Source organism: Vermiculatibacterium agrestimuris (assembly GCF_943193085.1).
Classification (GTDB): domain Bacteria; phylum Bacillota; class Clostridia; order Oscillospirales; family Oscillospiraceae; genus Vermiculatibacterium; species Vermiculatibacterium agrestimuris.
Genome location: NZ_CALPCU010000005.1, coordinates 1 through 54,781, shown reverse-complemented (window position 1 = coordinate 54,781; position 54,781 = coordinate 1). Strand labels below are relative to the sequence as shown.

Sequence of the window (54,781 nt, the reverse complement as noted above, 5' to 3'; positions counted from 1 at the left end):
GGAGACCCTGCTGGTGCTGGACGCCACCACCGGCCAGAACGGCCTTATTCAGGCCAAGCAGTTTATGGAGTCCGCCGGCCTCACCGGAGTCATCCTGACAAAACTGGACGGTACCGCCAAGGGAGGTATCGTCGTTGCCATCGCCAGGCAGCTGGGGGTGCCGGTAAAGTTTGTGGGCGTGGGCGAAGGGGTAGACGATCTGACCCCCTTTGAGCCCGCCGCCTTTGTAGACGCACTGCTGTAAGGAGGAATTTGCCATGTCCCGGATCGACGGAAGAAAAAACGACCAACTGCGGCCTGTTGAGATCATCCCCCACTTCAACAAATTTGCCGAGGGCTCCTGCCTGATCAAGTGCGGCAACACCCAGGTGCTCTGCTGTGCCAGTGTGGAGGAGCGCACCCCGCCCCATGTCCCCGAGGGGGAGGGCTGGGTCACCGCGGAGTATTCCATGCTCCCCCGGGCCAACCGGGAGCGTTCGCGCCGGGACATCGCCAAGCTGAAGCTGTCTCCCCGCTCCGCGGAGATCCAGCGGCTGGTGGGCCGCTCCCTCCGGGCCTGTGTGGACATGGCCAAGCTGGGGGAGCGCACCATCACTGTGGACTGCGACGTGCTCCAGGGAGACGGAGGCACCCGCACCGCCAGCGTCACCGGGGGCTTCGTGGCCCTGTCCCTGGCCCTTCACAAATTGGTGGAGGAGGGGATGCTGGAAGAGATGCCGCTGGTGGACTGCGTTTCCGCCGTGTCGGCGGGCATCGTAAACGACGAGCTGCTGCTGGATCTGTGCTACGAGGAAGACTCCTCCGCCCAGGTGGATCTCAACTGTGTGATGACCGGCAGCGGAAAGCTGGTGGAGATCCAGGGCACCGGTGAGGGACGGGCCTTCACCCTGGAGGAGCAGCGCGCCCTGGTGGATCTCTGCGCCAAGGGTATCAAGGAGCTTCAAGGCATCCAGAAAAGCGTACTTGGGGGCTGAACACATGAAAATCGTACTGGCGAGCAAAAATAACCACAAACTGGCGGAGATGTCCGCCATCCTGTCCCAACTGGGGGTAGAGGTGGTACTGGAATCCGACGTGGGCGTGGATGTGGAAGTGGAGGAGACCGGTGAGACCTTTGAGGAAAACGCCGCGCTGAAGGCCCAGGCAGTGATGAAGGCCAGCGGCCTGCCCGCCATTGCCGACGACTCCGGGCTGTGCGTCACCGCTCTGGGCGGCGGGCCGGGAGTCTATTCCGCCCGCTATGGCGGCGAGGGCCTCACGGACAAAGACCGCTATGAGCTGGTGCTCAGCGGTCTTTCCGGTCAGATCGACCGCAGCGCCAAATTCGTCTCCTGCATCTGCTGCGCCTTTCCCAATGGGGATACCCTCACCGCCCGGGGGGAGTGCCCGGGACTTATCACATACGGCCCCAGGGGGGAGGACGGCTTCGGCTACGACCCGGTGTTCCTGGTGCCGGAGAAGCGGAAGACCTTCGCCCAGATGACCGGGGAGGAGAAAAACGCCATCTCCCACCGGGGCAGGGCGCTGGAGCAGTTCAAGACAGAGCTGGAAAAATACCTGTCGGAAAGCGCGCAATGACGCTTGGGAGGAGAAAATGGCTGATCTAACGAGCAAGCAGAGGGCCCAGCTGCGGGCCATGGCAAACCCCCTGGAGCCCATCGTCCACATCGGCAAGGGGAACATCGGCGGCGACCTGATCCGCCAGGCCGACGAGGCCCTGGAGGCCCGGGAGCTTATCAAGTGCCGGGTGCTGGAGACGGCGGAGCTCTCTCCCCGGCAGGCCGCTGACGAATTGAGCGGGGCCACCCGGTCGGAAGTGGTACAGGTGATCGGAACAAAATTCGTTTTATATCGTCAAAGCCATAAAAAGGATAAAAAGGATCGCATCGTCCTTGTGAAGTGAGGGGGGACTTGGCGTGAAGATCGGCATTTACGGCGGTACCTTTAATCCGCCTCACCGGGGACATCTGGTCGCAGCAAAGCTGGCGATGGAAAAGCTGGGACTGGATCATCTTATATTCATTCCGGTGGGAACACCGCCGCATAAACCTTTGCCGGAAAACACTCCAAGGGATGAGCAACGGCTGGACATGGTGATGATAGCGGTGGATACCATCGATCAATATGGCGCGATCTCTACGGACGCGGTGGAGCTGCGGCGCAGTGGGGAAAGCTATACAGTCGAGACCCTTGCGCTGCTCCGGGAAAAATACAGCCATGATGAGCTTTGGCTTTTAATGGGCTCGGATATGCTTTTGTCCTTTTCCGAGTGGAGGGAGCCGGAGAAAATATGTAAGCTGGCCAATCTGGCCGCCTTTGTCCGCAGTGAGACGGATGACCGTCAGGCCATGGCGGAGCAGGCGGGGCGGTTGGCACAGAATTATGGCGCAACGGTAAGGCTGCTGAACTTGGAGGAGATCGTGGATATTTCTTCCACCCGTCTTCGGGCCCTGCTGGAGAAGGGAGAGGGCAGCCAATACCTGTCCCCGGCAGTTTACGGTTATATCCTGCGCAATGGCCTTTACGGCACCCACGCCGATCTGACGCGGCTTACAGACGACCAGCTGCGTGCTTGCTCCCTCTCTATGGTATACGCCAAACGCCACCGGCACATCTTAGGAGTGGAGCAGGAGGCGGTGAAGCTGGCGGAGCACTGGGGCGCCGATCCGGAGCTGGCCCGCCGGGCGGGCATCCTCCACGACTGTACCAAGTACCTGCCACTGGAAGAGCACCTTGCCATCTGCGCAAACGCGGGCATAGAGCTGGACGAGCTGGAGCGCCAGAGTGAGAAGCTGCTCCACTCCAAGAGCGGGGCGGCCATTGCCAGGAGGATCTACGGCCAGCCGGAGGAGGTCTACTGGGCGATCTATTGGCACACCACCGGCCGGGCGGACATGACCCTTTTGGAAAAGATCATCTACTTGGCCGACTACATGGAGCCCAACCGCGACTTCCCCGGCGTGGAGGAGCTGCGGCGGCTGTGTTATACCGACCTGGACGCCGCGCTGGAGATGGGCCTCGCCATGAGCGTGGACGATTTGAAGGAACGGGGCGTACCCATCCACAAGAATACCCAAGGAGCTTTGGATTACATATTAGAGCGCCGGAAAGGATAAATACCGCCTATGAGCCAGGAAAAAGAAAAGAAAGACGGCGTGACCTCCGGGGCCGGAAAAGCCCAGGGCGGGGAAAAGAAACCCCAGCACAAACCCCAGGGGGAGGTCAAAAAGTCCCAGCAGAAGCCGGCCCAGCCGAAGAAGCCCGGCAGCAGACCCAAGCCCCGCTACACGGGCAAGGAACTGATCCTGCGCCGGGTCTATCTGGGCCTTACGATCCTGTCTGCCATTATCGTGGCCATCTACGTCTTTTGGAGCTTTTTTGCCGCGCCCCCTGATGTGGACAGGCCCGGCCACGGCTCCGAGGTGGTGACCCGTCCCCCCATTCAGACCAGCTATATCGACGAGGAGACCGGCGAGCTGGTGGAGGTGGAGATCCCCGGCCTGCCTGCTGACCGGAAGAAGGAGTTTTATACCTTCCTCCTGGTGGGACAGAGCCAGGACACCGGCGGAAAGCTCACCGACACCATGATGCTGGTGGCCTATGACGTGCCCAACCAGTCCCTGAGCGTCATGAGCCTTCCCCGGGACACCTATGTGCAGTACCGGGGCCTGCGCCTTCTCAACGCGGTCTATAACGCCGCGGGGGGCGACAAGGACGGCAAGGGGATCGAAGGTTTGAAAACGGCGGTGAAGGATCTCACCGGCATTTACCCGGACTACCACATCGTGGTGCAGTGGGAGGCGTTTGGAGAGCTGGTGGACGCCATCGGCGGGGTATACTTTGAGGTGCCCTTCGATATGTACTATAACGACCTCAGCCAGCACTTCAAGATCAATCTGAAGAAGGGGTATCAGCTGCTGGATGGAGAGGGGGCCATGGGGGTTGTCCGCTGGCGGCACAACAGTGACGACAGCGGCCATATCTCCAAAACCTATGGCTACGCCGAGGGAGACATCGGACGCATCAAGACCCAGCAGGCCTTCATGAAGGAGGTCATCAAAAAGTGCCTGGATCCCGGCGTGCTGCTGAAAAATCTGGGCAGCTATATCGATATCTTCCAGCGCAATGTGGAGACCAATCTGGAGGCGGGACACATCGCTTACTTCGTCCAGTCCGCCGTGGGGGGACTGGATATGGACGGGGTGACCTTCACCACCCTGCCCTGGGTCAGCGCGGGCAACGCCCACATCCTGCCGGCGGGCAGCCAGATCGTCAAGGCGGTGAACGACGGCTTCAATCCCTATGAGGAGGATATCCGCCTGGGCGAGCTGAAGCTGGCCTCCATGGATGACGTGCCTCGTGCCAGTGTGGAGCCCTCGGAGAGCCCGGATCCTGACGAGACGGAGGAGCCGGACGAGACCCCGGAGCCCGATGAAACCCCGGAGGGAGGCGGGGACGCCCCCCTGCTGCCGCCGGGAGTGACGGCCACACCCAGGCCCGGCTCCCGCCCCGCCGAGAGTGGACAGCCCTCCGCCAGCCCCCATCCCAGCGGGAGCGCCAACCCCGGGGAGAGCGGCACGCCCAGACCGAGCGGGACGCCGGCGCCGGCGGATACCCCCACACCGGAGGAGCCCTCGCCGCCGCCCGCCCCCACACCGGAACCGCCGCCGGAGGATGAGCCTCTGCTGCCCCCCGGCGTTTGACGAAAGGAGACCATGTTTATGACACCGAAGGAGACCGCCCTGCTGCTGGCCAAGGCATTGGACAGCAAGAAAGGGCTGGATATCAAGGTCTTGGAGACCGGAGAGCTGACCACTCTGGCGGACTACTTTGTCCTGTGCTCCGCCACCTCCAGCAGTCAGATCAAGGCGTTGGGCGACGCCTGTGAGAAGGCCATGAAGGAGCAGGCCGGAGAGGATCCCCACCATGTGGAGGGCCATCGGGGCGGCACCTGGGTGCTGCTGGACTTCTCCAGCGTGGTGGTGCACATCTTCAATGAGGAGGCCCGCCAGTTTTACGACCTGGAGCGGCTGTGGAGCGACGCGAAGAGCGTGGATATCCGCGATATTTTGATAGAGAACTGAAAAGAACAAGAAAAAAGAGCCGACCAGGAGGTCGGCTCTTTTTTGATTTAGTTGTCACACTCCGGGCAGAAGCCGTAGATGGGGGCGCGGTAATTCTCCCGGGCGGCCCACTGCCGCTCGCCGTAGGCGAAGTGCCACCACTCGCACTCGTAGTTCACCAGCCCCACCGAGGCCATCAGATGGTAGAGGATGCGGCGGTTATCCCGGGCCGCCTCCAAATGGGGCGGACAGTCCTGCTCCAGGGCGGCGGTGTAGGCCAGGGCGGTGAAGTCGTCGAAGCCGGTGCCCATGTCCACAGGGACGCCGTTTTTGCAAAGGGTCAGATCCACGGCCCCGCCGGTGGCGTGGGGGGAGGGGCGATCCAGCCGCTTTACGGGGACGGCCACAAACTGATCCAGATACTGCTCCAGCGCCTCCGGGGACAGGCCGGGGCGCTCTTTTTCCACCTCGGCCTTAAACCGGCTGTAGAGGGAGCGCTGGACGGAGAGGGGCCGCAGACCGTCGAAGATGAGAATGGAGTAGCCTGCGGGCAGCCCATCGGCCGCCTGGGCCAGCTTTTGCGCCACTGTCTGGCGCAGAAGGCACCGCTCCATGGCCCCGGGGTGGCCGTCCCGGAGGTAGACCGGGTCAAAGGCGATGCGCCCGGAAAGGCCGGTGGGGTCGACCAGAGGCTCCCCGCACTCCGCGGGGGCGGGGATGGCGTCCCAGTCAAACTGGGGCGGCGCCGGGATGGGAGCGAAAAATTCCTGGGGGAACAATTCAGACCACCTCGAACCAGCTGGATACCACTCCGGTCTGGGCAAAGCCCTCGGCCTGGAGAAGGGCGAGGGCGCCCTCCGCGGTGGAGGGGAGGGTGAGGGCGCAGGCGGGGGCCTTGTTCAAAGAGGCCAGGGCGGAGCGGAGCAGAGCCCGGCCCAATCCCTGCCGGCGCTCCTCCGGGACAATGGCCAGAGCGGTTAGCTCAGGGACGCGCTCGCTGAGATCCAAGTCGCAGCCGCCTATGGGTTCCTCGCCCCGCCAGGCCATGGCGCAGCGGTGGTTTTGCACCCGCAAGTCGCCGGGGCCCAGAAGACGCAGTCCGGGAACGCCGCCGCAGGCCCTGTTCATCAGCTCCAGATAGAGCTTTTCGTCAGCGGCCTTTTTTACGGGCCGGATGGTGAGGCCGCCCTCTGCCTTTACAGGCTCGGCCAGAGGCTTTTCCATGCGCAGCAGATCGTAGACATGGGTGAGCTGCCACACCCCCACGGGGCCGGGATGGAGGGGCTCTCCCTCAGGAAGGGAGGCGGCCCAGACCTGCCGGGCTCCGGCCTTTTTCAGCTTCTCCATGCCCTTGCCCAGGGCCTCCCCCAGGCGCTCCTCCGGGCAGTCCCGGAGAAGGATGTAGCCGATCCCACGGAGGGGGATCTCCCGCTGGATGATTTCGATAACCATAGTGAAGGTTCCTTTCTCTCTTACAGGATGATAAGCTCCTTGGGGGAGCGGGTGATGTCGGTACAGCCGCCCTCTTCCATGCGCACCACGTCCTCGATGCGCACGCCGAACTGGCCGGGGATATAGATGCCGGGCTCGGCGGAGACCATGGCGCCCACGGGCAGGGGCGCGGTCTCCCGGGCGTTGGCGTTGGGGGATTCGTGGATCTCCAGACCTAGGCTGTGGCCGTAGCCGTGGCCGAAGAAGCGGCCGTAGCCCGCCGCCTCGATGACCGCCCGGGCGGCGTCGTCGATGTCCTTGCCGGGCACCCCGGCCCGGGAGGCGGCAATGCCCGCCAACTGGGCCTGAAGGACGGTGTCATAGACCCGGCGCTTGTCCTCGTCTACCTCTCCCAGGGCCACGGTGCGGGTCATATCGGAGCAGTAGCCCTCATAGACGCAGCCGAAATCCATGGTAATGAACTCTCCCCGCTGCACCTGACGCGCGCCGGGGATGGCGTGGGGCCGGGAGCCGTTGGGGCCGGAGGCCACGATGGGGTCGAAGGACATCCGCTGTGCGCCCCGGCGAAGCATCTCGTAGGTGAGCTTGGCGGCGATCTCCGCCTCGGTCATGCCGGGGCGGATGAAGCCGCAGATCTCGGTGAAGGCGTCGTCGGTGATGCGCTGGGCCGCCAGCATCCGGGAGAGCTCCTCCTCGTCCTTGGCGGCGCGCAGGCCGGCGAGGAGCTTGCCGGCCGGGATGAGCCTGGCGTGGAGGGCCTTTTTCAGCCCTTCATATTGCGCCAGGGTCATGTAGCCCTCCTCCACACCCAGGGTCTTGATGCTGTGGGCGTCGGTGAACTCGTTGATAAGGTCGGCATAGCCGCGGCCCTTGCTGACCGTGAGCACCTCGGCCCCGGTGACGGCCTCTTCGGCGGCTTCCGTGTAGCGGGAGTCGGTGATATATCGGGCGGCGGCGGGGGCCACCAGAGCGTAGCCCTCTCCATTGATGCCTACGGCGTAGTATTCGCCGGGCTGGGAGGAGCAGAGCATGGCGTCCACGCCGTGATCCGGCAATCTGGCGGCGATCTGCTTGAGATGATCCATGACAGGACTTCCCTTCCGATCAGTTTACATCATTTAATAAGCGCAGGCGCGGCGGCTCATAGAGCTTCCATATATAGCCCCTTCATGGTCAGCGCGTCCCCGGCCTGGGTGCCCGCGCTCTCGCAGATAAAGGTAGGACTCCAGCCCCGGCGGGCCACCTCCGCCATAAGTGGGGCGGGGTCAGGGCCGAAACCGCCGTTGTCGTCGAAGGTGCGGTGGCATTTCTCGCCCCCCTTGGGGGTGAACTCGATCTGCGAGAAATGGCTGTGGAACCGGCTGGCCCGCTCCTCACCCAGAGCGGCGGCCATCTCGTCCAGCATGGCCCTGCAGGCGTCGGCTCCCGTCAGTTCTCCCAGGGTGCGGGCGTAGAGATGGCCAAAATCCACACAGGGGATGAGACGGTCATCAAGTTGACATAATTCTAAGACCTCGGTCAGGTCGCCCAGTTGATTGATCTTCCCCATGGTCTCGGGGCACAGGGCGATATGGCTGTAACCCTCGCCCTCCCAGGCCCTCAGCACCTCTTTCATAGAGGCCAGGGCGATATCCAAAGCCTCCCGGCGGGTGCGCTTCATCAGCGCCCCGGTGTGGACGACCACCCGGGCAGCGCCCATCCAGTCCGCCGCCTGGCAGGCGGCGAGGATGTACCCGGTGGTCTTGCGCAGGCTCTCTGGGTCGGGATTGGCCAGGTTGATAAAGTAGGGGGCGTGAAGGGAGAGGGAGATGCCCTGCTCCCGGGCGGCCTGGCCCAGTTTTCGGGCGGTGTCCTCCCTGATGTTGACCCCCTTGCCGCACTGATATTCGTAGCAGTCCAGCCCCAGTTCCCGGAGCCAGAGGGGGGCGTCCACAGAGGACTTATAGGGAAAGGCGTCGGCGTTGCCGGCGGGGCCAAATTTGGCGGCCATGGGCCTCACTTCCTTTTCAGAGGTTTTCTTCCGGAGGTGGGTTCCGGCTTGCCAGCCGGAAGGGGGTCTCCAGGGCGTACCGCACCCGGCGCAGGGGATTTTTTCCCCAGGCCATGGGCTTGACCAGAAGGGAACGGAGTCCCGCCCGGTTGGCCCCCCAGATGTCGGTAAAGATCTGATCCCCCACCATGACGGCCTCTTCCGGCGGGATCCCGGTTTGACGGAGGGCCTCCTGATAGCCCTTGACCCCCGGTTTTCCCGCGTGGCGGACGAAGGGGACGCCCAGGGCGGCGCAGAAGTCGGGACAGCGGCGGCTCTTCCGGGAGTTGGAGACCACAAAAAGCGTGATACCGCTCTGCTCCAGCTCCGCCTTCCAGGCCAAAAGCGCGGGGGAGGGGGCGGATTCCTCATAGGGGGCCAGGGTGTTGTCCAGATCGCAGAGCACCAGGCGCACGCCCATACGCCGCAAAATGTGGGGAGACAGGGCGTATATGCTCTCAAACACACGGTCGGGGATCAGGGGACACGCCATGGCTTCCGCCTCCCTTGCACGTCTTTTTTGCGCCCAGCGCACATATAAAAAGATTATAACACCGATGGGGCCGCTTGGACAAGGGGGAAATCAGATATGGAGCAAATGGAACGGCTGATATTGGCGGTGCCGCCGGGGCAGCTCACCGCTGCCGGGGGCTGGGGACTGCCCCTGGCCCACCTGGCCTACCGGGCGGGGAGCGGGCCCCATCTTTTCCGGGCCAACGCCCCGGTGGCGCCCCGCGGGGGGCTTATGGTCATCGACGACGCCCGGCTCACCGGGGGCGGGGAGGCGGAGGGCTTCTGCAACGAGGTGCTGCGGGAGTGTGCGGCCCGGCGGTTCACCGGAGTGGTGTGCCGCTTCCTTACCCGGCCCACCTCCCTTATGGAGGACATCACCGGGAAGCTGGGAGAGCTGTGCCGGGGGAGGGGGCTGGCCTGTTACGTATCCGAGCCTTACGGCATCAGCGCGCCCCAGGCCAAGGTCATCATCCCCACCGCCCTGTCCGGAGGTTCCCTTCGGGGACGGCTGGAGGAGGCGGCGAACCGCTTCGGAGCGGGGCGGCTGGCGGTGTGGGCAGACCGGGTGGCAGAGGATTTCCTGCTGCCCTCTCCCAATGGGGCGGGAGCGCCCCTGACGGCGGAGGAGCTGAAGAAACGCCGGGAGGCATGCGGCGCGAATGTGTTTTTCTCCGACGAGCTGTGCGCCCACTACTTCACTTACATGGCGGGGGAGAACGGTCATTTCGTCCTCTTTGACGACGCCGGAAGCATCCAAAAAAAGCTCCGGGTGGCCAAGTCCCTGGGCATTGAGACCGCCTTCCTTCCCTATGGAGAGCTCCACGACCTGCTGGAAGCGCTGGTGGGAAAGGGGAAGGCGGAATAAAAAAGCCCCGTGTCCATATGGACACGGGGCTTTTGTGTTCTCAATAGAACTTCTTGCGATTTTTCCGGGCGGCCTCGGACTTCTTGCGGCGCTTGACGCTGGGGCTCTCGTAGTGCTCGCGCTTACGCACCTCGGCCAGGACTCCGGACTTGGCGCAGCTGCGCTTAAAGCGCTTGAGCGCGTTCTCCAGGGACTCGCCCTCTTTCACATGGATCTCCGACATTGTCTTTCCCCTCCCTCCGAAGCGGCGGGATCTTGTCCACCGCGAAAGGGCCACATAGCTATGGCTTTAACAGTAGCATTATACGTGATTCCGCGGCCGTTGTCAAGAAAGATTTACGCCTGGGGCTTGACAATGAAATTCACCAGCTTGCCGGGGACGTGGATGACCTTGACGATCTCCATACCCGCCAGGAATTTCTGCACGTTGGGCACCTCTTTGGCGGCCTGTTCGATGGCGGCGTTGTCGCTGCCGGCGGGCACTTCCGCAGTGCCCCGGAGCTTGCCGGAGACCTGGACGGCGATGTTCGCCGTGGCGGCCGCAGTCTTGCTCTCGTCATAGGCGGGCCAGGACTGCTCGCAGGCCATTTTCCCCGTCTGGTCAGCAAAGCCCAGCTGCTCCCACAACTCCTCCGCCATGTGGGGGGCGAAGGGGGAGAGCATGACGAGCAGGGGGGCGTAGTCCCCCTTGGTGCAGCCGTTGGCATAGTAGTCGTTGACCAGGCTCATGAGGGTGGCGATGGCGGTGTTGAACTTCATGGCGTCGATGTCCTCGCTGACCTTCTTGATGGCCTTGTGGAGGGCGGCGGCGTTGGCGGAGGACTGGGGGCCCTCCTTCACCTGCTCGGCCAGATTCCACACCCGGTCAAGGAACCGCTTGCAGCCCTTGACGGCGTTGTCGCTCCAGGCGGCGGCCTTTTCAAAGTCGCCGATGAACATGATATACATACGCATGGTGTCGGCGCCGTACTGGGCGATGACGTCGTTGGGGTTGACCACGTTGCCCCGGGACTTGCTCATCTTCTCCCCGCCCTCGCCCAGGATCATGCCGTGGCTGGTGCGCTTGGCGTAGGGCTCCTTGGTGGGAACCACCCCGATGTCGTAGAGGAACTTGTGCCAGAACCGGGAGTAGAGAAGGTGGAGGGTGGTATGCTCCATGCCGCCGTTATACCAGTCCACGGGAGACCAGTACTTCAAAGCCTCGGGGGAGGCCAGGGCCTCGGTGTTGTGGGGATCCATATACCGCAGGAAATACCAGCTGGAGCCGGCCCACTGGGGCATGGTGTCAGTCTCCCGCCGAGCGGGAGCGCCGCAGTGGGGGCAGGTGGTGCTCACCCAGTCGGTCATCTTGGAGATGGGGGATTCCCCGTCGTCGGTGGGCTCGTAGTTTTCTACCTCGGGCAGGGTGAGGGGGAGCTGGTCCTCGGGGAGGGGCACCCAGCCGCATTTATCGCACCAGACCATGGGGATGGGCTCCCCCCAGTAGCGCTGGCGGGAGAAGACCCAGTCCCGGAGCTTGTAGTTGACCTGCTCGTGGCCGATGCCCTTGTCCTCCAGCCATTTGGTGATGGCGGGGATGGCCTCCTTTACGGTGAGGCCGTTGAGGAATTCGGAGTTGACCAAAATACCCGTGTCGTCCTTGGCGGTGAAAGCTTCCTTCTGCACATCCTCGCCGCCGGCGACCACCTCGATGATCTCGCAGCCGAATTTCTTGGCGAAGGCCCAGTCCCGGGTATCGTGGGCGGGGACGGCCATGATGGCGCCCGTACCGTAGGAGGCCAGGACGTAGTCGGAGATGAAGATGGGGATCTCACGGCCGTTTACCGGATTGACCGCCTTGACCCCCTGGAGCATGACCCCGGTCTTTTCCTTGTCGGCGGCCAGCTCGGTGCGCTCGAAGTCGGACTTCCGGGCGGCCTCGGCCACATAGGCGTTGACCTCGTCCAGATTGGTCAGCCGATCTGCCCACTCCTTGACGTACTTATGCTCGGGGGAGATGACCATATAGGTGGCCCCGAAGAGGGTGTCGGGCCGGGTGGTGAAGACCACGATATCGTCCCCGGTGGTGGCCTTAAAGGTGACCTCCGCGCCGGTAGAGCGGCCGATCCAGTTCTTCTGCTGGATCTTCACCCGCTCGATAAAATCCAGGCCGTCCAGATCGTCGATGAGCCGCTGGGCGTACTCGGTAATTTTGAGCATCCACTGGCTCTTCTCCTTGCGGATGACAGGGGAGCCGCAGCGCTCGCACACGCCTTCGACGACCTCCTCGTTGGCCAGCACGCACTTGCAGGAGGTGCACCAGTTTACGGGCATGGTGGTCTTGTAGGCCAGACCCTTTTTGAAGAGCTGGAGGAAGATCCACTGGGTCCACTTATAGTACTCCGGGTCGGTGGTGTTCACCTCCCGGTCGTAGTCGAAGGAGTAGCCCAGCATCTGGAGCTGCTTCCGGAAGTTCTGGATGTTATCGTGGGTCACCTTGGCGGGGTGGATATGGTTTTTGATGGCGTAGTTCTCGGTGGGCAGGCCGAAGGCGTCGTAGCCGATGGGGAAGAGGACGTTATAGCCGTCCATCCGCTTCTTCCGGGCCACCACGTCCATGGCGGTGTAGGGGCGGGCGTGGCCCACGTGGAGGCCCTGGCCGGAGGGGTAGGGGAACTCCACCAGCCCGTAGAACTTGGGCTTGTCAGAGTGATCGTGGGCGGCGAAGGTCTTTTCGTCGTGCCACTTTTTTTGCCATTTGGGTTCGATGGCGCCAAAATCGTATTTCATCGTATCACGCTTTCCTTCGTAATATGGAGAATGTGCCCAATATTATAAACGAAAACGGAGGGAATTGCAAGGGGGAAGGGCAGCTCCTCCGTGGCGGGGCGTGAGAGGGGAAATTTTGTAAAAAGACAGAGGAAATTCTTCAAATCTTAAAGAAATAGCAAGGCCGTCTTAGAAAAAGAGCTGTAGGATGAGGGGCGTGAGAGAGGGGTGTGAAAAATGAAAGAAAAAAGACTGGAACTCACCGGCTTCGGCCTGAAGCGCCTGGCGGTGGTGAGCATGGTCATCGACCACATCGGCTCCTTCCTTCTCCGGGCGATGATGATCCCCTACATGGTGGAAGGGACGCTTACGGTAAACAGGGAGTCTCCCACCGCCCTGTGGGAGCTTATGCAGGCCCGGGAGGTGTGCGATATTCTGGGGCGGATCGCCTTTCCCCTATTCTGCTTTTTGATGGTGGAGGGTTTTGTCCACACCCATGACCGGGTGAAATACGGTCTGCGGATGGCGGCGTTTGCCCTGCTCGCCGAGATCCCCTTCGATCTTGCCCACTACCATCGCGTCTTTGACCCCGGGCTGCAAAATGTGATGTTTACCCTCACGGTGTGCATCTTCACCCTGCTGCTCATCTCGAAAGCGGAGGAGCGGTACAGGGAAAGGCCGGGACTCAAATGGCTGTGGGTCGTCCTTTTGACCTTGGCTGGGGCCGGGACTGCCCTTTTCGTTCGGGGAGAGTACGTGTTCCTGGGGGTGTTCTCGGCGGTGGGGCTCTATCTGCTCCGGGACAGAGGAAGGCTCCGGGTGCTGGCATTGGCGCCCCTGCTGGTGGTCTCTCCCTGGACTTTGCTGGCCTGGCTGCCGGCCTTGTTCTATAACGGGGAGCGGGGCCGGGGTTCCCAGTGGTTCTTCTACATATTTTATCCCGCCCATTTCCTGGCCTTTGCCGCCCTGGCGGCCTGGCTGGGGCAGGTGGGCTGAGAGAGTTGGAAAAGGAGGATATGCTATGGAACATGTATTGACAGCCAGTGGCCTGACTAAGGACTACAGGGGATCCCGGGCCCTGGACGGGCTTTCTCTCCATGTGCCTAAGGGATCCATTTACGGCCTGGTGGGGAGAAACGGGGCGGGCAAGACCACCCTCATCCGCATCCTCTGCGGCCTGCAAAGCCACACGGCCGGGGAATACGCCATCTATGGCGTGGACAGTGGGGAAAAGGGCATTGCGGAAGCCCGCCGCAGGCTGGGCGCGATGATCGAGGGCCCCGCCGTCTACCAGGAGCTGACGGGGGCGGAAAATCTGGCGCTCCAATACCGGGTGCTGGGCCGCAGGGACTTTAACACCATCCCTGACCTTCTGAAGCTGGTGGGACTGGAGAACACGGGGAAAAAGAAGGTAAAGCACTTCTCGCTGGGGATGCGCCAGCGGCTGGGCATTGCCGTGGCGATGGCGGGGGAGCCGGAACTGCTGATCCTGGACGAGCCGGTGAACGGCCTGGATCCCCAGGGCATTATCGAGATGAGAAGACTGCTCCAGAGGCTGAACCGGGACAGAGGGGTCACGATCCTGATCTCCAGCCACATTCTGGACGAGCTTGCCCGCCTGGCCACCCACTACGGCTTCATCGACAGTGGCCGCATGGTGGAGGAGATCGCCGCAGCGGATATTCCGGAGAGCCTGGAGGAGCACTATATGAAGCTGATGGGAGGGGAGCAATGTGGGTGAGCTGACGAGATGCGGCCTGTTCCGGCTGAAAAAGGATAGGGTGTTTTGGGCCTGCTTTGGCGTGATGCTGTGCGCCGCTGTGGCCCAGCTGTCCATCGCGGCCCGGCAGTGCCGGATGATGGCGGCGGAAGGCTATATCGTGAATTTGGAGAGCTCCTTCTTCCGCCTGCTTCCGGCAATCGGGCTGTTCGTCGGGGTATTCACCGGACTCTACCTGGGTACCGACCACAGTGAGGGGGCGCTTCGGAACAGATTGATGGTGGGCCATAGCCGGGAGAAGGTCTACCTGGCGGAGTTGGGAACGGCTGTAACGGCGGCCCTGGCCATGACGGCGGCCTGGCTGATGGGCTGCGGGGCGGTGGCCCTGTTCTGCCGGGAGTACTGGCACATGGATCCGGGGCCGTTGGCGCTCTATATTCTGGCGGCCTGTGGCTCCGCTGTGGCCCTGGCCTCCCTTTTAACGACGGTGGGTATGCTCACCGAGAAAAAGTCCACCGCGGCGGTGGCAGCCATCCTGCTGGTGCTTGGGCTGCTGCTGTTGTCCACCTGGCTCTACTCCCGGCTCCTGGAGCCGGAGATGGAGAGCGGACTCATTATCACTACCGCCGGAATGGAGTGGGGGGATCCTACCCCCAACCCCCTATATGTGAGTGGGACACTCCGGCAGGTCTTTCAGCTGCTGCTGAACATACTGCCCACCGGCCAGGCAGTGCTGCTGTCTGAGCTGGCGGCGGCTCACCCTGTCTGGGATCTGGCCGCCTCGGCGGCGGTGACGGTCGTCTCTACCCTGGTGGGGATAGCCCTGTTCCGTAAAAAGGACTTGAAGTAAAAAATCAGAATATTGTCCCCTTTTGTTTTGAAATTCTTAATCTCCTCTTTAGGCGGAGATAAAGAGGGGCTGGTAGAATGGCCTTATTCATCAGAAGAGGAGGGCCCACTATGGATCAGCGCACCATTTACATTCTATTGACCCGGTCGGAGACCTGGTTTTCCCGTCTCATTCATCTGGCCACTGCCGATGATTTCACCCATGCCTCCATCGGCCTGGAGGGCCCCGCGGGGCCCTTCTACTCCTTCGCCCGGAAGAATCCCGCCACCGCCCTGCCCGCGGGCCTGGTGAAGGAGCGGGTGGGCCGGGGCTTTTTCCGCCGCCACCCGGGGATCCCCTGCGCCCTCTATGCCATGGAGGTCAGCGAGGAGACCTATACTGTCCTGGAGCGGAAGGTGAAGGGGATGTACGCGCGGCGGGAGGAGTACCATTACAACCTGCTGGGCGCCTTGAGCTGTTATTTCCATCTGCCCCTGGAACGGCGGCGGCACTATTTCTGTTCGGAGTTTGTGGCGGAAGTCCTCTGTGAGAGCGGTGCGACGCAGCTGAAGCGGTCGCCCGCCCTTACCCGGCCCATGGACTTCTCCCGGCTGGAGGCCCTGCGCCTGGTACTGCGGGACAGGGTGGGGGCCTTGGCGGGGGCGGCGTGAGCAGACGATAAAAAGGAGTGTGGAAGAGAGCTTCCACACTCCTTTTTTACTTATGTCCATATGTCAGTCGGCCCGGAACAGGAAGGTGACGATCTGGCCCCGGGAGCAGTACTTGTCGGGGCTGAAGCTGTTCTTTCCGGTACCGATGGTGATGCCCTGCTGCACCGCCCAACGTACCGCGTCGGCGTAGTAGGCGTTTCCGGCCACGTCGTCGAAGGAATTCTCTCCGGCGACGATGGGGGAGCCTGCTGCCCGCCAGAGGAAGGTCACCGTCTGATCCCGGCCCACAATGATGTCAGGGCCGAAGGTGGTGGAAGAGGTGCCGATGGTGATGCCCTGCTCCACCGCCCACAGTACGGCGTCGTAGTAGTAGGCTCCGGACCGGACGTCCGAGAAGGGATTGGTGGAACTCTTGGGCTTGGGGGAGCCGGCAGCGCGCCACAGGAAGGTGACGAGCTCACCCCGGGAACAGGAGGCGTCGGGGCTGAAGGTGGTGGTAGAGGTGCCCCGAGTGATGCCCTTGTCCACCGCCCAGCTCACCGCCTGCGTGTAGTACATCTCCGGCGGCACATCCAAAAAGCGCTGCTCCTCGCTCCACTGGGCGTAGATGACGGTATCCCTGTCAAAGACGGTGCCGGTGGAGACCTGACTGCCGCCAGAGGCGCTGGTGTACCAGCCTTCAAAGGTATACCCGTTCCGGGAGGGGGTGGGCAGGTCGGCGACCCGTCCATCGGCGCCGGTCTCTCTGGTGGTGGGGCTCACCGTGCCGCCGTTGGGATCCAGGGTAATGGTATAGGTGGGGTCGGAGCTGAAGAAGTCCACCTGGTAGGTAAGGGACATGTCCTCTCCGGAGCTGGAGCGAAGGCCGCCGATGGTGACGGTGTAGATCCCGTCATAGGCGTCGACGCCGTCGGGACGGAAGATGATGCAGTTGCTGATTCCGTAGCCGGCGGTGTCCACCGTGAAATACTTCCCGGAGGAGGCGGCGGTGTAGCTGCTGCCGGAAAAAGCCCAGGTCTTTTTGTCGCTTTCACGGCGCAGGGTGACGGAGACATTGGAGCGGCTGGGCGTCTCATAGAGGTCTGGATTCAGGGAGACGCTCCAGGCCGTATCAGCGTCAAAGAAGGCGGCGGGGAAGTTCCCGGAGGCGGGCCAGGCGATGAACTCATAGTCCACGCTGGAGCCGGAGGTGTCGAAGACCTTCTCACAGATATATCCGGCATTGCCCTTTTTGGCATAGCCGAAGCCCACCTTGCCCATCCTGGGGTTGAGCTGCCAGCGCCGGTGTCCCACCCGGCTGACGTTGGAGGAGTCGCTGTCATCCATAAAGCTGTCCACCGAGTAGGCCAGGGTGCCGTACATACCGCCGGAGCCGTAGTGGATGTTGCTGCTGCTGGTGGCGGACTTGGCCGTGGAATAAAAATTGTTTTCCATGTCGCCGGGCTTGGCGGGGGTGTGGGAAAATTCAGAGGCCGCCAGCAGCACCGCGCCGTACTGGGCGCTCTCATTCAAGGAGCTGTCCAGCTTCACGCTGGGCAGGCCGGCGATCCGCCGCAGGGCGTTGAGCCGAGCCAGAGCCGCATTCAAAGCGTCGCTTGTCACCTTGCCGGGGGCGTAGGGGGCGGTGACCGAGGGCTCCTGGGAGAAGACCGTCTCCGGCATGGTCAGGGGCGCGTCGTCCAGCAGGCTGGTGATCTCCTTCCGGCTGAGCTTGGAAAGGTCGCGGCTGCCGCTGTCCTTGTAGGTATCGCCGTCGCTCCAGTGAGCGTAGACGGTGGTGCTGGCGTCAAAGACGGTGCTGGTGGTGATCCGGGAACCGCGGTCGGCTTTGGTGTACCAGCCCTCAAAGGTATACCCGCTCCGGGTGGGAGTGGGCAGGGTAGTCAGCCTGCCGCTGGTGTTGGTGCTGGCACTCTTGGTGGAGACGCTGCCCCCGTTGGGGTTAAAGGTGACAGTATAGGCATTGGCCGTCCACTGGGCGTAGACGGTGGTATTGGAGGTAAAGGTATAGCTGGTGGTGATCCTGCTTCCGCCGGAGGTGCTGGTGTACCAGCCCTCGAAGCGGTACCCGGCCCGGGTGGGAGTGGGCAGGGTAGTCAGCCTGCCACTGGTGTTGGTGCTGGCACTCTTGGTGGAGACGCTGCCCCCGTTGGGGTTAAAGGTGACAGTATAGGCATTGGCCGTCCACTGGGCGTAGACGGTGGTGTTGGAGGTGAAGGTATAGCTGGTGGTGATCCTGCTTCCGCCGGAGGAACTGGTGTACCAGCCCTCGAAGCGGTACCCGGCCCGGGTAGGAGTGGGCAGGGAAGAGAGCCTGCCGTTTTTCGTGACGGCGCTCTGAACAGTGGTCGTGCCGCCGCGGGCGTCAAAGAGGATGGTGAACTCCGCAGGCCCGGGCGTCGGGGTCGGCGTGGGCGTGGGAGTAGGAGTAGGAGTAGGTGTAGGTGTGGGTGTAGGTGTGGGCGTGGGAGTAGGCGTAGCCCCCGGCGTATTCGTGGGTTCCGGAGTATCTGTGGGTGTGGGCGTCGGCGTGGGTGTGGGCTCCGCTGTGGGATCCGGCGAGGGATCCGGCTCCACCGTCGGGTCGGGGGTGGGTTCCGCCGTAGGGCTTTCCTCTGGGTCGGGCGTTTGCGTTTCCTCAGTGGAGGCGCTGGTAGAGGGACTTTCATCCTCCGCCATAACGCCGGTGGGCAGAAGGGCCAGGAGCATACACAGAGACAGGAGCAGAGCCAGGGAACGTTTTTTCATATCATACGCCTTCTTTTATAATGATAAAATGCCTATGAGATCATTTGCTCAGCTGTTCGATCCCTTTCGCTATGCGGCGCAGGGTCTCCTCCCGGCCCAGAATGTGGCACAGCTCCACCGCGCCGCCGGGGGTGACGGCCTTGCCGGACAGGGCGGTGCGCACCGGCCACATGATCCGGCCATTTTTCAGCTCCAGCTTTTCCGCCAGGCCCACCAGGGCGTCGTGGATGGCGTCGTAGCTCCATGCCTGGAGGGCCTCCAGTACCGGCAGGGTGGCCTTGAGAGCCTCCAGAGAGTTTTCCTCGTCGGTCTTCATTTTCTTGTGGCAGTATAGCTCGTTGGAATACTGGGGCAGCGCGTCGAAGAAGTCCACCTGGGGGGCAATGTCCAGCAGGGTGTCGCACCGTGGCTGCACCAGGGGAGCTACCAGCTTCAAATCCACCTGGGGGGCGTGGACGGCCTGCTGCAGGTAGGGCTGAGCCAGGGGATAGAACGCCTCAGGGGAGAGGGCGCGCAGGTAGTTGGCGTTGAAGTATTTCAGCTTCTCGATGTCGAAGATGGCGGGGGACTTGGAGATGCCGGAGAGCTCAAAAATGTCCGCCAGCTCGGGCAGGGTGAAAAACTCCCGCTCGGCATTCTCCCCTCTGGGGGCCCAGCCCAGCAGCGCCACATAGTTGAGGATGGCCGTTGTGAGATAGCCCTGGGCCTTCAGATCCTCATAGGAGGGATCGCCGTGGCGTTTGCTCATCTTGTTGTGGGCGTCCCGCATGACGGGGGAGCAGTGGATATAGGTGGGAACTTCCCAGCCAAAAGCCTCGTAGAGCAGGTTATACTTGGGGGCGGAGGAGAGGTATTCGCTGCCCCGTACCACATGGGTGATGCCCATGAGATGGTCGTCGATGACGTTGGCAAAATTGTAGGTGGGAAGGCCGTCCCGCTTCAGGAGCACCTGGTCATCCAACGTGTCATTGTCCACGGTGATGGCGCCGAAGACCGCGTCCTGGAAGGTGGTCTGGCCCGTCTGGGGGATCTTCTGGCGCACCACGTAGGGCTCGCCTGCCGCCACCCGGGCCTTGGCCTCGGCCAGAGGCAGATCGCGGCAGGGGTCGGCGGTCTTCTCAAAGTTGCCGGAGTCCTCGGCGGACTCCGCCTTCTCGCAGAAGCAGTAATAGGCGCCGCCCTTTTCCACCAAAAGATGGGCATACTTGCCGTAGAAGTCCCGCCGCTCGGTCTGGATATAGGGGCCCACCGGGCCGCCCACGTCGGGGCCCTCGTCCCAGGTGAGGCCGCACTCCCGGAGGGTCTTGTAGATCACGTCCACAGCGCCCTCCACCAGGCGGCCCTGGTCGGTGTCCTCAATGCGCAGCAGGAACTTGCCCCCCTGGTGCCGGGCAATGAGCCAGGTGTACAGGGCGGTGCGGAGGTTGCCCACGTGCATATACCCTGTGGGAGAAGGGGCAAACCGGGTGCGGACTTCCCCGTGGGGGATCCGCTTTTCCATCTCATCGAACCAGGACATGTCCATGATAAATTCCTCCAAATGTGACTGGGTTTGTCTTTATTTTATCGGCAGGGGAAGAACTTGTCAAGCGGGGAGAAATGTGATATAGTGATTTGGTATTACCAGGGCGGTCAGCCGTTCTGAGAAAAGGAGTGTTTCACATGATAAAAGGACGCAAGATCAGCTTCAGCGGTATCCAGCCCAGCGGCGATATCCACCTGGGCAACTATATGGGGGCACTCCGGCACTGGCCGACCTATCAGGATGAATATGACTGCGTCTACTGCGTGGTGGACGAGCACGCCATCACCCTGCGGCAGGATCCCGCCACCCTGCGCCGCCGCTCCACAGAGCTCTTTGCCCAGCTCATCGCCTGCGGCATCGACCCCAATAGGAGCATCCTCTTTGTCCAGTCCATGGTGCCCGCCCACGCGGAGCTGGCATGGATCCTCAACTGCTTTACCATGTTCGGCGAGCTTAGCCGTATGACCCAGTTCAAGGACAAGTCCGCCAAGCACGCCGACAACATCAACGCCGGCCTATTTACCTATCCCACCCTTATGGCCGCCGATATCCTCCTCTACCAGACGGACATCGTCCCGGTGGGGGAAGATCAGCGCCAGCATGTGGAGCTCACCCGGGACATCGCCCAGCGGTTCAACGGCGTGTATGGCGACGTGTTCACCATGCCCGAGGCGGTCATACCCAAGCAGGGGGCCCGGGTCATGGGCCTGAGCACCCCCGACAGCAAGATGAGCAAGTCCGTCTCCGAGGGCTGCGTCTTCGTGATGGATAAGCCCGAGGACATCATGCGCAAGTTCAAGCGGGCCATCACCGACTCCGATACGGAGGCCTGTGTGCGCTATGACCGGGAGGCAAAGCCCGGGGTGAGCAACCTGCTGGATATCTACTGTGCCGCCGCCGGAGAGAGCCTGGAGGCGGCCCAGAGCCGCTTCGCCGGCCAGGGCTACGGTACGTTTAAGCCCGCCGTGGGAGAGGCCGTTGTGGAATGCCTGCGCCCCGTGCGGGAGGAGACTGAGCGGCTTCTGAGCGACAAGGGGGAGCTGGAGCGGCTCATGCGCCAGGGGGCGGACAAGGCCGCCTGCGTGGCGGGCCGCACCCTGAGCAAGGTACAGAAAAAGGTGGGCTTCCTGCCCCGCTGACCCCTTTACGTATGAAACCCTCCGGCCCCGCCGGAGCAAGGAGAGATACGCCCATGCCTATTTCATTGGAACTCATCGGTCAGGTGGCCGCCGCCCTGGGTGTGGCCTTCCTGATCGCCCTCATCCTCACCCCCGTGGTGAAAACCCTGGCGGTGAAGATGGGCGCGGTGGACGATCCGAGCAAGGATAAAGACCCGGAGCGGCGGATGCACTCAGACCCCATCCCCCGGATGGGAGGGCTGGCCATCGTGCTGGGCTTCCTGCTCTCCACCCTTATCTTCGTGCCGCTGACGACCCAGCTTCAGGGCGCTTTGCTGGGGGCGGTGATGATCGTGGTGCTGGGCGTCTTTGACGATATCTATGACCTGCGGGCCAAGTTCAAGCTGGTGGTGCAGATCGTGGCCGCCCTCATCGCCGTCATGACGGGCAATGTGATCGAGGCTTTGTCCAACCCCAACATCTTCTCCTCCAACCCCTATTGGGAACTGGGGATCCTGGCCTATCCCATCACGCTGATCTGGATCGTGGCCATGACCAACGCCGTCAACCTCATTGACGGGCTGGACGGCTTGGCCTGCGGCGTTTCCTCCATCAGCTCTATGACCCTGCTGGTCATCGCCCTGCTGCTGGGGGAGCCTCAGGTGGCGCTTCTGGTGGCTGCCCTTGCGGGGGGCTGCCTGGGCTTTTTGCCCTACAATATGAATCCGGCCAAGATCTTCATGGGGGACACCGGCTCCACCTTCCTGGGCTACATCCTGGCGGTCATTTCTGTCCAGGGCCTCTTTAAGATGTACACCCTCATCTCCTTTGTGGTGCCCTTCCTGCTGTTTGGCCTGCCCATCTTTGACACCTGCTTCGCCTTTATCCGCCGCATCGCCCACGGCCAGAGCCCCATGCACGCCGACCGGAGCCATGTCCACCACCGTTTGATCGATATGGGCTTTTCCCAGAAGCAGGCGGTGGCAGTCCTGTACGTCATCACCGCCATTCTGGGCCTTTCCGCCGTGGTGCTCACCACCTCCGGGGCGGTGAAGGCCATGCTGCTGCTGTTCGCCTTCTGCGTGGCGGGAGCGGTGGCGCTGAGCGTATTCTATGGCGCCCACCGGCCCCGGCGGGATCGCAGGGAAGAGGAGGAGAAGTGATGAGCGTGCGTGTCATGTCCATCTTCGGCACCCGGCCCGAGGCCATCAAAATGGCCCCCCTGGTGCGGGAGCTCTCCCGCCGGGAGGGGATCGAGAGCCTCTGCTGTGTCACCGCCCAGCACCGGGAGATGCTGGACAGCGTACTGGACATCTTTCGGATCCGGCCCGACTTTGACCTGAATATCATGGAGCCGGGGCAGACCCTGTCCACCATCACCACCAAATGTCTGCTGGGCCTGGAGAAGGTCTTTGCCGAGGGAAAGCCCGACCTGGTGCTTGTCCACGGGGACACCTCCACCGCCTTTTCCGCCGCCCTGGCCGCCTTCTATGGCCAGATCAAGGTGGGCCATGTGGAGGCGGGCCTTCGCACCTACGACAAATACTCCCCCTTCCCCGAGGAGATGAACCGCACCCTGGTGGGCGACCTGGCCGATCTCCACTTCTGCCCCACCGCCGCCAACCGGGACAACCTGCGGCGGGAGGGGATCTCCGATGGGGTCTTCCTCACCGGCAACACAGTCATCGACGCCATGGCCACCACGGTGCGGCCGGATTTTCATTTCCCCACAGAGCTTTTGAACCATTTGGATTATGTAAACCGAACGGTGATCCTGGTCACCTGTCACCGCCGGGAGAATTACGGCGAGCCCATGAGGCACATCATGACCGCCCTGCGCCGTCTGGTGGAGGCATATCCCCAGGTGGAGCTGGTGTATCCGGTTCACCTGTCTCCCGTAGTTCGCCAGGCGGCGGGGGAGTACCTGGCCGGCCACGGCCGTATCCATCTGATCGACCCGGTGGATGTGGAGGAGATGCACAATCTCATGGCCCGGTGCTCCTTTGTGATGACCGACTCCGGCGGGCTTCAGGAGGAGGCCCCGGCTCTCGGAAAGCCCGTGCTGGTCATGCGCCGGGAGACCGAGCGGCCCGAGGCGGTCTCCGCGGGCACGGTGAAGCTGGCGGGCACTGAGGAGGAGAACATCTTCGCCCTGGGGGCCCAGCTTATTGCCGACCGGTCGGCCTATGACGCCATGGCCCATGCGGTCAATCCGTACGGGGACGGCCGGGCCTGCGCGCGCATCGGAGACGCCATCGAGTATCACTTCGGCCTGCGGGAGAGCGGCCCGGAGGAGTTCAAGGCATAAAAGAGTTCAAAAGCCTCCCCTTGGGGGGAGGCTTTTGAAAAGAAAGGGGGAATGGCCCATGGAACGGAAAAACCGGAATATTTTGGTGGCGCTCATTGCCGTGGTCATCATCGCCGCCGTCTTTTCCAGCTTCGGCCTTCCCCTCTTTGCAAATCCCACGGCCACTATCACCCTGCCCACCCCTGTCCCCACCGGGGTGGAGCAGCCGGGGGAGAGCGGTCAGAGCGGCGGCGTCCGGGTAGATGTGACTCCGGGCACTGTTCAGAGCGTCATCGCCGCTATGAGCCGGCTGGAGAGCTATTCCAGGGTGGTCACCACCACCCTGGAGGGGGTCACCTCCACCGCCCAGGTCTGGGTGGACGGCGGCTGGACGCGGGCCGACCTGGCCCTGCCCACGGGCCTGACCATCCACACCATTGTGGGAGACGGCACGGTCTGGCGCTGGAACAACAACGACCGCACCATCCTGACCTGGAGCGCCGGCGAGGACTCTGTGGACGTGGAGGGCCAGCGCATCCCCACCTACGAGGACGTGCTGGCCCTGGATCCGGCGAGCATCACCAATGCCGGGTATGAAAATAAAAACGGGATGGCCTGCGTCTATGTGGAGGTGGCCGTGCCCGAGCTTGACCAGGTGGAGCGGTACTGGGTGTCGGCGGACAGCGGGCTTCTCATGGCCGCGGAGACCGAGACCGGCGGAGCGGTGGTCTATTCCATGGCCGCCACTGCCGCGGAGATCCCCGCTCCCGCCTGGGCCTCCTTCGACCTGCCCGACGGCCAGGTGCTCCACGTGGTGGGCGAGGGCGGCGGAACTACAGAAGGAGCATCAGACCCAGCGTGATGAGCAGCTCCAGGTTGTCCTCCCTGTCGTCCAGGAAGAGAAAGAGGAGGATGAGCAGCAGCAATACATCCCCCGTGTCCAGCTCCTCCAATTTCAGACCGGCCAGAAGGGCGCTCAGACCCTTCTTTTCCCTTGGAGCGGCATCCGCCGTCGGCGGGGGCGGCCCCGCCTCCGGGAACTGGCGGGACTGGGGGAGATAGGGGTTATACATGGCCACCCTCCTCCTTCAAAAGGGCTACCGCGACACGAACCACGCGGGACAGGCGGGCGATCTTCTCCGCCTTCTCCAGCTTTTCCTGCCGTTCGGGGCGGAGAAAGGGTTTTAGGGAGGAGAGCAGGGCGGCTTTTTCGTCGTCCTGGGCGGAATACTCGCCATAGACCTTCAGCGCGATCTGAAGGAGCCTGGGATCAAGGTCACCCAGCCCCCCGCCCCCCAGCGCCCCCAGCAGGGCGGAGAGGTCGGGGCCGTCGGCATTGGCAGTATCAGCGCCGGTGGCGGGGGCGGCTGTCCCCTCCGGCAGGGCCGGGGCCTCTACAGGCACATAGTCCGCCTCCGCCGGAGGCTCCTGGGCGGGGCTGGGGTCGATTTTGGGGCTGCCGCCGGTGAGGGCTTGGGCGATGGCGGTGATCTGGCTCATGGCCTGGGGATCTCCCAGGATGGCCTGTAATTGTTCTTGAAGCTCCGCCATGGTCTCACCCCTTTTTGACGAAAGGATTCAGTTCCCGGTCTTCTTTTTCAGGCCCTCTACGGCCTGGGCCCCTTCGGGGCTACCCATGACTTGATTGAGAAGACCCATGAGGGCGTCGGGCTTTCCCTTGGCCGCGGCCTGTGCGGCGGCCTGGAGCCCATCCCCGGCGCTCTGATTGAGCAGGGTCATGAGCTTCTGGGTCTCCGGAGAGGAGAGGAGGGCTTGAAGGCCCTTGGGGTCTTTGAGGATCTGGGCGGCCTGGGGATCCTGCTTCAGGGCGTCCCAGGCGGGGTCGGGTCTGGTCATGACGGATCACTCCCTTAGGTATCATAGTTGGCTTCCCTCTATTATATGAGTGGGAAGGGAGAAGGTGACAGGATGAAATGGCTGGTTTTTTCTGATTCCCATGGAAATATCGACTATATGCGCAGGGCCATCGAGCTGGAAAAGCCCGACCGGGTGCTCCATCTGGGAGACGTGGCGCGGGACGGGGCCAGGCTCCTTGATGCCTGCCCCGGTCTGAAACTGGAGCAGGTGCGGGGAAACTGCGACCCCATGGACAGCCAGATCCCCGAGGAGCGGGAGCTTTTCTTCGACCTGCGCCGGGTGTGGATGCTCCACGGTCACACCTACTGGGTGAAGGCGGGGCTGGGGATGCTGACGGAGGAGGCCCGAACACGAGGGGTAGAGGCAGTCCTTTTTGGCCACACCCATCAGCCCCTCTGCACCCGGGAGGGCTCGCTGTGGATCATGAATCCCGGCACTGTCAGCGGCCGGCCCAGAGCCACTTACGGGGTCATGGAGGAACGGGACGGAGAACTCTACTGCCGCACGGCGGCGATGGAATAAAACAGGAAAAAGCCCGGCATCTGCAGATGCCGGGCTTTTTTTTGATATCGCTCAATAAGTGGGATCCAGAAGCGCGGCGTCCACCGTGATGTCCTCCCGGGGCACCTTGGCCCAGTCGAAGCGCTGGGCAAGGGCTTCGGCAGTGACGGGGCAGTCGCTGTCCTGCTGGCCGGCCATATGGGCCAGCAGGCCCAGAAGCTCCTGCGGCGTATACCGCCGCCGCAGGGCGCCCATGTCCAGGTCGGCGTCCCGCTTGGCCAGCCGCCGGCCGTCCGGAGCCAGCAGAAGGGGCACATGGATATATTCAGGCGCCTTGAGCCCCAAGACCTGAAAGAGCCATAGCTGTCTTGGGGTGGAGGAGAGGAGATCCCGCCCCCGCACCACCTGGGTGACCCCCATGTCGGCGTCGTCCACCACCACCGCCAGCTGATAGGCCCAGGCCCCGTCAGAGCGTTTGATGGGAAAGTCGCCGCACTGGGTGGCCAGATCCTGAGCGTAGGGGCCCTGGAGAGCGTCAGTGAAGGAGATGGTCTCGTGGGGCACCCGCACCCGGAAGCTGGGCTGGCGCTCCAGGGCCCGCTGGGCGGCCTCCTCCGCCGTCAGCGCCGCGCAGGGGCAGGAGGGGGAGACCTGGTGGAGGTGTGGGGCCTCGTTCAGCCGCTGGATGCGGGAACAGAAGCAGGGGTAGGTGAGGCCCTGAGCCGTCAGGGCCTCGAAGGCCGCGGCATAGAGATGTCCCCGGTTGGACTGCCAGGAGGCCGGGCTTTCGCCCCCCTCGTCCCAAGTGAGGCCCAACCACTCCAGATCCTCCATGAGCTGCCAGGCATGGGCGGGCTGGCAGCGCACCGGATCCAGATCCTCCACCCGGAGAACCAGGGAGCCGCCCTCGTGCCGGACGGAGAGCCAGGCCAGCAGGAAGGAGAACAGGTTCCCCAGGTGCATTCGCCCGCTGGGGGAGGGGGCAAAACGGCCTTTCACCGCCATGGGGGCACCTCCGATCGGATCCAAGCCTCGTGGAAAGCATGGAAAATTTGTGGGCGCCCGCGCTCAGGCGCCGATAAAGAAGAGGGTGTCCCCCTCCTGCTTGCAGACTGCCTCGGTCTCTTCATCCAGCGGCACCAGGGCCATGTTGCGGTAGAGCTGTCTGCCGGTGATCTGGAGGCAGGACATGGAATAGAGCAGATCCAAAAGCTCGCCCACCGGCTTTTGAGGGGCGAAGAAGCCCAGCTCGGGCAGGCCGAAGTCCTTGAGCCCGGTGGTCTGAATGGTGTCCTTTCCCTCCTGGGCCGTGCCGTAGATCCACACCCAAAGGGGCACGGGGAAAAACCCTTCGGTGTTGTCCCAGCCCTTGCCCTCCATCAGTTCCCGCTGCTGGAGGTAATGCCGTTTGCTCACCAGCAGGCCGCCCTGGTTGATGGGGTGGACGCCCACGGCGCCCTCCAGCCCCAGCAGGGCGGCACAGAGGAGGGAGAAGGCCCAGCAGGCCCGGCGTTTTTCCGCCAGGGTCTTGCCGGCTCCCTTTTGGGCCAGCATCCAGAAGGACTTGTTGCCGGCGAAGGCCGACTTCTCCTCGTCGGAGAGGAGAAAGCTGTATTTTGCCGCCGTGGCCACATCCAGCGTGTCGGCGGGCACAGGCATGGGCAGGTAGGAGACCCAGAACTCCAGGCCGTCCACGGTGGCGATGAAGGCGGGCACCCGGGGGTGGCTTTCGTCGATATCGCTGACGGCGCCGGGGCCGAAGGCGCCGCGGAGGGCCTCCACGGCGGGGGTGACGCCGGGCAGCAGCCGATCCATAAGCAGGAGGGCCATGGTGTCCTCCTGAGGCGGCTGGGGCCACTGGGGGAGACCGGCTTCCGGGGGCTTGGCCTCACTGTTTTGCGGGGCGGCGTTGGGGGCTTTTTTCTTGAAGCGGTCAAACAGGCCCATGGGTATGTACTCCTTTCCAACGTGAGGGGCAGTATGTAGGGGCGGATACGCTCCGCCCGGCTTGCTCACTCAAACAGCATGGTGGCGAAATAGTCCTCCGGGGTCTCGGCCCGGCGGATGAGCTTGACCGTGCCGTCCTCCTGCAGAAGGAGTTCGGCGGAGCGCAGCTTGCCGTTGTAGTTGTAGCCCATGGAGAAGCCGTGGGCTCCGGTGTCGTGGATGATGAGCAGGTCGCCCAGCGCCACCTCGGGCAGGGCGCGGTCAATGGCGAACTTATCGCTGTTTTCGCACAGGGAGCCCACCACGTCGTAGACATGGTCGCAGGGGGCGGCCTCCTTGCCGGCGACGGTGATGTGGTGGTAGGCGCCGTAAATGGCGGGGCGCATCAGGTTGGCGGCACAGGCGTCTACGCCCACATACTCCTTGTAAATGTGCTTGAAGTGGACGGCCTTGGTCACGAGACAACCGTTGGGGCCCAGCATATAGCGGCCCAGCTCGGTATAGATGGACACATCTCCCATGCCCGCGGGCACCAGGATCTTCTCGAACTGCTTGCGCACCCCTTCGCCGATGACCGCGATATCGTTCTCGCTCTGCTCAGGCCGGTAGGGGATCCCCACGCCGCCGGAGAGGTTGATGAAGCACACATCGCAGCCGGTCTCCTTCTCCAGGTCGGCGGCCAGCTGGAAGAGGATGCCCGCCAGGGCGGGATAATAGTCGTTGGAGATGGTGTTGGAGGCCAGGAAGGCGTGGATGCCGAACCGCTTGGCGCCCATGGACTTCAGCTTGCGGAAGCCCTCGAAGAGCTGCTCTCGGGTAAAGCCGTATTTACTGTCCCCCGGGGTATCCATGACCTGGAAGCCCTCCTTGCTCTCTCCCAGCTGGAACACGCCGCCGGGATTAAAGCGGCAGGAGATGGTCTCCGGGATATGTCCCAGGGTGTCCTTCAGAAAGTCGATGTGGGTGAAGTCGTCCAGATTGATGGTGGCCCCCAGCTTGGCGGCCAGGGCAAACTCCTCCGCCGGGGTCTCGTTGGAGGAGAACATGATCTCGCTGCCGGTAAAGCCGCACCTGTCCGCGAGCATCAGTTCAGTGAGGGAGGAACAGTCGGTGCCGCAGCCCTCCTCCTGCAAGACCTTGAGAATGGCGGGGGTGGGGGTGGCCTTTACGGCGAAATACTCCTTGAAGCCGGGGTTCCAGGCGAAGGCGGCCTTCAGCCGCCGGGCGGTCTGGCGGATGCCCGCCTCATCATAGAGGTGGAAGGGGGTGGGGTATTGGGCCGTGATGGCCTGGAGCTGGGGAAGGGTCACAAAGGGCTTTTTCATGGGGGAAGCCTCATTTCTCTGTGGTTTCTGGTGGAAATATGATAGCACTTGTCGGGGCCGGCTGTCAATGCCGCCTCCGGAAAAGAAAAAAGTCGAAGAGGGAAAAATTCCCTCTTGACAGCGGAGGGAAGCTTTGGTAGAATACTGCCCAATGAGAAAAGGGAGGGATCGGCGATGACCAAGTTGACGCGTGGACGTTTTCGCTTTGGACAGGGGCCTTTTCTTTCCTTTTTCAATGGGCAGTTTGTTGAGAGACAATCACTTTTGTGATTGTCTCTTTTTTTGCCCATTTCTATGTAAGGATCGGAAGAAAAGAAAGGAGAAATGAGAAGTATGGATCAAAATGCGATTCGCGACGCACGGGCACTGGGGGTACCCAAAATGCTTCTGCTGGGTCTCCAGCACATGTTCGCCATGTTTGGAGCCACCATTCTGGTGCCGATTATTGTCAGCAGCCAGTACGGCCTTCCCCTGAGCATCCAGACCACGCTGTTCTTTGCCGGAGTGGGCACCCTGTTTTTCCACCTCTGCTCCAAGCTGAAGGTACCCGCCTTCCTGGGCTCCTCCTTTGCCTTCCTGGGCGGCTTTGAGACCATCTCCAAGCTGCCCGCCTACGAGGGCCTGGCCGCCGCCGAAAAGCTCCAGTACGCCTGCGGCGGCATCGTCATCGCGGGACTTCTCTATCTGGTGCTGGCCCTTTTGGTGAAAGTGGTGGGCGTCCATAAGGTCATGCGCTATCTGCCCCCGGTGGTCACCGGGCCCATTATCGTCTGCATCGGCCTGAACCTGGCTCCCTCCGCCGTATCCAACGCCTCCACCAACTGGCTGCTTGCCCTCATCGCCCTGGGCGTCATCATTGTGTTCAACATCTGGGGCAAGGGGATGCTGAAGATCATCCCCATCCTGCTGGGCGTGATCATCTCCTACGCCGCCGCGCTCATTATGAACGCCATGGGCATGACCAACGTCGACGGCTCGGCCATCCTGAACACGGCCGCCATCGCCCAGGCGGGCTGGCTGGGCCTGCCCCCTTTCCAGCTGGCCAAGTTTGACCTGTCCGCCATTCTGGTCATGGCGCCTATCGCCATCGCCGCCATGATGGAACACATCGGCGACATGTCCGCCATCTCCGCCACGGTGGGGGAGAAGTTCATTGAGGATCCCGGCCTTCACCGCACCCTTGTGGGCGACGGCCTGGCCACGGCCCTGTCCGGACTGTTTGGCGGCCCGGCCAACACCACCTACGGCGAGAATACCGGCGTGCTGGTGCTCTCCCGGGTCTACGATCCCCGGGTCATCCGCCTGGCGGCCCTCTACGCGGTGGTGCTGGGCTTCATCCCCAAGATGGCGGAGGTCATCGGCACCATGCCCTCCGCTATCGTGGGCGGCGTCAGCTTCATGCTCTACGGTATGATCTCCGCCATCGGCGTGCGGAATATCGTGGAGAACAAGGTGGACTTCACCAACTCCAGGAACCTGATCATCGCCGCGGTGATCCTGGTGTGCGGCCTGGGCTTCTCCGGGGGACTGACCTTCCAGGTGGGCGGCGCCTCTCTGACCCTCACCGGCCTGGCCATTGCCGCCCTGGCCGGCATCCTCCTCAACGCCGTCCTGCCCGGCAACGACTATGAGTTCGGCAAGGACGACGGTCACAACTCCGGCAGCCTGGGGAAGTACTGAGAAGCGCGGAGCGTGACAAGACTATCTACATATATTAGTAGACGGATCCCGGGCCGCTCTGCGGCCCGGGATCCTCTTTTAAACGAAATTAGCACTTAAAGTCGTTGAGTGCTAACGTTTACAATTTAGACATAATTTGTGCTATATTTGTTCACAAGCATTGATTATACTTGGTTTCAGAAAACAGGAGCAGGCCGGGGAGGAAAAAAGACCTCCTGCCGCCGGAAAGGATGAGGCCCATGGAGCCCGAGAAAAGTTAGCAAAGAAAAGATTTGAGTGCTAAAATCAGACCGTACCATCACATAAAAAAGGAGTTTTTACTATGTTTGGAATGATCCCCTTTGACCGCAGCGACAACAATTTCTTCGACACCTTCGACAACTTCACCCGGGACTTCTTCCGCAAGAGCAATGCCGAGCTGCCCGCCTTCCGCACCGACATCCGGGACACTGGGGACAGCTACCTGCTGGAGGCCGAGCTGCCCGGCTTTAAGAAAGAGGACATCTCCCTGGATCTGAAGGACGGCATTCTCACCATCACCGCCGTCCACCAGGAAAGCGCCGAGAGCAAGGACGAGGGCGGCTATATCCGCCGGGAGCGCCGCCTGGGCTCCTTCCAGCGCAGCTTCGATGTGACGGGCATTGAGGAGGGCGCCATCACCGCCGCCTATGAAAACGGCGTGTTATGCCTGACCCTGCCCAAGGTGAAGCCCACCGAGCCGGAGACCAAGAAGATCTTCATTCAGTAAAACAGACCAAAAGGGGGGCCGGGCGGTCTTTTGACCGGCCGGCCCCCTTTGCTTTGAGAGGAAGTGGATCGGAATTATGAACGCGCAGAATTATACACAGAAGTCTCTGGAGGCCGTTCAGAGAGCCCAGGGGCTTGCCGCGCAGCTTGGAAGCCAGCAGATCGAGCAGTGTCACCTTCTCCTGGCCCTGCTGACGGCGGAGAATGGACTGGTGCCCCAGCTGCTGGGGAATATGGGCCTCACCGTGCCCTCCCTCACCGCCGCCGTGGAGGCCCAGGCGGAGCGCCTGCCCAAGGTCTCCGGCCCGGGGCGGGAGATGGGGAAGGTATACGTCTCTCCGGGGGTGGAGAGGACGCTCCAAAGCGCCGAGGAGACGGCGGGCCAGATGAAGGACGCCTATGTCTCGGTGGAGCATCTGCTCCTGGCTCTGGTGAAGACCGCCGAGCGGGCCCTGGCTGAGCTGTTCCAGACCTACCAGGTCACCCAGGAGGGCATCCTCCAGGCCCTGTCTGCCGTCCGGGGCAGCCAGCAGGTGACCTCCGACAACCCGGAGGAGACCTATGACGCCCTGAAGAAGTACGGCGCCGACCTGGTGGAGCGGGCCCGGCAGAACAAGCTGGATCCGGTGATCGGCCGGGACGAGGAGATCCGAAACGTCATCCGTATCCTCTCCCGGAAAAGTAAGAACAATCCCGTCCTTATCGGCGAGCCGGGGGTGGGCAAGACCGCCATCGCCGAGGGACTGGCCCAGCGCATCGTGAAGGGGGACGTGCCCGCCTCCCTGAAGGACAAGACCATCTTCAGTCTGGACATGGGCTCCCTTATCGCCGGAGCCAAGTACCGGGGGGAGTTCGAGGAGCGGCTGAAGGCCGTGCTGGGCGAGGTCAAAAAGTCCGAGGGCCGCATCCTCCTCTTCATCGACGAGCTCCACACCATCGTGGGGGCGGGGAAGACCGAGGGAAGCATGGACGCGGGCAATTTGCTCAAGCCCATGCTGGCCCGGGGAGAGCTCCACTGCATCGGCGCCACCACCCTCAATGAGTACCGCCAGTATATCGAGAAGGACGCCGCCCTGGAGCGGCGGTTCCAGCCGGTGCTGGTGAAGGAGCCCACCGTGGAGGACACGGTGGCCATCCTCCGGGGGCTGAAGGAGCGCTATCAGGTGTTCCACGGGGTGAAGATCACCGACCCGGCCATCATCGCCGCCGCCACCCTCTCTGACCGGTACATCACCGACCGGTTCCTCCCCGACAAGGCCATCGACCTCATCGACGAGGCCTGCGCCACGGTGCGCACCGAGATCGACTCCATGCCCACCGAGCTGGACGTGCTTCAGGGGAAGATGACCCAGCTGGAGATCGAGGAGCACGCCCTGAGCAAGGAGACCGACAAGCTCTCCCAGGAGCATCTCTCGGACATCAGCAGGGAGCTGTCCGACCTGCGGGAGGAGTTCAAGGCCAAGAAGGCCCGCTGGGAGAATGAGAAGAGCGCCATCGGCAAGGTGCGCGGACTGCGCCGGGAGCTGGAGGCGGCCAGCGCCCAGCTCCAGCAGGCCCAGCGGCAGTACGACCTGAACAAGGCCGCCGAGCTCCAATACGGCCGGATCCCGGAGCTGCGCAAACGGCTGGAGGCCGAGGAGGCCGCCGCCCAGCAGAGCGAGGAGCAGAGCCTTCTGCGGGACAAGGTCACCGAGGAAGAGGTGGCCAAGATCGTGGAGCGCTGGACGGGGATCCCTGTCGCCCGGCTTATGGAGGGGGAGCGGGAGAAGCTGCTCCACCTGGAGGACATCCTCCATGAGCGTGTGGTGGGCCAGGATGAGGCGGTGCGCCTGGTCAGCGAGGCCATCCTGAGAAGCCGGGCCGGCGTGGCCGACCCGGACAAGCCCATCGGCTCCTTCCTCTTCCTGGGCCCCACCGGCGTGGGTAAGACGGAGCTGGCCAAGACCCTGGCGGCGGCCCTCTTCGACAGCGAGAAGAACCTGGTGCGCATCGATATGAGCGAGTATATGGAAAAGTTCTCTGTCTCCCGGCTCATCGGCGCCCCGCCGGGCTATGTGGGCTATGAGGAGGGGGGACAGCTCACCGAGGCGGTGCGCCGCGCGCCCTACTCCGTGATCCTCTTTGACGAGGTGGAGAAGGCCCACCCGGACGTGTTCAATGTGCTGCTGCAGGTACTGGACGACGGGCGCATCACCGACGGCCAGGGGCGGACGGTGGACTTCAAGAACACAGTCATCATCCTCACCTCCAACCTGGGCTCCCAATATCTGCTGGATGGCATCGACGAAAACGGGGAGATCACCCCGGAGGCCCGGGCGCAGGTCAACGGCCTTTTGAAGCAGTCCTTCCGTCCGGAGTTCCTCAACCGGCTGGACGAGATCGTCTTCTACAAGCCCCTGACCCGGGAAAACGTGGGACACATTGTAGATTTGATGGTGGAGAGCCTCAACGCCCGCCTGGCCGCCAGACAGCTGCGCTGCCGGCTGACCCCGGCGGCCAGGGAGTTCGTGATCGCCAACGCCTACGATCCCCTCTATGGGGCCCGGCCCCTGCGGCGGTATCTCCAGCACACGGCGGAGACCCTCATCAGCCGGGCCGTCCTGTCCGGCACGGCGGCGCCGGGGGAGCTGCTTACAGTGGACGAGAAGGACGGCCAGCTGGTGGTGGAGAGCGGGGAAGTCCTTCAGGGCGAAGTGATAGAGTGAGAAGATAAAAAAAGGGACTGGCACCGTTTGGATGCCAGTCCCTCTTTTGTTTTACCTGTCAGCCGCCCATATAGGATAAGTGCATATAGTCGTGATAGCCGGTGGTGGGGTCGTCGTCCCAGGCCCAGGCGTCGCCGCCCCAAGACCAGCCGTGCTCGGCAAAAATGCGCACCACCGACCCGTCGGCGGGCATGGAATAGGGATCCTCGCCGGGCTTCCAATAGCTGCCCACCAGGGCTTTGCCGTCCCGCACCTGATAATTCTCAACGGCGTTGATGTCGATGGCGGTGCCGCAGTTGTGCTCGCCGGTGGCGCTGTCGCCCCGCCAGCTGTAGCCGCCGATATCGTGGATGGGGAACTGCTCGGGGTCGTTATAGATCTCGGTAAAGATGGCCACCACATCCTCGGCGATGGCGGCGTTGATGACCAGATCGGTGGTAGCGGGCACCTTGCTGCCGCTGCGATCCAGGTGCCAGACGGGGATGGTGACGGTGGTCTGGTGGGCGTAAGCCTCCGTCTGGTCGGCGTAGCGGCGCTTTTCTCCGTCGCCGAAGAGGAGGGTGCGCTTCTGCTCGTTCTCCCCCTGGAACCAGAGCCAGAAGGGTTGGTCGTAGTAATCGTCCCAGCTGGCCTCCCCCCGCTCCACCGCCTCCTCAAAGTCGGCCTGGGCGTTCTCCGCCTTGGTGTAGGGGCGGTAGACCAGGGTGTACTCGTCCTTGCGGCGGGTCACCTGCTCATAGTCGGAGAGGCACTGGAAGCGGGGCGGTATTTCATCATCGTCCACCAGGTACCAGACGGACTGGCCCACTGTGGCCTCCGCCGTCCGATCCTCGACCAGGGGGTTGCCCTGCTGATCGGTGATGTGGAGGGTCACCGTCTTTTCCTCGCCGTAGTAGGTCTGCTCTACTGCGTCCACCACCCGCATCAGAAGTACACTGCCGTCGGCGCGCTTGATGGTCTCTCCACCGCCGAAGGTGCCGTCGTCCCGGCCGTTGACGATGTAGGCGTCATAGAGCCGATCCAGAGCCTCCTGGTAGGGCCCGCCCAGGGCAGCGTAGTCGGAGAAGACATCCCCGGCGGTTGCAGGCTCTCCCCACCACCAGCCGCTCGTAGAGCGGCCCCGGACGTCCTCGGGCAGCATCCGATCCAGCAGCACGGCGGCGTCCGCCCGGAGGATGGGCTCCGAGAGGGTGAGAGGGGTCACAGGGAGAAAGTCTCCCTCCGTAAGGAGACCTTCGCCCAGCGCGGCCCAGTAGCCCGCCTGATCCCAGTTGGTGCCGGAGTCGGTGAGAGCGGAGTAGGTATCGGGATAGAAGGCCCGATCCAGCATCACCAGGTACTGGCCCCAGGTGAGGGTATCGTCAGGGTGGATGGAGCCGTCATCGTAGCCGTTGAGGATCCCCAGTCCCACGGCCTGGGACATATCGTCATAGGCCCAGTGGGAGGCGGGCAGGTCAGAGAACCGGGCGGCCATTGCTCCCTGGGGCAGAAGGAGAAGGGCGGCAAGGGCCAGAGCGGGCAGACGGAAGGGATGTTTCATAGATCGCCTCCAAAGATTCGGCATATTTCTGCATAAAAGTATAGCCTGCCTCAAAGGGCAAGTCAAGGCGTAAAGCATGAAAAAACCGCCCCTCCCGAAGGAGGGGCGGCAGCAATTTTTGGAGCAAAGGGCTCAGGCGTAGAAGGCATGGGCGCCAATGGTGGCCACATAGGGCCGGTTCCGGCTGGCCCAGCTGTTGGGAGAATACCGGGGGTTGATAAAGTAGAGGGCGTTGCCCGCGGTGTTGGCCCCGTCCAGACAGAGCTTGGCCGCCACCAGACACTCCTCAGTGGGCGTGGCATAGATGGTGCCGTTGGAGACGGGGGTGAACTGGCCCCGCTGGAAGATGACCTCGTAGACCGTGTTGGGGAACTTGGCGCTGTGGACGCGGTTGAGCACCACGTTACCCACGGCGATCTTTCCCTCCAGGGACTGGTTGCCGCTCTCGGCGTAAATGATGTGGCTGAGCCAGTAGAGCACATCCTCCTGGTAGGCCACGCCGCCGGAGGTGATGGGGCCCATGCCGGCGGTGAAGACTACGTCGCAGCCCACGGGATCCCAGGAGACGTTGGCCCCCAGAGCGGCGGCCAGCACCCGGCTGGGCACCTGGATGGTGTCGCCCAGGGTCTTGGTGCCCTGGGGCATATACAGGTAGCGGCCATTGGCCACCAGATAGGGCCTTCCGGGTTGGATGGTGAGAGTCAGGCCGGCGGCGGTGACCACCGCCTGGCCGTCCTGCCATACCGCTTGGGCGTCGGGGTAGAGAGCGCGAACCACGGGCCAATAGGACACAAAGGTAGTTTGCCCTTCGACCTGGACAGGGACGTCCAGGTCAATGACGGCGTTGTTGACGATGACGTCGATGCCGTCGCTCTCAACAGCGATCACATTGCCGCCCAGCCCAAAGGTCAGGCACAGACACATCGCCAGAGTGAGAAGACGTTTCAACATGAAATAATTCCTCCTGAAATGGTTACAATTTGGCAGAGGGAACTGCGCAAAAATTGTAACCGCATTGTAACCGCTTTGAAACCAAAAGTCAAGAAAAATTTTTTGAAACAGGTAATTTTACATGAAAATTGTCGATTTTGACGGCAAAAAATTATTGAAAAAAGTTACAAACGGAAACGGCCCTATCCCTTGGGGGACTAAGGATAGGGCGTGGGGAACGGACTGCGTGAAATAAAAAAGCCGCCCGTGAGGGCGGCTTTCGGTTTGGCGAATATTAAAGGTAGAACCAGTGGGCGCCGATGGTGGTGACATAGGGGCGGTTTTCCATTGTCCAGTGGTTGTCGGTCAACTCCGGGGCCAGGAAGTAGAGGCTGTCTCCCACCGTATTTTCTCCCGCCAGGCAGGCGATGGCGGCCTGGATGCTCTCTTGGGTGGGCGTGTCGTAGACGGTGCCGTTGCGCACCGGCTCAAACTGTCCGCCCCAGCGGTCATCAAAGATAACGCCGTAGATGGTGTTGGGGAAGTCGGGGCTCGCTACCCGGTTGAGTACCACGTTGCCCACGGCGATCTTGCCCTCCCAGCACTCGCCCTGGCTTTCGGCGGAGATGATGCGGGAGAGCCAGTAGACCTGGTCGTCGTAATCGTCGCGCTCCGCCTCCGCGCCGGTGGTGAGCTCCACCGTGCCCGTGGCGCCGTTCCAGGTCACCTCCATCCCCAAAAGGGAGGCGAGGGGCCGGATGGGAACTAAAGTGCGCCCGCTGTCCAGCAGGATGGGAGAGGAGAGGGGGAGGCTGTCGCCGTTGCAGATAAGAGCGGTCTGCCCCGGCTGGGCGGCGAGGGTGAGGGAGGGGGTATAGACGTTGGCCTGGCCCGCGCCCCAGAAGACGGAGGCGTCGGGACAGACGGCCTCCACCACCGCACGGAGGGAGACGTAGGTGGAGCCGCTGTAGACGGGGGCGTGGCCCACGTCCAGCGGCGCGCCGTCCAGGGTGAGGCTGGCGGCATGGGCGGAAGAAGTCAGGAGAAGCAGACTCAGAAGCAGAGCAGAGAGCTGGCGTTTCATGGGAGAACCTCCTTGAAAATGGTCAAAATGGTTTGTAACCAAATTGTAACTTATAGAAAACCCTGTTTCAAGGGACAATGTTTTCCATGGAAGGAAGTTCCACCTATGGGATCGCCGCCGCCGGGGCAAACTCTCTTCTGGGGGTGAAGGTATGGAGACCGGCGTGAGCGTAAAGAAAAAGAGGACAGCGCGACCTGCCGACAGTCTTCGTCTGGATCCGGAGAACCGGTTGTGTTCCCAATGGGACGCCACCAGCATCCGCAAGTTCCAGCTGGCAAGCTGGGAACGGATGGGTTTTCAAGTCCTGGACGACTTCTGTCAGGAGCATATCATGTGAGTGATATCCAGCGCCCCTGCCGCCCGCAATGGGCGGCTACGTACAAAAAAGCCGCTGTCATTGACAGCGGCTTTTTTTGCCATGTGGGCCGTCCCGGCCCACGGCCATATTCAAGTGTACTTTTTTACCGTGAAACGGTAAAAAAGCCGCTGTCAATGACAGCGGCTTTTTGTCTGTGAATGGGGGATTACACGGCGCGGGTGACCTTACCCGAACGGAGGCATCTGGTGCAGACGTACACATGCTTGGGAGTGCCGTCGACGATTGCCTTGACCCGCTTCACATTGGGCTTCCAGGGCCGGTTGGAGCGGCGGTGAGAGTGGGAGACCTGGTTGCCGAACACAACGCCCTTGTTGCAGAATTCACATTTGGCCATTCGCTTTTACCTCCTCGCTGGTCAGGATTCGCTTGAAAAGCATCGGCTTCTATATTAGCAGAATCAAGGAAAAAAAGCAAGGGTTTTTTTCGAAAAGTGGCTTAAAGTGTACCGGGAGCCTCCGTGGCCTCCTCCGGGGGGCTGACGGGCGGGCACAGGGCAGCCAGAGAAAAGGTGGGAAAGCCCTCCAGAGACGGGGCGATGGTCTCCTGGGGATAGAAGACCGTGGGGCCCTGCTCAGTCAGGTAGGCGCGCCGGGGAGAGAAGTGGGTGGACACCAGCCGGGGCCAGTCCTCGTAGTAGATGGATTCCCCCGCCTGTACCCGCTGTCCCACCTGGGCGCGGATGGCCTCCATCACCGGCCCCCGCCACCAGCGGCGGCGGGGGAGCAGCTCCCGCAGGGTCACGGGCACGCCGGCGGGGAGCGACCAGATGTCTCCCAGCCGTATCCGGCGGGGCCGTGAGGCTGTCTCCTCCACAACGTCGATGTATAGGCTGAAAAGCCCATCGGAGAAGTGGGTGACAGTGAAGTCCAGCTGTGCGGACCAGGGGGGCGACTCCGGCCCGGCGGCGGCTTTGGCCTGCTCCAGCAGGGGCCCCTCCCACCGGCGGCGCCAGCGGTCGAAGAGGGCGTCGTAGTAGCGGTTCACCCGGCGTATTCCGGGAGAGGTCTCCTCCAGCCGGGGCCAGCGGGCAGCCGCCGTCAGCAGAACGGCCTCACCCTGACGGAAGACCTGCCGGTATGTCCCGGCCTCGGCCAGGGCGGGCGGGGTGGTCGTTGTTTTCATCACAGCTCCCCCTTTCTCATTATTTCAGTCTATGCGGGAGAAAAATTTCCGTTCAAGACTTTACTTTCATGCTTCACTTTGATAAAATGGAGATGAAATACGAAAGAGGAGGCTGTCCAAATGATCAAAGGCGGGAAGCGGAGAGAGAGCGATATCTTATACGAGGCGATCCTCTCCCTGAAGGACATGGAGGAGTGCAAGAAATTCTTCCAGGATCTGTGCACCGTGTCGGAGCTGCGCTCTATGGAGCAGCGCTTTGAGGTGGCCATTCTTTTGAGCGAGGGCATGATCTACAACGATATTCTGGAGCGCACCGGGGCCTCCAGCGCCACCATCAGCCGGGTGAACCGCTCCCTCCACTATGGGGCGGACGGCTACCAGGAGGTGCTTCCCCGGATCAAGGAGAAGTATGGCAAGCTATGAGTTCCTGGCCGGAAGCTATGACGCGCTGACCACGGATGTGGATTACTCCCGCTGGGCGGATTACGCCCAGCGGCATTTTGGCCGCTTGGGCAGGGAAGTGCATACGGTGCTGGACTTGGCCTGCGGGACTGGAAGTCTGACTTGGGAGCTTGCCCGCCGGGGCTATGAGGTGGCAGGGGTGGATCTGTCCCCCGATATGCTGGCGGTGGCGGAGGAAAAATGCCGGGGCCTGGAACAGAGGCCCCGGTTCTTCTGCGAAGCCATGGAGGCCCTTCGCCTCCCCGGGCGGGTGGACGCCTGCGTCTGTTTTCTGGACAGCGTCAACTATGTCCTCCAGCCGGCCAAGCTCCGCCGGGCCTTTCGACGGGTATGGGAGCACTTGGAGCCCGGCGGAGTCTTTCTCTTCGACGCTGACACCCCGGAGAAGCTGGAGAGCATGGACGGACAGGTCTTTCTGGACGAGACGGAGGAGGAGTTCTGCGTCTGGCGGGGAGAGTACAGCCCCAAGCGGCGTATCTGTACCTTCTGGATGGATATTTTTCGCCGGGAGGGCGGAATGTGGCGGCGGGGCGAGGAGCTCCACCGGGAGTATGCCTATACCATGGACGAGCTGGAGCTCTGTCTGCGGCAGGCGGGCTTTGCCAGGATCAAACGGTATGGGGAGTTGCGCATGAGCGCGCCCAAGGAGGGGGAACAGCGGGTCTTTTTCTCCGCTGTCAAAGGAGAGTAATTATGGACGAGATCATTCGCGTCATTGCCAAAAACGCCCCGGCGAAGGCCATGGCCATCACTGGAAGGGCGCTCACCGAGCGGGCCCGGCAGATCCATAAGACCTTGCCCGTGGCCACCGCCGCCCTGGGCCGCTGTCTGATGGCCTGCTCTATGATGGGTGACCAGCTCAAGGGGGCTGGTTCCTCCGTGACTATGCGCTTCAAGGGGGATGGGCCCTTGGGAAGTCTTACCGCCGTCGCGGACGACGAGGGCAACGTCCGGGGCTATGTGCAGAACCCGGCGGTGCTTCTGCCGCTGAAGGAAAACGGGAAGCTGGATGTGGGCGGCGCGGTGGGCCGCGGCACCCTCACCGTGATCAAAGATCTGGACATGAAGGAGCCCTATGTGGGCATGGTGCCCCTGGTCTCCGGGGAGATCGCGGAGGACGTGACGGAATACTTTGCCGTCAGCGAGCAGATCCCCACCGCCTGCGCCCTGGGGGTGCTGGTGGACACCGACCAGTCGGTGCTCCGGGCGGGGGGCTACCTCATTCAGCTCCTCCCCGGGGCCGATGACGCCGTCATCGACCGGGTGGAGGCGGGGGTGCAGGCCCTGGGGCCGGTGACCGCTGCGCTGCTGGAGGAGGGCATGGACGCCGAGGGGCTTCTGCGCCGGGCACTGGCGGGGTTTGACCTGGAGATCCTGGAGCGCAGGCCGGTGGAGTACCGGTGCTATTGCAGCCGGGAGCGGGTGGCGCGGGCCCTCGTCAGCATGGGCCCCGGCGAGCTGAAGAGCCTCATCGAGGAGCAGGGCGGGGCGGAGCTGACGTGTCAGTTCTGCGATGCGGTGTACCAATTCAGCAGGGAGGAGCTGACGGCCCTGCTGGAGCGGGCCGGCCGCTGAGCGCCGGCAGGCGGGAAACGGCCCGTTGACTGGATATAAAAAAACAAAGAACCCCATTGGGGTTCTTTGTTTTTTTGGAGGCGACGCCCAGACTCGAACTGGGGGTGGAGATTTTGCAGACCTCTGCCTTACCACTTGGCTACGTCGCCGCGTCAGAAGAACTTTGCTCCATTTCGCTTCCACCTGCGGTGAAAGCTTCATATCCGCAACGTTCTTCTTCCTTCTCCCAAAAAGCAAAAATGCTTTTTGGGGGCCCTGGGATCTTTTGGAGCGGGCAACGAGGCTCGAACTCGCTACCTCCACCTTGGCAAGGTGGCGCTCTACCAGATGAGCTATGCCCGCACGTCGTCGAAATAAGCTTCATATTCCTCGCTTCCCCGCAAGCGGAAAAGCTCGCTCATTTCGCTATTTCTCCTCTCCCCACCAAATCGCTTTGCGATTTGCCGGGGCCCCCATTGGGGAATACTCCATACTATGCAATACCTTTGAAAAGGATTCTCCCGGAATGTCCCCATTCCGGGAGAATTTCTTTCTGGTGCCTCCGACCGGAATCGAACCAGTGACACGAGGATTTTCAGTCCTCTGCTCTACCAACTGAGCTACAGAGGCAAATGGCGACGCGGATGGGACTTGAACCCACGACCTCCGGCGTGACAGGCCGGCGTTCTAACCAACTGAACTACCACGCCATTTGGTGGGAACAACAGGGCTCGAACCTGTGACATCACGCGTGTAAGGCGTGCGCTCTACCAGCTGAGCTATGCTCCCCTGCTGTTTTTTAGTTTAAGCGGCGAGGATTATTATACTAAAACCGCAGCCCGCTGTCAAGGAAAAATTCAACATTTGGGAATTTTTCTTGTGCTGCGCGCGCCCGCTCTTGACAGGGAAGAGAGACTGCGCTATAATATCGATAGTCGATATCGAAGGTCGATAAAGGAGGGGGGCTATGGGAAACCGGATCTGGGGCGCGTTGACGGAGCCCATGTTCTATGTGCTCATGTCCTTTTTGAAGCGGGACATGTGCGGCATCGAGATCGCCCAGTTCGTAGAGCGGCGCACCGGGGGCAGGGTGAAGCTGGGCCCTGGGACGCTCTACACTCTGCTGGCCCGGTTTTTGGAGGAGGGGCTCATCGAGGAGACTCTGGTAGAGGGCCGCAGGCGCACCTATCATCTGACGGACAAGGGCCGCGCGGCCTATGGCGAGGAGCTCTCCCGCCTGCGCTGCTGTGTGGCCGACGGAGAGGAGGAAGCCCAATGAGTAAACTGTGCTGGCGTGTGACCCCGGTCAACGGCTATGACATCCCCGCCCTGGAGCGGTGGCTGGAGGAGATGGCGGGGGAGGGACTGATCTTTTTTATGACCACGGGGCCGCTTACCGCATTTCAAAGGGAGGCGCCGGCAAGCCTGCGGATCCATCTGGAGCCGGCCCGGGGCTCCGTGTCGGAGGAGCCGCCGGAGCTGGCCGACCTCTACGCCCAGGCGGGCTGGCGGTACCTGGGCCCCTTCCGGGGCAGCTACTTCGTCTACGCCACCGGTGACCGGGAGGCCCGGGCCTATACCGACCCGGAGAGCATGGACTGGGCCCTGGGCCGGTTTTTCCGGCAGAAGCTCCTGGGCGGCCTGGGGCTGCTGGCGGCCAATGCGCTGCTGCTTGCCCTCTATTACAATATGGTGGGCGTTGCCTTTACCTACCTGCACGACGGCTATCCGGTGACCGCCTTTGCCCACTATCCCCTGGCTGCCCTCCTGCTGACGGTGTTGGGCCTTGCCTTGGTGGACTTGTCCTGGTTCCTTGGCCTCGGGCGGCTGCGCCGCTTCCGCCGCTCCATCGCGGCGGGCCAGACCCCGGAGTTAGGCCGTCGGGGCGGCTGGCTGCTGGCGGCGGGGGTGGTGGTGCTCATCCCCGTGGTCATCAACACCTGCCAGCTCTTCCTGGGCATGGATTACCGGGCCTACCCCGCGTCGGAGGCCCAACTGCTGACCATTGAGGAGATCGAGGGGGACGGCCTCCGGGCCACCGGAGACCGGATGTACAACATGGACTATGTCTCCCACGGCGGGACTTTGCTGGAGATGGAATACTGGTACTGGCGGCAGTACAGCTCTTTCCCCCACTATGAGGTGGAGGGGAACTATTGGGATCAGGTGCCCGTGGTGCAGTACAGCATCCGCCGTTTCCCCCTGACCGCCCTGGCTCAAGCCTATTGGGAGGAGCAGGGCCGCATCGGCTGGTACGGCTACGATCCGGTGGAGGGTCTCGTCCCGGACGCCGCCTTCGACGCCGTCTCCGCGAAGCGGGGAGAGAACGGCCGGGGCGTGCCGCAGACCACTCTGGTACTGCGCCGGGGCAGAACAGTAATGCGGGTGGAGTACCGGGGAGAGAAGGACTTGCTGGAATTCCAGGAGGAGCTGGCCGCCATGATGGCGGCGCTGGAGTAGCGCGAAATCAGTCGAAAAAGGGAGAAAAGTCCGGCGGAAGGGATCCGCCGGGCTTTTTTTGTCAAAAAAATTTGCATTTTGCGCAAATTATGATATACTTTCCAAAAGCACTGAAACGTGAAAATTTTAACAAGGAAGGAGCAGAAAAAATGGGAAAGGAACCTGTGATGAAGATCGTTATGATCGAAGACGACCTTATGGAGGTACAGCGGTTCGCGGAGTACTTCGATACGGTGGAGGACATAGAGCTGGTGGCGGCCGAGGACGGAGCCGCGGCAGGTCTGGCGGCGGTGGAGGTCAACGCCCCGGACGCGGTCATCCTGGATCTGGAGCTGAAGGAGGGCAACGGCGTACAGCTGCTGCCCAAGCTCAAGGCCCTGCCCTTCAACCCCTATGTGCTGGTGACCACCTGGACGACCGAACCGGTCACCCTTCGGGGCGTGCGCGCCAACGGCAGCGGACACATCCAGTCCAAGAACATGGTCGGCTATGCGGAGCGGGGCCCGGAGATGGTGGCCGACTTTCTCCGGGAGATGCGGCCCTTCTTCCTCGGAACGCCGGTGGAGCAGAAGGCCGCCGCTGATACGATCCTCGCCCCGGAGGCGCGCAGGCGCAAGAAGGTGGTGGAGGCCATGGGCCGCATCGGCATCACCCCGGGGACGTTTTCCCACAACTATCTGGTGGACTCCATCCTCATAGCCGCCAAGACGGAGGGGTGCATCGTGGATCTGGACAACGTGATCTATCCGGCGCTGATGGAGCAGTATCACGTGACCAGGATCAGCCTGGAGAAGGCCATGCGCACCAGGATCGAGTCCGCCTGGCGGCACACGGATCTGGAGACCCTCCAGCGGGAATTTACCCAGTATGTGAACCCGGAAAAGGGCAAGCCGGAGCTGAAGGAGTTCATCGGCTACTACGCCAACAAATTTTCCGATTAAAAGGGCGGTTTTCGTAAGACAAAATCCGACAGTAGGGAACACAGCGGTTTCAACATCTTTGGCGTTTTCATACCAGCAGTCGGACGAAAAGCGACGAAAAGCGACCAAATACATCCCCTTTGATTCGACATAGGAAGACCCTCCTCTCATGGTACCGTTACGACAAACGGTACAGAGAGGAGGGTTTCTTCATGCGCAAGCAGGGCGATTGGCTGGATGACCTGATTGATTTTGTTAAGGATCATTTTTGATCCTAACAGGGATTAAGAAGGGAGCACCAAAATGGTGCTCCCATTCTTTTTATTTTGTTATTGAAGATAATGCGGTATTATATTTGCGCTTATCAAGCAAAAAAGTGTTGAAAGGAAGCGAAAAATGATGAAAACCGCATTTATTATTGAGGAAATTGTCTTTGCAATTACTTGGACACAACTGTATCGAAAGATTTTCCCTAAATCAAAAATGAGCAAGTGTTGGTTCAGAAGGCTTCACATGGTTTTGATTGCCCTAATTTCGACTGTTGTGGGAATCGTAACAGGAAAACAGTTTCTGCCGCTTCTAAATGTATGTGTAAGCGGATGCCTAAATGGAATAGCATATAGACACATAAGTAGTCAGAATGTGGTAGAGGCTATACTTACGTACCTAATAACGAAAATGCTGTGGGGGAGTTCTGTTATAGTAGGCTTTGCTCTTTTAGCATCGGTTGGAATGCAGGAGTATAAGCTTTTTTGCGGAATATCTGTTTGTGTAATCCATATTTTTCTATGCTTTATGGTTATGCATTACATGAATCTTACGTTTTGGAAAATAACTACAAGCAAATATTACAAATGGATTGTAACAGCTTTTGGGATATTGTTTGTTATATCATACAGTGTTCTTTCCAACAATGGAATTGAATCCCGAAAAGAATTTGATACGTACACACTAATAGTGATTACCTTATTTGGTGTGATATTGCTTATATGGGCCAAGGGCACCTCGGAACAGCAGAAAATTGAGGAGGAGCAATCCAAGCGTATTGATGAGCTGGTGCGCCATGCCCACAAATATAAATCGGTCATCCCCGCCGTGAAACGGGAGCTGCGGATGATGCAGAGAACCCTGCTGCGGGAGCACCGCTGGGAAACGGCGGCAGAAGTGGGCTGCGCCATTGACGAGGTCTCTGAGCTGGAACGGGAGGTATCCGCTGACAGCGCGCGGGAACTGCTGGAGGCGCCCAACTTTTCCTCCACCGGCCTGCTCTTTCTGGACGGCCAGCTGCAGAGGGCGCGGGAGGACGCGGCGGAGCAGGGCATCGTTCTGGACTGCGTGGTGACCGCGCCCGTCACCGCTCTGGTGCAGCAGGGCGTTCTGAGTCAATTCCAGCTCCAGCAGATGGTGGGCGATCTGGTGAGCAACGCCTTTCGGGCCGTGAGCCTGCAGGAGGGAGAGGACAAGCGCGTCCTCCTCATCCTGGGCGAGACCCAGGACGGCTATCAGATCAAGATCTGTGATACGGGCCTTCCCTTTCCCCCGGAGATCCTCCGGGAGTTTGGCAAGCGCGGCCTTACCACCGGCGGAACGGGCCACGGCCTGGCCGACCTGCGGGAGATCATGGCGGCGTGCGGCGGCAGTATCCGGGTGGAGGAATATGAAGAAGGGGCCTTTACCAAGGCGATCTCGCTGGTCATGGACGGCCGCGCCACACTCTGCGTCCACTCCGCCCCGACGGGGATCGACTATGAGCGGAGCCTTGCCCGAACACCGGCAGGGGAGGGAGTCTGACACGGGGCTTTTGGGACAAAGGGGGTCTTTTCCGGCCGGGGGGCGCATACCTCTTTGAAGAGGGGGGTGCGGTCATGCTGGAACGGGTGGCAGATGGGCTTTGGCAGCCCTGGCTGCTGGGGCTTTTTTTGTTGGTTGGCTTTTTCTGTACGCTGAAAAGCGGGTTTTTCCAGCTCTTTTCTCTGAAGACCTGGCTGAAGGGTTCCGTGTTCGAGCTGGTGTTTGGGGGAAGAAGGCGGGTGCGCCGGAGCGGGGAGAAAACGGGGGGCTTGACCCAGTTTCAAGCCCTGGCCACCGCTTTGGCCTCCACCATCGGCACCGGCTCCATCGCCGGGGTGGCCACCGCCATTTTTTTCGGCGGGCCGGGGGCGGTATTCTGGATGTGGGTATCCGCCCTGCTGGGACTTATGACCAGTTTTGTGGAGAAGACCCTGGCGGTAAAGTACCGCCGCAGAGTCAGGGGCGGCGGCTGGGAGGGCGGCCCCATGGAGTACATGGAACGGCGGCTGGGCTGGCGCGTGGGGGCCAGGTGGTTTTCCCTGTGGTGCGTGCTGGCCTCCCTCACCGGCGGCGCTCTGGTGCAGTCCAACTCCATCTCCGCCGCCCTCCACGCCGGCTTCGGCCTGCCCCGGCTGGGGGTGGGCCTTGTGGTGGCGGTATGCACCGGGGCGGTGATCTTGGGCGGCATCGGCCGGGTGGGAAAGGTCAGCGAGCGGCTGGTGCCCGCTATGGCTCTGCTTTTCCTGGTGACAGGCGTGGGGGTCATCGCCGCCCACCGGGATATGGTGCTGCCCGCCCTGGGGCAGATCGTGGGCTGTGCCCTTTCGCCCAGAGCGGCGGTGGGCGGCGGCGCGGGCTATACCGTCTCCGCCGCCCTGCGCTACGGAGTGGCCCGGGGGGTGTTCACCAACGAGGCGGGCGTAGGCTCCTCCGCCATGGCCCACGCAGCCGCCGACGCGGAAAGCCCCGCCCAGGAGGGCTATTGGGGGATGTTCGAGGTCTTTTTCGCCACCCTGGTGGTCTGCTCGGTCACCGCCCTGGCCATCCTCACCTCCGGGGTCTACGATCCGGCGGGGGCGCTGGCGGCCATAGAGGGAGGGAGCGTGACGGGGGACATGACCGGCGCGCCCCTGGCCGGGGCGGCCTTCGCCACTCTATTTGGCCGTTGGGGGAACATTATCGTGGCTGTCTGCCTGCTCCTGTTCGCATTCACATCCCTGCTGGGGTGGGATTACTACGGCGAGCGGGGCCTGGCCCACCTGACAGGAGAGGAGAGCCTGGGCCGGCCCTTCCGGCTGGTGTTCCTGGTGACAGTGGCCCTGGGGAGCGTGGGAGAGGTGGGGCAGGTGTGGGCTCTGAGCGACATCTGCAACGGACTGATGGCGCTGCCGAACCTGCTGGCTGTTTTGGCATTGGCCGGAGAGGCGCTGGAGGAGCTGAAATAGAACACTGCCCCGGCGAATGCTTCGCCGGGGCAGTATTTTTGGTTCAGGGGAACAGACTTCGGCGGGCAGCGTCAGCCCTCCACAATGTCTGCCAGCTCCATGGGAGCGTTGATCAGCGTCTGTGCTCCGTGGGCCAGGAGGAAGGCCCTGTCCCGGAAGCCCCAGGTCACCGAGACGCAGGAGATGCCGGCGTTGCGGGCGGTGTCGATATCAGTGTCCGCGTCCCCCACATAGACCGTTTGAGCGGGAAGGGCGCCCAGGGCCTCCATGATCCGGAGCACCATGGCGGGGTGAGGCTTTTTGGGGACGCCCGCCGCCTCGTTCTCTCCGGCGGCGGCGTCCAAGGCGCCGGGGAAGAAGTCCTGGGCCAGGCTCTTCACCGCCGCGTCGAACTTGTTGGAGCACACCGCCAGCTTGCAGCCCTTTTTCCGCAGGGCCTCCAGCATCTCCATCACGCCGGGGTAGGGGGCGGTGGCGTCCATTCTGTGGGCCTGGTAGCGGGCCTTGAACAGCTCCAGGCACTGCTGCAGCTCCTGCTGGGTGCTCTGCGTGGGTGCGGCCCGGCGGATGAGGAGCTGTGCGCCGTTGCCCACGAAGGCGCGCACCTCCTCGGTGGTGCGGGTGGGCCAGCCCATTTGCGCCAGGGCGTAGTTGGTGGCCGCCGCCAGATCGTCCAGCGTGTTCAAAAGGGTGCCGTCCAGATCGAAGATCACGGTATCATAGCGCATATGAAAGCCTCCTTTGGCAGAGATATTCTACCACAAAAGGAGACACTTGACGAGAAAAAAGGCCAAAAAACCACAGGCGGGAAAGGTGAGCAGCCAGGCAAGGCCCAGGGAGCCCGCCACCTTTCCGTCGGGAGCGGCCCCGGCGCCAAGGATGGCGGCGGTTTTTGCGTGGGTGGTGGATACCGGAAAACCCCAGAGGGTGCACAGAGCCAGGGCGGCGGCGCAGCCGGCCTCGGCGGCGAAGCCGGCGCGGGGGTCCAGGGTCACCAGCTTCCGGCCCACGGTGTCGATGATCCGCCGGCCGCCAATGAGAGTGCCCAGCGCCATAAGGAGGGCGCAGGCCCGGCTGGCCCAGTGGGGGAGGGAGTACCCCCCGCAGTCCAGGGCGAGGATGAGGGCCATGACCCCCAGGAATTTCTGACCGTCCTGAGCCCCGTGGAGGAAGGCGGTCAGGGCGGCGCCCAAGATCTGGCCCCGGCGGTAGAGCGCCTCCCGGCAGTGGGGGAGCCGGGCGCGGAACAGACGGCCCAGCAGGAAGCCGAGGGCCAGAGAGAGTATAAGGCCCAGCCCCACCCAGGCCAGGGGGGCCAGGTGGAGCCGCTCCGTCCCCAAGGCCAGGGCGGAGCCTGTGAGGCCGGCGACCAGGGCGTGGCTCTCGCTGGTGGGGACGCCGAACCGCCAGGCGAACACCGCCCAGAGAACGGTGGCGGAGAGGGCGGCGGACAGGGCGGTGAGGGCCTGGGGCCCGAAGTCGGCGATAGAATAGAGCGTGCGGGCCACGGCGTCGCTGACCCGGGCGGTGCAGACCACCCCCAGAAGGTTGCACACCGCCGCCAGGGCCGCCGCCAGGGGAAAGGGGAGCACCCCTGCCGCCACGGGGGCGGCGATGGCGTTGGGGGCGTCTGTCCAGCCGTTGACCAGGATGACGGCGGCAAGCAGGAAAAGGATCGGATATGCAGACATGGAAACACCCCCTGCCGCATTTTACGGCAGGGGGTGCCCGGATATGTGGGCTTAAATTTTTTCGATAGGAAAAAGAACACCGGTCTCCAGCTGCTCCGGAGGCGTGGTGTCCGGGTCGTTGAGGTAGCGGTCGATGACAGGGCCGCAGATGCGGTAGTTCGGATGGTCGGCCATCCAGGCCGCCAGGGCCTCGTAGGCGCCGGGGAGGCCCTCATAGGGGCCCCTGTGGGTGACGGCGGCGCAGGCGGCATAGGGGGGCTTCACCGTGGTGCCGGGGCCGGACTCCACCACCGCCTGCACCTCCACATCGGCCCCCTCGTAGTCGAACTCCTCGCTGTGGTAGAGCATTTGGACGGCGCCGGTCTGCTTGAGCCCCCGCGCCTTCAGCTCCTGACGAAGCTCCTGGAACAGGTCGTGGAACTGGCTGACCGGGGTAATGCGGCGGATACCGAAAACGGTCTGCGCCGGGTCGGGCATGACGATCACATGGTACTTTTCTTCTGGCATGGGTCTTCCCTCCATTCGGAGGATGTCTGCCTCCAGCTCCCGCAGCCGCTCCTGCATCAGGTGGATCTCGTAGTGGGCGTCCAGACGGCGGCGGTGGAGGCGGGGCAGGAGCTCCTCGTCGGGCAGGGACAGGAGCTGCCCCACCTCGGAGAGGCGAAAGCCGTATTTCTGGAGCCGCTGGATGTTCAAAAGCAGGGTCAACTGTTCCTGGCGGTAGTAGCGGTAGCCGTTCTCCCCCACCTGATCGGGGCAGAGGAGACCCAGGGCGTCATAGTGCCGGAGCATCCGGGTGGATACCCGGCCCAGCCGGGAAAATTCGCCGATGGTGAGCATGGCATACCTCCTTTGATGTTGTGGAGAACCGGTTCCTGGGGTATGGTACACCCTGACACAGTGGGAAGGTCAAGAGGAAAGTGAAAAAAGTGGACGGCGGAGGGAAAGGGAACGCCGCCTTGGCCATGGGGCCGAGACGGCGGCGTTATTTTCTGAGATCAGCTGAATAGGCCGATGCTCTCCAAAATCCGGTTGACCTCGTTGGCCCGTTCGCTCCAGGCGGCGGCTTTGCCGTACTCCCGGCGGCGGTCGCGAACCCAGGGGCCCCGCTCCTCCAGAGCCCGGGTGCACAGTGCGGCAAACTCGGCAGGGGAATGGGCCCCGTAGATCACATCGGGAAAGTGCTCCACCTGGTCGGGGCGGAGCATGGCCACGATGGGCTTGCCCGAGGAGAGGTATTCAAAGAGGCGGGAGTGGAGGATGTCGCTTTGCAGCTCGCTGCGGCGCAGAGGGTAGAGACAGACCTGGAAGGCGTTGAGATAGTCGGGCAGGTCGACGGGATCGGCGGGGCCCGGCAAATAGACGTTGGGGAAGGCCGCCAGATCGGGGAGGGCGGCACAGCCCAGGTCGGCCCCCACAAGTACGATGGAGCAGTCCGGCCGGGCCTGGGCCAGGCGGATAAGGGGGGCCAGATCCAGGTCGGGCCACAGGGTGCCCACAAAGCCCAGGATGGGGCCGCGAAGCCCCGCCAGAGCGGCGGGACGGGAGAGACTCTCCTTGGCGAACATGGGATAATTGCACCCGAAGGGGAGCAGCGCCACATTCAGGTTCCAAAGCATGAGCCGGCGCATCAGGTCGGGGGAGGCGGCGAAGACCACATCGGCGGCGGCGGTGAGGTCGCCCTCCCAGGGGTCGGGGCACTCCCGCCAGTCCCGGTAGCAGTCATAGACCAGGCCCCGGTAGGAGATGTCCTCCAGGAACTGGGCTCCGTAGGGGCTGGCGCACCAGAGCACCGGGTCGCGAAAATGGTGCTTTTCCAGAACGGACTGGAGAAACCGGGCGGCGCGGGCGCGGGAGTACCGGTAGAGGATGCTGTTGGAGGGCTCGTCGGTGAGGGCGGTGGGCAGGGAATAGACGATCAGATTGGGGCGCACCCGGCGGCCGGCGCGGACGTGGTGGGCGCCCTTGGACGCCGGAGGCTCAAAGTAGAGGATCTGGGCGTCCTTCATGCGGGTCATGAGCTGCTGGGTGCGGGTGGGGGAGCTCTGCCAGGTCTCCCCGGCAATACATACGATCTGCCTCATCTCTCGCCGCCCTCCTCCATGCCCAGGAGCTTGCCGGCGGCGGCCTGGTTGCGGCGCTCGATCTGCCGCAGGCGGTCTACGCCCTGGGAGAGGAAGGCCTCGTCCCCGATGCGGGCCACGGCGGCGTCGATGTGGGCCTTCAGACCCTCCGGGGTGATGACGTCCAGGTCGGTGTAGAGATCCTGGCCGATATAGCTGAGGAAGGAGCTGATCTTGGGGTCGTAGACCACGCCCACCAGGGGCACACCCTGCCCGGCGGCGAAGACCAGGGCGTGAAGACGCATGGACACCACCACCTGCATCCGGGCGAACAGGCCGATGGAGTGGGAGGAGGAGCCGGTGTCGGGGAGGAGGTAGTAGGGGGCCTTCATCCGCCGGGCCACCTGCTGGGCGGCGCTGACATCCAGCCGCCGCTCGATGGGCAGGAACAGGGGGGTGAGGCCGTAGGCCTCATAGGCGTAGTCGGCGCACTGGGCCAGGACGTCCAGCTTGGCCTCAAAGCCGGGCCAGGGCCGCAGGGTGAAGCCGATATAGCGGCCGTTGGGATCCAGACCCGCGCTTTCCAGAATGCCGTCCACCGTGGCGCTCTCGGCGGCGGGGAGGATGACGGTGGGATCGGCGGAGAGGATGACCTCCGGGGCGGTAATGCCCATGGCTTCCAATTCGGTTTTGGAGTGGGTGTCCCGAAGGGTGATGACGTCCACCCGGCGCTGCAGGACTTTGGAGCAGAGCCTCCGGTTGGAAGGATACTGGATGGGCCCGATGCCGCAGCCGTACATCATCACCTTGTTGCCCAGGATCTTGGCCGCGGAGATGGTGAAGAGATAGAACCACAGGCTCCGGCGGCTGGTGGCGTCCTGCATGAGGGAGCCGCCGCCGTTGATGTAGAGCCGGGTCTTGCCCATGCGGGAGAGGAAGCGGGGAATGTTGAAGGTATAGATGGAGTTGACCCGGTAGGCCTGCCGGGTATCCTTGGGCTTGCGGGAGAGCACCCACACGGGAAGGTCGGGATCCAGCTGGCGCAGCTCCCGGACGATGGCCTCCAAAATGGCGTCGTCCCCGGCGTTTCCCCGGCCATAGGCGCCGCAGACCAGGGCTCCGTCACGCTCTCCCGTCTTGCGCGCCTTCCGGCGCAGGATGGTGCGGTAGATCTCCAGCTGCCGCTCCAGGGTGCTCTCCAGGGAGAACTGGGTGCGGCCCTTCTCATAGAGCCGGTGGCCCATGTGCTCCCGCAGGGCCTTGTCCTGCGCCAGGGTCACCAGGTGCCTGGCCAGGGCGCCGGCGTCTCCGGCCTCAAAGAGAAAGCCGTTGACCCCGTGGTCAATGAGATAGGGGATGCCGCCCACCCGGCTGGCCACGATGGGCAGTGAGGCCCGGGCCCCCTCGGTGACGGAATAGGGAAAGGTCTCGCTGAGGGAGGTGAGGGTGTTGATGTCCAAGGCGTTATAGAAGCTGTCGGTGTCGCTGACCCATCCGGCGAAGCAGACCGCGCCGGCCACGCCCAGGTCGGCGGAGAGCTTTTTGAGCAGCTCCATCTGCTCGCCGTCGCCGGCGATGAGCAGCCGCAGCTGAGGACAGGTCTGGTGGGCGGCGGCAAAGCCCCGCACCAGGGTGGGGATGTCCTTCACCGGGTTGAGCCGGGCGGCAATACCCACGATGACGCTGTCCGCGGGCCAGTCCACTCCAAGGCTTTGGAGGTACTCCTCCCGGGACAGGGCGGGGCGGCGGGGGGTGTAGTCGATGCCGTTATAGATGGTGAAGAGCTTGTCCGGGTCGAAGCCCCGGGAGATGAGCAGGTCGGTCATGGCGTCGGAGACGCCGATGCGGTAGTCCAGCTGCCGCAGGGCCACAGTGTTTACCAAGCCGTAGGTGATCCGGGCCAGGGGACGGCCCAGGTAGTCCAGCCGGTAGTCGGAGTGGACGGTGGACACCACGGGAAGACCGGTGGAGCGGCGCAGGAGGGAGCCCATCAGGTTGCCCCTGGCGCCGTGGCAGTGGATAAGCTCGTAGCCGCCCTCCCGGATAAAGGTCTTGAGCTGGCGGTAGACCCTGAGGATGTTCCGGCCGGGGAAGATCACGGTGCGGATGCCCAGCGCCTTTGCCTCCTGGGCGAAGGGGCCGTCCATAAAGCAGACCATGGTCACGTCGATGGTCTGGGAGAGGTTTTGGAGCAGCATATGGACATGGGTCTTGGCTCCGCCGGAGTCGCCTCCCGAGATGAGATGGATAACTTTCATGCTCTTCCTCCGAAAAAAGACTTGTAGACCACAGGGGGAATGTGGTAAAATACAGGCAACGTTCGTTTCCTATTGTACCACATGGGGAAAAATATACAACTGAAAAATCGACGGCCCCTGCCGCCGGTATGAGGAGAAAGAGTATGAAAAACGGGAAAATTTTCGGAAAGATCAATATTATCGACCTGCTGGTCGTTCTCATTGTGGCGGTCATCGCCGTGGCGGTGGCGCTGAAGATGACAGGCCGCCTGGGGTCGGCCAGGGTAGAGGTGGGCACCAACTTCACCTATACCGTCAAGGCGGAGAAGATCGAGCCGGAGGTCTACGAGAGCATCAAGGGCTATATCGAGGCGGCCCAGGCTGCCGGAAAGCCCGGCGACCAGCTCATGGCCAACGGGGAGCTTCTGCCGGGTTATATCACCAGTGTCACCGCGAATCCCCGGCCCACCTCGGCGGCGGTGGCCACCTCCAACGGCGTGGTGGCTGTGACCACCGGCCAGGACGATACCCTGGATCTGGTCTTTGAAGTCCAGGCTTACACGGGCAACAATATCAAGACCGACCTGGGCACCCAGGAGGTGCGGGTGGGCAAACAGCACATTATCAAGACCACCCATTTTGAGCTGCCCTACGGCACCATTCTCACCTGTGAATGGGCCAATGGTACCGGTGCGGATCATTAAAAGGAATATGACATCGGGAGGGGGGGGGGGGGGGGGGGGGGGGGGGGG

55 protein-coding genes and 5 tRNA genes (1 of these 60 cut by a window edge) are annotated in these 54,781 nt (G+C 62.6%); 30 read left to right on the top strand and 30 right to left on the bottom strand.

Annotation, left to right across the window (positions count from 1 at the left end):
* The 7 genes in view from ftsY to rsfS are tightly spaced (at most 18 nt apart) and all read left to right on the top strand, a layout consistent with a single transcriptional unit that may run on beyond the window.
* Positions 1-244, top strand: partial view of a signal recognition particle-docking protein FtsY gene (gene ftsY, locus NFR87_RS02830; RefSeq protein WP_251446034.1) — the 3' portion only. 656 nt of this gene lie to the left of the window's left edge; the window shows 244 of its 900 coding nt (coding positions 657-900); the start codon falls outside the window, past its left edge; the stop codon is at positions 242-244.
* A 13-nt stretch (positions 245-257) separates the two neighbouring features.
* On the top strand, positions 258-974 hold the full coding sequence (gene rph, locus NFR87_RS02825; RefSeq protein WP_251446032.1) for a ribonuclease PH: 717 nt from the start codon (positions 258-260) through the stop codon (positions 972-974).
* 4 nt (positions 975-978) lie between these two features.
* Positions 979-1,578, top strand: coding sequence for an XTP/dITP diphosphatase (locus NFR87_RS02820; RefSeq protein ID WP_251446030.1), 600 nt, complete (start codon positions 979-981; stop codon positions 1,576-1,578).
* A 16-nt stretch (positions 1,579-1,594) separates the two neighbouring features.
* Positions 1,595-1,903 (top strand): YhbY family RNA-binding protein, encoded by a 309-nt coding sequence (locus tag NFR87_RS02815; protein WP_251446028.1) that lies wholly within the window; start codon positions 1,595-1,597, stop codon positions 1,901-1,903.
* A 13-nt stretch (positions 1,904-1,916) separates the two neighbouring features.
* Positions 1,917-3,116, top strand: coding sequence for a nicotinate (nicotinamide) nucleotide adenylyltransferase (gene nadD / locus NFR87_RS02810; protein ID WP_251446026.1), 1,200 nt, complete (start codon positions 1,917-1,919; stop codon positions 3,114-3,116).
* 9 nt (positions 3,117-3,125) lie between these two features.
* Positions 3,126-4,703, top strand: a complete 1,578-nt coding sequence (locus NFR87_RS10440; RefSeq protein ID WP_277613121.1) for an LCP family protein — start codon at positions 3,126-3,128, stop codon at positions 4,701-4,703.
* An 18-nt stretch (positions 4,704-4,721) separates the two neighbouring features.
* Positions 4,722-5,084, top strand: coding sequence for a ribosome silencing factor (gene rsfS, locus NFR87_RS02795; RefSeq protein WP_251446024.1), 363 nt, complete (start codon positions 4,722-4,724; stop codon positions 5,082-5,084).
* A 47-nt stretch (positions 5,085-5,131) separates the two neighbouring features.
* Here the strand turns inward: rsfS and NFR87_RS02790 are convergent, their stop codons facing one another.
* Genes NFR87_RS02790 through NFR87_RS02770 form a run of 5 tightly spaced genes read right to left on the bottom strand, consistent with a single transcriptional unit; the run spans position 5,132 to position 9,037 of the window.
* Positions 5,132-5,842, bottom strand: a complete 711-nt coding sequence (locus NFR87_RS02790) for a M15 family metallopeptidase (protein ID WP_251446022.1) — start codon at positions 5,840-5,842, stop codon at positions 5,132-5,134.
* 1 nt (position 5,843) lies between these two features.
* A complete protein-coding gene (locus NFR87_RS02785; RefSeq protein WP_251446019.1) occupies positions 5,844-6,515 on the bottom strand; it encodes a GNAT family N-acetyltransferase in 672 nt (223 codons plus the stop codon).
* A 20-nt stretch (positions 6,516-6,535) separates the two neighbouring features.
* Entirely contained in the window at positions 6,536-7,600 is a 1,065-nt protein-coding gene (locus NFR87_RS02780) for an aminopeptidase P family protein (RefSeq protein WP_251446016.1), read from the bottom strand.
* A gap of 56 nt (positions 7,601-7,656) precedes the next feature.
* Positions 7,657-8,505, bottom strand: coding sequence for a TIM barrel protein (locus tag NFR87_RS02775; protein ID WP_251446013.1), 849 nt, complete (start codon positions 8,503-8,505; stop codon positions 7,657-7,659).
* Between the two features lie 16 nt (positions 8,506-8,521).
* Positions 8,522-9,037: a YqeG family HAD IIIA-type phosphatase gene (locus NFR87_RS02770; RefSeq protein WP_251446010.1), complete on the bottom strand. Its 516-nt coding sequence runs from the start codon at positions 9,035-9,037 to the stop codon at positions 8,522-8,524.
* Between the two features lie 96 nt (positions 9,038-9,133).
* On the opposite strand from NFR87_RS02770, the gene NFR87_RS02765 reads away from it, so the two are divergent.
* Positions 9,134-9,922, top strand: a complete 789-nt coding sequence (locus NFR87_RS02765; protein WP_251446007.1) for a glycoside hydrolase family 18 protein — start codon at positions 9,134-9,136, stop codon at positions 9,920-9,922.
* Between the two features lie 40 nt (positions 9,923-9,962).
* Here the strand turns inward: NFR87_RS02765 and rpsU are convergent, their stop codons facing one another.
* Both rpsU and leuS read right to left on the bottom strand, forming a co-directional pair.
* Positions 9,963-10,145: a 30S ribosomal protein S21 gene (rpsU, locus tag NFR87_RS02760; RefSeq protein ID WP_251446004.1), complete on the bottom strand. Its 183-nt coding sequence runs from the start codon at positions 10,143-10,145 to the stop codon at positions 9,963-9,965.
* Positions 10,146-10,258: 113 nt separating this feature from the next.
* A complete protein-coding gene (gene leuS / locus NFR87_RS02755; protein ID WP_251446001.1) occupies positions 10,259-12,691 on the bottom strand; it encodes a leucine--tRNA ligase in 2,433 nt (810 codons plus the stop codon).
* A gap of 216 nt (positions 12,692-12,907) precedes the next feature.
* Here leuS and NFR87_RS02750 point away from each other — a divergent pair, with 216 nt between their 5' ends.
* The 4 genes from NFR87_RS02750 (at position 12,908) to NFR87_RS02735 (ending at position 15,890) form a co-directional block, all read left to right on the top strand.
* Positions 12,908-13,666: a TraX family protein gene (locus tag NFR87_RS02750; protein ID WP_251445998.1), complete on the top strand. Its 759-nt coding sequence runs from the start codon at positions 12,908-12,910 to the stop codon at positions 13,664-13,666.
* 25 nt (positions 13,667-13,691) lie between these two features.
* Positions 13,692-14,411 (top strand): ABC transporter ATP-binding protein, encoded by a 720-nt coding sequence (locus tag NFR87_RS02745; RefSeq protein ID WP_338147030.1) that lies wholly within the window; start codon positions 13,692-13,694, stop codon positions 14,409-14,411.
* Entirely contained in the window at positions 14,404-15,240 is an 837-nt protein-coding gene (locus NFR87_RS02740; RefSeq protein ID WP_251445995.1) for an ABC-2 transporter permease, read from the top strand. Before NFR87_RS02745 ends, NFR87_RS02740 begins: the two co-directional genes overlap by 8 nt.
* Before the next feature lie 110 nt (positions 15,241-15,350).
* The gene (locus NFR87_RS02735; protein WP_251445992.1) at positions 15,351-15,890 is read left to right on the top strand and encodes a hypothetical protein; all 540 of its coding nucleotides are present in this window, start codon (positions 15,351-15,353) and stop codon (positions 15,888-15,890) included.
* Positions 15,891-15,953: 63 nt separating this feature from the next.
* On the opposite strand, the gene NFR87_RS02730 is transcribed toward NFR87_RS02735, so the two are convergent.
* Complete coding sequence (locus NFR87_RS02730; protein ID WP_251445989.1) at positions 15,954-18,638, bottom strand: InlB B-repeat-containing protein; 2,685 nt, start codon at positions 18,636-18,638, stop codon at positions 15,954-15,956.
* A 40-nt stretch (positions 18,639-18,678) separates the two neighbouring features.
* Positions 18,679-20,163 (bottom strand): glutamate--tRNA ligase, encoded by a 1,485-nt coding sequence (gene gltX, locus NFR87_RS02725; RefSeq protein ID WP_251445986.1) that lies wholly within the window; start codon positions 20,161-20,163, stop codon positions 18,679-18,681.
* 137 nt (positions 20,164-20,300) lie between these two features.
* Between gltX and trpS the strand changes: the two genes are divergently transcribed.
* Genes trpS through NFR87_RS02705 form a run of 4 tightly spaced genes read left to right on the top strand, consistent with a single transcriptional unit; the run spans position 20,301 to position 24,430 of the window.
* Positions 20,301-21,302 carry a tryptophan--tRNA ligase gene (gene trpS, locus NFR87_RS02720; RefSeq protein WP_251445983.1) on the top strand — a complete coding sequence of 334 codons (1,002 nt, stop codon included), beginning with the start codon at positions 20,301-20,303 and terminating at the stop codon, positions 21,300-21,302.
* 53 nt (positions 21,303-21,355) lie between these two features.
* Positions 21,356-22,444, top strand: a complete 1,089-nt coding sequence (locus tag NFR87_RS02715) for an MraY family glycosyltransferase (RefSeq protein ID WP_251445981.1) — start codon at positions 21,356-21,358, stop codon at positions 22,442-22,444.
* Positions 22,441-23,589: a non-hydrolyzing UDP-N-acetylglucosamine 2-epimerase gene (wecB, locus tag NFR87_RS02710; protein WP_277613120.1), complete on the top strand. Its 1,149-nt coding sequence runs from the start codon at positions 22,441-22,443 to the stop codon at positions 23,587-23,589. The genes NFR87_RS02715 and wecB overlap by 4 nt, the downstream gene beginning before the upstream one ends.
* Before the next feature lie 58 nt (positions 23,590-23,647).
* On the top strand, positions 23,648-24,430 hold the full coding sequence (locus tag NFR87_RS02705) for a hypothetical protein (RefSeq protein WP_251445975.1): 783 nt from the start codon (positions 23,648-23,650) through the stop codon (positions 24,428-24,430).
* Here NFR87_RS02705 and NFR87_RS02700 read toward each other — a convergent pair.
* Genes NFR87_RS02700 through NFR87_RS02690 form a run of 3 tightly spaced genes read right to left on the bottom strand, consistent with a single transcriptional unit; the run spans position 24,402 to position 25,425 of the window.
* The gene (locus NFR87_RS02700) at positions 24,402-24,641 is read right to left on the bottom strand and encodes a hypothetical protein (protein ID WP_251445972.1); all 240 of its coding nucleotides are present in this window, start codon (positions 24,639-24,641) and stop codon (positions 24,402-24,404) included. The two genes, NFR87_RS02705 and NFR87_RS02700, sit on opposite strands and share 29 nt — an antisense overlap.
* The gene (locus tag NFR87_RS02695; protein WP_251445970.1) at positions 24,634-25,119 is read right to left on the bottom strand and encodes a hypothetical protein; all 486 of its coding nucleotides are present in this window, start codon (positions 25,117-25,119) and stop codon (positions 24,634-24,636) included. The genes NFR87_RS02700 and NFR87_RS02695 overlap by 8 nt, the downstream gene beginning before the upstream one ends.
* A gap of 27 nt (positions 25,120-25,146) precedes the next feature.
* Positions 25,147-25,425: a hypothetical protein gene (locus tag NFR87_RS02690; RefSeq protein ID WP_251445967.1), complete on the bottom strand. Its 279-nt coding sequence runs from the start codon at positions 25,423-25,425 to the stop codon at positions 25,147-25,149.
* Positions 25,426-25,497: 72 nt separating this feature from the next.
* Here NFR87_RS02690 and NFR87_RS02685 point away from each other — a divergent pair, with 72 nt between their 5' ends.
* Positions 25,498-25,968: a metallophosphoesterase family protein gene (locus NFR87_RS02685; protein ID WP_251445964.1), complete on the top strand. Its 471-nt coding sequence runs from the start codon at positions 25,498-25,500 to the stop codon at positions 25,966-25,968.
* Between the two features lie 51 nt (positions 25,969-26,019).
* On the opposite strand, the gene gluQRS is transcribed toward NFR87_RS02685, so the two are convergent.
* The 3 genes from gluQRS to NFR87_RS02670 all read right to left on the bottom strand — a co-directional run bounded on the left by gluQRS (position 26,020) and on the right by NFR87_RS02670 (position 29,219).
* Positions 26,020-26,952: a tRNA glutamyl-Q(34) synthetase GluQRS gene (gene gluQRS / locus NFR87_RS02680; RefSeq protein ID WP_251445962.1), complete on the bottom strand. Its 933-nt coding sequence runs from the start codon at positions 26,950-26,952 to the stop codon at positions 26,020-26,022.
* 63 nt (positions 26,953-27,015) lie between these two features.
* On the bottom strand, positions 27,016-27,894 hold the full coding sequence (locus tag NFR87_RS02675; protein ID WP_251445959.1) for a hypothetical protein: 879 nt from the start codon (positions 27,892-27,894) through the stop codon (positions 27,016-27,018).
* A 65-nt stretch (positions 27,895-27,959) separates the two neighbouring features.
* On the bottom strand, positions 27,960-29,219 hold the full coding sequence (locus NFR87_RS02670) for a diaminopimelate decarboxylase (protein ID WP_251445958.1): 1,260 nt from the start codon (positions 29,217-29,219) through the stop codon (positions 27,960-27,962).
* 324 nt (positions 29,220-29,543) lie between these two features.
* Here NFR87_RS02670 and NFR87_RS02665 point away from each other — a divergent pair, with 324 nt between their 5' ends.
* The 3 genes from NFR87_RS02665 (at position 29,544) to clpB (ending at position 34,351) form a co-directional block, all read left to right on the top strand.
* Positions 29,544-30,899 carry a uracil-xanthine permease family protein gene (locus NFR87_RS02665; protein WP_420910698.1) on the top strand — a complete coding sequence of 452 codons (1,356 nt, stop codon included), beginning with the start codon at positions 29,544-29,546 and terminating at the stop codon, positions 30,897-30,899.
* 322 nt (positions 30,900-31,221) lie between these two features.
* Entirely contained in the window at positions 31,222-31,647 is a 426-nt protein-coding gene (locus NFR87_RS02660; protein WP_251445952.1) for an Hsp20/alpha crystallin family protein, read from the top strand.
* A 76-nt stretch (positions 31,648-31,723) separates the two neighbouring features.
* A complete protein-coding gene (gene clpB, locus NFR87_RS02655) occupies positions 31,724-34,351 on the top strand; it encodes an ATP-dependent chaperone ClpB (protein WP_251445950.1) in 2,628 nt (875 codons plus the stop codon).
* 58 nt (positions 34,352-34,409) lie between these two features.
* On the opposite strand, the gene NFR87_RS02650 is transcribed toward clpB, so the two are convergent.
* The 3 genes from NFR87_RS02650 to NFR87_RS02640 form a co-directional block, all read right to left on the bottom strand.
* The gene (locus NFR87_RS02650; protein WP_251445947.1) at positions 34,410-35,891 is read right to left on the bottom strand and encodes an S-layer homology domain-containing protein; all 1,482 of its coding nucleotides are present in this window, start codon (positions 35,889-35,891) and stop codon (positions 34,410-34,412) included.
* A gap of 132 nt (positions 35,892-36,023) precedes the next feature.
* A complete protein-coding gene (locus NFR87_RS02645; RefSeq protein WP_251445944.1) occupies positions 36,024-36,842 on the bottom strand; it encodes a cell wall hydrolase in 819 nt (272 codons plus the stop codon).
* A 274-nt stretch (positions 36,843-37,116) separates the two neighbouring features.
* Positions 37,117-37,905, bottom strand: a complete 789-nt coding sequence (locus tag NFR87_RS02640) for a cell wall hydrolase (RefSeq protein WP_251445942.1) — start codon at positions 37,903-37,905, stop codon at positions 37,117-37,119.
* Positions 37,906-38,056: 151 nt separating this feature from the next.
* On the opposite strand from NFR87_RS02640, the gene NFR87_RS02635 reads away from it, so the two are divergent.
* Entirely contained in the window at positions 38,057-38,242 is a 186-nt protein-coding gene (locus tag NFR87_RS02635) for a hypothetical protein (RefSeq protein ID WP_251445939.1), read from the top strand.
* Positions 38,243-38,429: 187 nt separating this feature from the next.
* On the opposite strand, the gene rpmB is transcribed toward NFR87_RS02635, so the two are convergent.
* Positions 38,430-38,618: a 50S ribosomal protein L28 gene (gene rpmB / locus NFR87_RS02630; RefSeq protein WP_251445935.1), complete on the bottom strand. Its 189-nt coding sequence runs from the start codon at positions 38,616-38,618 to the stop codon at positions 38,430-38,432.
* Between the two features lie 101 nt (positions 38,619-38,719).
* On the bottom strand, positions 38,720-39,406 hold the full coding sequence (locus tag NFR87_RS02625) for a hypothetical protein (protein WP_251445934.1): 687 nt from the start codon (positions 39,404-39,406) through the stop codon (positions 38,720-38,722).
* A 120-nt stretch (positions 39,407-39,526) separates the two neighbouring features.
* Here NFR87_RS02625 and NFR87_RS02620 point away from each other — a divergent pair, with 120 nt between their 5' ends.
* The 3 genes from NFR87_RS02620 to hslO are packed head-to-tail and all read left to right on the top strand — an operon-like array spanning position 39,527 to position 41,443.
* Positions 39,527-39,829 (top strand): YerC/YecD family TrpR-related protein, encoded by a 303-nt coding sequence (locus NFR87_RS02620; RefSeq protein WP_251445931.1) that lies wholly within the window; start codon positions 39,527-39,529, stop codon positions 39,827-39,829.
* The gene (locus tag NFR87_RS02615) at positions 39,816-40,559 is read left to right on the top strand and encodes a class I SAM-dependent DNA methyltransferase (RefSeq protein WP_251445929.1); all 744 of its coding nucleotides are present in this window, start codon (positions 39,816-39,818) and stop codon (positions 40,557-40,559) included. Before NFR87_RS02620 ends, NFR87_RS02615 begins: the two co-directional genes overlap by 14 nt.
* A complete protein-coding gene (gene hslO, locus NFR87_RS02610; RefSeq protein WP_251446149.1) occupies positions 40,559-41,443 on the top strand; it encodes an Hsp33 family molecular chaperone HslO in 885 nt (294 codons plus the stop codon). Before NFR87_RS02615 ends, hslO begins: the two co-directional genes overlap by 1 nt.
* Before the next feature lie 75 nt (positions 41,444-41,518).
* Here the strand turns inward: hslO and NFR87_RS02605 are convergent.
* The 5 genes from NFR87_RS02605 to NFR87_RS02585 form a co-directional block, all read right to left on the bottom strand.
* Positions 41,519-41,592, bottom strand: a tRNA-Cys gene (locus NFR87_RS02605).
* Between the two features lie 117 nt (positions 41,593-41,709).
* Positions 41,710-41,785, bottom strand: a tRNA-Gly gene (locus NFR87_RS02600).
* A 191-nt stretch (positions 41,786-41,976) separates the two neighbouring features.
* Positions 41,977-42,052 (bottom strand) — tRNA-Phe (locus NFR87_RS02595).
* A gap of 3 nt (positions 42,053-42,055) precedes the next feature.
* Positions 42,056-42,132, bottom strand: a tRNA-Asp gene (locus tag NFR87_RS02590).
* Between the two features lie 3 nt (positions 42,133-42,135).
* A tRNA-Val gene (locus tag NFR87_RS02585) sits at positions 42,136-42,211 on the bottom strand.
* Between the two features lie 178 nt (positions 42,212-42,389).
* Here NFR87_RS02585 and NFR87_RS02580 point away from each other — a divergent pair.
* From NFR87_RS02580 to NFR87_RS02560, 5 genes are all read left to right on the top strand, one after another.
* Positions 42,390-42,701 carry a PadR family transcriptional regulator gene (locus NFR87_RS02580; RefSeq protein WP_251445926.1) on the top strand — a complete coding sequence of 104 codons (312 nt, stop codon included), beginning with the start codon at positions 42,390-42,392 and terminating at the stop codon, positions 42,699-42,701.
* Positions 42,698-43,882, top strand: coding sequence for a DUF2812 domain-containing protein (locus NFR87_RS02575; protein WP_251445923.1), 1,185 nt, complete (start codon positions 42,698-42,700; stop codon positions 43,880-43,882). The genes NFR87_RS02580 and NFR87_RS02575 overlap by 4 nt, the downstream gene beginning before the upstream one ends.
* Positions 43,883-44,031: 149 nt before the next feature.
* A complete protein-coding gene (locus tag NFR87_RS02570; RefSeq protein WP_251445921.1) occupies positions 44,032-44,823 on the top strand; it encodes a sporulation initiation factor Spo0A C-terminal domain-containing protein in 792 nt (263 codons plus the stop codon).
* A 954-nt stretch (positions 44,824-45,777) separates the two neighbouring features.
* Positions 45,778-46,593: an ATP-binding protein gene (locus NFR87_RS02565; protein ID WP_251445919.1), complete on the top strand. Its 816-nt coding sequence runs from the start codon at positions 45,778-45,780 to the stop codon at positions 46,591-46,593.
* A gap of 74 nt (positions 46,594-46,667) precedes the next feature.
* On the top strand, positions 46,668-48,038 hold the full coding sequence (locus NFR87_RS02560; RefSeq protein WP_251445917.1) for an alanine/glycine:cation symporter family protein: 1,371 nt from the start codon (positions 46,668-46,670) through the stop codon (positions 48,036-48,038).
* 71 nt (positions 48,039-48,109) lie between these two features.
* On the opposite strand, the gene NFR87_RS02555 is transcribed toward NFR87_RS02560, so the two are convergent.
* The 5 genes from NFR87_RS02555 to csaB form a co-directional block, all read right to left on the bottom strand.
* Complete coding sequence (locus NFR87_RS02555) at positions 48,110-48,766, bottom strand: HAD family hydrolase (RefSeq protein WP_251445915.1); 657 nt, start codon at positions 48,764-48,766, stop codon at positions 48,110-48,112.
* A 27-nt stretch (positions 48,767-48,793) separates the two neighbouring features.
* Positions 48,794-49,729, bottom strand: a complete 936-nt coding sequence (locus tag NFR87_RS02550) for an inorganic phosphate transporter (protein WP_251445914.1) — start codon at positions 49,727-49,729, stop codon at positions 48,794-48,796.
* A 51-nt stretch (positions 49,730-49,780) separates the two neighbouring features.
* Complete coding sequence (locus NFR87_RS02545) at positions 49,781-50,569, bottom strand: MerR family transcriptional regulator (protein WP_251445912.1); 789 nt, start codon at positions 50,567-50,569, stop codon at positions 49,781-49,783.
* A 158-nt stretch (positions 50,570-50,727) separates the two neighbouring features.
* Positions 50,728-51,813: a glycosyltransferase family protein gene (locus NFR87_RS02540; protein WP_251445910.1), complete on the bottom strand. Its 1,086-nt coding sequence runs from the start codon at positions 51,811-51,813 to the stop codon at positions 50,728-50,730.
* A complete protein-coding gene (gene csaB, locus NFR87_RS02535) occupies positions 51,810-54,050 on the bottom strand; it encodes a polysaccharide pyruvyl transferase CsaB (protein ID WP_251445908.1) in 2,241 nt (746 codons plus the stop codon). Before csaB ends, NFR87_RS02540 begins: the two co-directional genes overlap by 4 nt.
* 143 nt (positions 54,051-54,193) lie before the next feature.
* Between csaB and NFR87_RS02530 the strand changes: the two genes are divergently transcribed.
* Complete coding sequence (locus NFR87_RS02530; RefSeq protein ID WP_251445906.1) at positions 54,194-54,733, top strand: DUF4330 family protein; 540 nt, start codon at positions 54,194-54,196, stop codon at positions 54,731-54,733.
* Positions 54,734-54,781 lie beyond the last annotated feature (48 nt).

Excerpts from the sequence above, each read along its gene's own strand:
- rph (WP_251446032.1), top strand. The coding sequence starts at position 258 with ATGTCCCGGATCGACGGAAGAAAAAACGACCAACTGCGGCCTGTTGAG.
- NFR87_RS02820 (WP_251446030.1), top strand. The coding sequence starts at position 979 with ATGAAAATCGTACTGGCGAGCAAAAATAACCACAAACTGGCGGAGATG.
- NFR87_RS02815 (WP_251446028.1), top strand. The coding sequence starts at position 1,595 with ATGGCTGATCTAACGAGCAAGCAGAGGGCCCAGCTGCGGGCCATGGCA.
- NFR87_RS10440 (WP_277613121.1), top strand. The coding sequence starts at position 3,126 with ATGAGCCAGGAAAAAGAAAAGAAAGACGGCGTGACCTCCGGGGCCGGA.
- rsfS (WP_251446024.1), top strand. The coding sequence starts at position 4,722 with ATGACACCGAAGGAGACCGCCCTGCTGCTGGCCAAGGCATTGGACAGC.
- NFR87_RS02785 (WP_251446019.1), bottom strand. The coding sequence starts at position 6,515 with ATGGTTATCGAAATCATCCAGCGGGAGATCCCCCTCCGTGGGATCGGC.
- NFR87_RS02780 (WP_251446016.1), bottom strand. The coding sequence starts at position 7,600 with ATGGATCATCTCAAGCAGATCGCCGCCAGATTGCCGGATCACGGCGTG.
- NFR87_RS02775 (WP_251446013.1), bottom strand. The coding sequence starts at position 8,505 with ATGGCCGCCAAATTTGGCCCCGCCGGCAACGCCGACGCCTTTCCCTAT.
- NFR87_RS02770 (WP_251446010.1), bottom strand. The coding sequence starts at position 9,037 with ATGGCGTGTCCCCTGATCCCCGACCGTGTGTTTGAGAGCATATACGCC.
- NFR87_RS02765 (WP_251446007.1), top strand. The coding sequence starts at position 9,134 with ATGGAGCAAATGGAACGGCTGATATTGGCGGTGCCGCCGGGGCAGCTC.
- rpsU (WP_251446004.1), bottom strand. The coding sequence starts at position 10,145 with ATGTCGGAGATCCATGTGAAAGAGGGCGAGTCCCTGGAGAACGCGCTC.
- leuS (WP_251446001.1), bottom strand. The coding sequence starts at position 12,691 with ATGAAATACGATTTTGGCGCCATCGAACCCAAATGGCAAAAAAAGTGG.
- NFR87_RS02750 (WP_251445998.1), top strand. The coding sequence starts at position 12,908 with ATGAAAGAAAAAAGACTGGAACTCACCGGCTTCGGCCTGAAGCGCCTG.
- NFR87_RS02745 (WP_338147030.1), top strand. The coding sequence starts at position 13,692 with ATGGAACATGTATTGACAGCCAGTGGCCTGACTAAGGACTACAGGGGA.
- NFR87_RS02735 (WP_251445992.1), top strand. The coding sequence starts at position 15,351 with ATGGATCAGCGCACCATTTACATTCTATTGACCCGGTCGGAGACCTGG.
- NFR87_RS02730 (WP_251445989.1), bottom strand. The coding sequence starts at position 18,638 with ATGAAAAAACGTTCCCTGGCTCTGCTCCTGTCTCTGTGTATGCTCCTG.
- gltX (WP_251445986.1), bottom strand. The coding sequence starts at position 20,163 with ATGGACATGTCCTGGTTCGATGAGATGGAAAAGCGGATCCCCCACGGG.
- trpS (WP_251445983.1), top strand. The coding sequence starts at position 20,301 with ATGATAAAAGGACGCAAGATCAGCTTCAGCGGTATCCAGCCCAGCGGC.
- NFR87_RS02715 (WP_251445981.1), top strand. The coding sequence starts at position 21,356 with ATGCCTATTTCATTGGAACTCATCGGTCAGGTGGCCGCCGCCCTGGGT.
- NFR87_RS02705 (WP_251445975.1), top strand. The coding sequence starts at position 23,648 with ATGGAACGGAAAAACCGGAATATTTTGGTGGCGCTCATTGCCGTGGTC.
- NFR87_RS02700 (WP_251445972.1), bottom strand. The coding sequence starts at position 24,641 with ATGTATAACCCCTATCTCCCCCAGTCCCGCCAGTTCCCGGAGGCGGGG.
- NFR87_RS02695 (WP_251445970.1), bottom strand. The coding sequence starts at position 25,119 with ATGGCGGAGCTTCAAGAACAATTACAGGCCATCCTGGGAGATCCCCAG.
- NFR87_RS02690 (WP_251445967.1), bottom strand. The coding sequence starts at position 25,425 with ATGACCAGACCCGACCCCGCCTGGGACGCCCTGAAGCAGGATCCCCAG.
- NFR87_RS02685 (WP_251445964.1), top strand. The coding sequence starts at position 25,498 with ATGAAATGGCTGGTTTTTTCTGATTCCCATGGAAATATCGACTATATG.
- gluQRS (WP_251445962.1), bottom strand. The coding sequence starts at position 26,952 with ATGGCGGTGAAAGGCCGTTTTGCCCCCTCCCCCAGCGGGCGAATGCAC.
- NFR87_RS02675 (WP_251445959.1), bottom strand. The coding sequence starts at position 27,894 with ATGGGCCTGTTTGACCGCTTCAAGAAAAAAGCCCCCAACGCCGCCCCG.
- NFR87_RS02670 (WP_251445958.1), bottom strand. The coding sequence starts at position 29,219 with ATGAAAAAGCCCTTTGTGACCCTTCCCCAGCTCCAGGCCATCACGGCC.
- NFR87_RS02665 (WP_420910698.1), top strand. The coding sequence starts at position 29,544 with ATGAGAAGTATGGATCAAAATGCGATTCGCGACGCACGGGCACTGGGG.
- NFR87_RS02660 (WP_251445952.1), top strand. The coding sequence starts at position 31,222 with ATGTTTGGAATGATCCCCTTTGACCGCAGCGACAACAATTTCTTCGAC.
- clpB (WP_251445950.1), top strand. The coding sequence starts at position 31,724 with ATGAACGCGCAGAATTATACACAGAAGTCTCTGGAGGCCGTTCAGAGA.
- NFR87_RS02650 (WP_251445947.1), bottom strand. The coding sequence starts at position 35,891 with ATGAAACATCCCTTCCGTCTGCCCGCTCTGGCCCTTGCCGCCCTTCTC.
- NFR87_RS02645 (WP_251445944.1), bottom strand. The coding sequence starts at position 36,842 with ATGTTGAAACGTCTTCTCACTCTGGCGATGTGTCTGTGCCTGACCTTT.
- NFR87_RS02640 (WP_251445942.1), bottom strand. The coding sequence starts at position 37,905 with ATGAAACGCCAGCTCTCTGCTCTGCTTCTGAGTCTGCTTCTCCTGACT.
- NFR87_RS02635 (WP_251445939.1), top strand. The coding sequence starts at position 38,057 with ATGGAGACCGGCGTGAGCGTAAAGAAAAAGAGGACAGCGCGACCTGCC.
- rpmB (WP_251445935.1), bottom strand. The coding sequence starts at position 38,618 with ATGGCCAAATGTGAATTCTGCAACAAGGGCGTTGTGTTCGGCAACCAG.
- NFR87_RS02625 (WP_251445934.1), bottom strand. The coding sequence starts at position 39,406 with ATGAAAACAACGACCACCCCGCCCGCCCTGGCCGAGGCCGGGACATAC.
- NFR87_RS02620 (WP_251445931.1), top strand. The coding sequence starts at position 39,527 with ATGATCAAAGGCGGGAAGCGGAGAGAGAGCGATATCTTATACGAGGCG.
- NFR87_RS02615 (WP_251445929.1), top strand. The coding sequence starts at position 39,816 with ATGGCAAGCTATGAGTTCCTGGCCGGAAGCTATGACGCGCTGACCACG.
- NFR87_RS02580 (WP_251445926.1), top strand. The coding sequence starts at position 42,390 with ATGGGAAACCGGATCTGGGGCGCGTTGACGGAGCCCATGTTCTATGTG.
- NFR87_RS02575 (WP_251445923.1), top strand. The coding sequence starts at position 42,698 with ATGAGTAAACTGTGCTGGCGTGTGACCCCGGTCAACGGCTATGACATC.
- NFR87_RS02570 (WP_251445921.1), top strand. The coding sequence starts at position 44,032 with ATGGGAAAGGAACCTGTGATGAAGATCGTTATGATCGAAGACGACCTT.
- NFR87_RS02560 (WP_251445917.1), top strand. The coding sequence starts at position 46,668 with ATGCTGGAACGGGTGGCAGATGGGCTTTGGCAGCCCTGGCTGCTGGGG.
- NFR87_RS02555 (WP_251445915.1), bottom strand. The coding sequence starts at position 48,766 with ATGCGCTATGATACCGTGATCTTCGATCTGGACGGCACCCTTTTGAAC.
- NFR87_RS02550 (WP_251445914.1), bottom strand. The coding sequence starts at position 49,729 with ATGTCTGCATATCCGATCCTTTTCCTGCTTGCCGCCGTCATCCTGGTC.
- NFR87_RS02545 (WP_251445912.1), bottom strand. The coding sequence starts at position 50,569 with ATGCTCACCATCGGCGAATTTTCCCGGCTGGGCCGGGTATCCACCCGG.
- NFR87_RS02540 (WP_251445910.1), bottom strand. The coding sequence starts at position 51,813 with ATGAGGCAGATCGTATGTATTGCCGGGGAGACCTGGCAGAGCTCCCCC.
- csaB (WP_251445908.1), bottom strand. The coding sequence starts at position 54,050 with ATGAAAGTTATCCATCTCATCTCGGGAGGCGACTCCGGCGGAGCCAAG.
- NFR87_RS02530 (WP_251445906.1), top strand. The coding sequence starts at position 54,194 with ATGAAAAACGGGAAAATTTTCGGAAAGATCAATATTATCGACCTGCTG.